Annotated in this window: 55 protein-coding genes and 8 tRNA genes (1 of these 63 running past the window's edge); 36 read left to right on the plus strand and 27 right to left on the minus strand. The window is 39.3% G+C overall.

The genetic code is table 11. The features are described 5' to 3' along the window. From CLV94_RS00005 to CLV94_RS00040, 8 genes are all read left to right on the plus strand, one after another. Positions 1-459 (plus strand): T9SS sorting signal type C domain-containing protein (locus CLV94_RS00005; protein WP_211331168.1); only part of this gene is annotated, 459 nt, incomplete at its 5' end. A gap of 218 nt (positions 460-677) precedes the next feature. Continuing rightward, positions 678-1,328 carry a DUF6624 domain-containing protein gene (locus CLV94_RS00010; protein ID WP_121374428.1) on the plus strand — a complete coding sequence of 217 codons (651 nt, stop codon included), beginning with the start codon at positions 678-680 and terminating at the stop codon, positions 1,326-1,328. Positions 1,329-1,342: 14 nt separating this feature from the next. Beyond that, positions 1,343-1,897, plus strand: coding sequence for a helix-turn-helix domain-containing protein (locus CLV94_RS00015; protein WP_121374429.1), 555 nt, complete (start codon positions 1,343-1,345; stop codon positions 1,895-1,897). An 87-nt stretch (positions 1,898-1,984) separates the two neighbouring features. Continuing rightward, positions 1,985-2,920 (plus strand): hypothetical protein, encoded by a 936-nt coding sequence (locus CLV94_RS00020; RefSeq protein ID WP_121374430.1) that lies wholly within the window; start codon positions 1,985-1,987, stop codon positions 2,918-2,920. A gap of 84 nt (positions 2,921-3,004) precedes the next feature. Continuing rightward, positions 3,005-3,442, plus strand: a complete 438-nt coding sequence (locus tag CLV94_RS00025) for a DUF1801 domain-containing protein (protein WP_121374431.1) — start codon at positions 3,005-3,007, stop codon at positions 3,440-3,442. 11 nt (positions 3,443-3,453) lie between these two features. Next, the gene (locus CLV94_RS00030) at positions 3,454-3,924 is read left to right on the plus strand and encodes a DinB family protein (protein ID WP_121374432.1); all 471 of its coding nucleotides are present in this window, start codon (positions 3,454-3,456) and stop codon (positions 3,922-3,924) included. Between the two features lie 6 nt (positions 3,925-3,930). Beyond that, the gene (locus CLV94_RS00035) at positions 3,931-4,959 is read left to right on the plus strand and encodes a serine hydrolase domain-containing protein (RefSeq protein ID WP_121374433.1); all 1,029 of its coding nucleotides are present in this window, start codon (positions 3,931-3,933) and stop codon (positions 4,957-4,959) included. A 97-nt stretch (positions 4,960-5,056) separates the two neighbouring features. Continuing rightward, complete coding sequence (locus CLV94_RS00040) at positions 5,057-5,281, plus strand: hypothetical protein (RefSeq protein ID WP_121374434.1); 225 nt, start codon at positions 5,057-5,059, stop codon at positions 5,279-5,281. A 51-nt stretch (positions 5,282-5,332) separates the two neighbouring features. Here CLV94_RS00040 and CLV94_RS00045 read toward each other — a convergent pair whose 3' ends face one another. Beyond that, on the minus strand, positions 5,333-6,235 hold the full coding sequence (locus CLV94_RS00045) for a magnesium transporter CorA family protein (RefSeq protein ID WP_121374435.1): 903 nt from the start codon (positions 6,233-6,235) through the stop codon (positions 5,333-5,335). A 140-nt stretch (positions 6,236-6,375) separates the two neighbouring features. Between CLV94_RS00045 and CLV94_RS00050 the strand changes: the two genes are divergently transcribed. Beyond that, a complete protein-coding gene (locus CLV94_RS00050; protein WP_121374436.1) occupies positions 6,376-8,385 on the plus strand; it encodes an ATP-binding protein in 2,010 nt (669 codons plus the stop codon). On the opposite strand, the gene CLV94_RS00055 is transcribed toward CLV94_RS00050, so the two are convergent. Then, positions 8,386-9,348 carry a GlxA family transcriptional regulator gene (locus tag CLV94_RS00055; RefSeq protein ID WP_121374437.1) on the minus strand — a complete coding sequence of 321 codons (963 nt, stop codon included), beginning with the start codon at positions 9,346-9,348 and terminating at the stop codon, positions 8,386-8,388. It abuts the gene before it with no gap. Between the two features lie 160 nt (positions 9,349-9,508). On the opposite strand from CLV94_RS00055, the gene CLV94_RS00060 reads away from it, so the two are divergent. Genes CLV94_RS00060 through CLV94_RS00075 form a run of 4 tightly spaced genes read left to right on the plus strand, consistent with a single transcriptional unit; the run spans position 9,509 to position 11,302 of the window. Continuing rightward, entirely contained in the window at positions 9,509-10,012 is a 504-nt protein-coding gene (locus CLV94_RS00060) for a DinB family protein (protein WP_121374438.1), read from the plus strand. Positions 10,013-10,030: 18 nt separating this feature from the next. Then, the gene (locus tag CLV94_RS00065) at positions 10,031-10,414 is read left to right on the plus strand and encodes a VOC family protein (RefSeq protein ID WP_121374439.1); all 384 of its coding nucleotides are present in this window, start codon (positions 10,031-10,033) and stop codon (positions 10,412-10,414) included. A gap of 40 nt (positions 10,415-10,454) precedes the next feature. Continuing rightward, complete coding sequence (locus tag CLV94_RS00070; RefSeq protein WP_121374440.1) at positions 10,455-10,877, plus strand: VOC family protein; 423 nt, start codon at positions 10,455-10,457, stop codon at positions 10,875-10,877. 20 nt (positions 10,878-10,897) lie between these two features. Beyond that, positions 10,898-11,302 carry a VOC family protein gene (locus CLV94_RS00075; protein ID WP_121374441.1) on the plus strand — a complete coding sequence of 135 codons (405 nt, stop codon included), beginning with the start codon at positions 10,898-10,900 and terminating at the stop codon, positions 11,300-11,302. Between the two features lie 52 nt (positions 11,303-11,354). Here CLV94_RS00075 and CLV94_RS00080 read toward each other — a convergent pair whose 3' ends face one another. Beyond that, complete coding sequence (locus tag CLV94_RS00080) at positions 11,355-11,798, minus strand: hypothetical protein (RefSeq protein WP_121374442.1); 444 nt, start codon at positions 11,796-11,798, stop codon at positions 11,355-11,357. 247 nt (positions 11,799-12,045) lie between these two features. Next, complete coding sequence (locus CLV94_RS00085; RefSeq protein WP_121374443.1) at positions 12,046-12,744, minus strand: SRPBCC family protein; 699 nt, start codon at positions 12,742-12,744, stop codon at positions 12,046-12,048. Between the two features lie 283 nt (positions 12,745-13,027). Between CLV94_RS00085 and CLV94_RS00090 the strand changes: the two genes are divergently transcribed. The 14 genes from CLV94_RS00090 to tamL all read left to right on the plus strand — a co-directional run bounded on the left by CLV94_RS00090 (position 13,028) and on the right by tamL (position 32,655). Further along, a complete protein-coding gene (locus CLV94_RS00090) occupies positions 13,028-13,540 on the plus strand; it encodes a lipocalin family protein (protein ID WP_121374444.1) in 513 nt (170 codons plus the stop codon). Between the two features lie 260 nt (positions 13,541-13,800). Then, positions 13,801-15,201, plus strand: a complete 1,401-nt coding sequence (locus tag CLV94_RS00095) for an anthranilate synthase component I family protein (RefSeq protein WP_121374445.1) — start codon at positions 13,801-13,803, stop codon at positions 15,199-15,201. Between the two features lie 11 nt (positions 15,202-15,212). After that, positions 15,213-15,779: an anthranilate synthase component II gene (locus tag CLV94_RS00100; protein ID WP_121374446.1), complete on the plus strand. Its 567-nt coding sequence runs from the start codon at positions 15,213-15,215 to the stop codon at positions 15,777-15,779. Positions 15,780-15,818: 39 nt separating this feature from the next. Then, entirely contained in the window at positions 15,819-16,811 is a 993-nt protein-coding gene (trpD, locus tag CLV94_RS00105; RefSeq protein WP_121374447.1) for an anthranilate phosphoribosyltransferase, read from the plus strand. 2 nt (positions 16,812-16,813) lie between these two features. Then, on the plus strand, positions 16,814-17,602 hold the full coding sequence (gene trpC, locus CLV94_RS00110; protein ID WP_121374448.1) for an indole-3-glycerol phosphate synthase TrpC: 789 nt from the start codon (positions 16,814-16,816) through the stop codon (positions 17,600-17,602). Further along, positions 17,599-18,252, plus strand: a complete 654-nt coding sequence (locus tag CLV94_RS00115; RefSeq protein ID WP_245982394.1) for a phosphoribosylanthranilate isomerase — start codon at positions 17,599-17,601, stop codon at positions 18,250-18,252. Before trpC ends, CLV94_RS00115 begins: the two co-directional genes overlap by 4 nt. Continuing rightward, entirely contained in the window at positions 18,236-19,423 is a 1,188-nt protein-coding gene (gene trpB, locus CLV94_RS00120) for a tryptophan synthase subunit beta (RefSeq protein WP_121374449.1), read from the plus strand. The genes CLV94_RS00115 and trpB overlap by 17 nt, the downstream gene beginning before the upstream one ends. A gap of 3 nt (positions 19,424-19,426) precedes the next feature. After that, positions 19,427-20,188: a tryptophan synthase subunit alpha gene (gene trpA / locus CLV94_RS00125; protein ID WP_121374450.1), complete on the plus strand. Its 762-nt coding sequence runs from the start codon at positions 19,427-19,429 to the stop codon at positions 20,186-20,188. Positions 20,189-20,323: 135 nt separating this feature from the next. After that, a complete protein-coding gene (locus CLV94_RS00130) occupies positions 20,324-20,977 on the plus strand; it encodes a YciE/YciF ferroxidase family protein (protein ID WP_121374451.1) in 654 nt (217 codons plus the stop codon). Between the two features lie 14 nt (positions 20,978-20,991). Continuing rightward, positions 20,992-21,327: a hypothetical protein gene (locus tag CLV94_RS16930; RefSeq protein ID WP_170148716.1), complete on the plus strand. Its 336-nt coding sequence runs from the start codon at positions 20,992-20,994 to the stop codon at positions 21,325-21,327. Positions 21,328-21,458: 131 nt separating this feature from the next. Next, complete coding sequence (ku, locus tag CLV94_RS00135) at positions 21,459-22,247, plus strand: non-homologous end joining protein Ku (RefSeq protein ID WP_121374452.1); 789 nt, start codon at positions 21,459-21,461, stop codon at positions 22,245-22,247. A 4-nt stretch (positions 22,248-22,251) separates the two neighbouring features. Further along, a complete protein-coding gene (gene ligD, locus CLV94_RS00140; RefSeq protein ID WP_121374453.1) occupies positions 22,252-24,852 on the plus strand; it encodes a DNA ligase D in 2,601 nt (866 codons plus the stop codon). A 419-nt stretch (positions 24,853-25,271) separates the two neighbouring features. Further along, entirely contained in the window at positions 25,272-30,353 is a 5,082-nt protein-coding gene (locus CLV94_RS00145) for a translocation/assembly module TamB domain-containing protein (protein WP_121374454.1), read from the plus strand. Beyond that, entirely contained in the window at positions 30,346-32,655 is a 2,310-nt protein-coding gene (gene tamL, locus CLV94_RS00150) for a translocation and assembly module lipoprotein TamL (protein WP_121374455.1), read from the plus strand. Before CLV94_RS00145 ends, tamL begins: the two co-directional genes overlap by 8 nt. A gap of 3 nt (positions 32,656-32,658) precedes the next feature. Here tamL and CLV94_RS00155 read toward each other — a convergent pair whose 3' ends face one another. The 5 genes from CLV94_RS00155 to CLV94_RS00175 form a co-directional block, all read right to left on the minus strand. Next, positions 32,659-35,142, minus strand: coding sequence for an AsmA family protein (locus tag CLV94_RS00155; RefSeq protein WP_211331169.1), 2,484 nt, complete (start codon positions 35,140-35,142; stop codon positions 32,659-32,661). Between the two features lie 130 nt (positions 35,143-35,272). Then, entirely contained in the window at positions 35,273-35,779 is a 507-nt protein-coding gene (locus CLV94_RS00160) for a pyridoxamine 5'-phosphate oxidase family protein (RefSeq protein WP_121374456.1), read from the minus strand. 18 nt (positions 35,780-35,797) lie between these two features. Further along, positions 35,798-36,175 (minus strand): SpoIIAA family protein, encoded by a 378-nt coding sequence (locus CLV94_RS00165; protein WP_121374457.1) that lies wholly within the window; start codon positions 36,173-36,175, stop codon positions 35,798-35,800. A 93-nt stretch (positions 36,176-36,268) separates the two neighbouring features. After that, on the minus strand, positions 36,269-36,769 hold the full coding sequence (locus tag CLV94_RS00170) for a GNAT family N-acetyltransferase (protein ID WP_121374458.1): 501 nt from the start codon (positions 36,767-36,769) through the stop codon (positions 36,269-36,271). Positions 36,770-36,778: 9 nt separating this feature from the next. Further along, positions 36,779-37,471 carry a DUF421 domain-containing protein gene (locus CLV94_RS00175; protein WP_121374459.1) on the minus strand — a complete coding sequence of 231 codons (693 nt, stop codon included), beginning with the start codon at positions 37,469-37,471 and terminating at the stop codon, positions 36,779-36,781. 374 nt (positions 37,472-37,845) lie between these two features. On the opposite strand from CLV94_RS00175, the gene CLV94_RS00180 reads away from it, so the two are divergent. Both CLV94_RS00180 and CLV94_RS00185 read left to right on the plus strand, forming a co-directional pair. Then, positions 37,846-38,808 carry a DUF3667 domain-containing protein gene (locus tag CLV94_RS00180; protein WP_121374460.1) on the plus strand — a complete coding sequence of 321 codons (963 nt, stop codon included), beginning with the start codon at positions 37,846-37,848 and terminating at the stop codon, positions 38,806-38,808. 27 nt (positions 38,809-38,835) lie between these two features. Next, a complete protein-coding gene (locus CLV94_RS00185) occupies positions 38,836-39,837 on the plus strand; it encodes a M28 family metallopeptidase (protein ID WP_121374461.1) in 1,002 nt (333 codons plus the stop codon). Between the two features lie 32 nt (positions 39,838-39,869). Here CLV94_RS00185 and CLV94_RS00190 read toward each other — a convergent pair whose 3' ends face one another. The 6 genes from CLV94_RS00190 to CLV94_RS00215 all read right to left on the minus strand — a co-directional run bounded on the left by CLV94_RS00190 (position 39,870) and on the right by CLV94_RS00215 (position 43,086). Next, a complete protein-coding gene (locus tag CLV94_RS00190; protein WP_121374462.1) occupies positions 39,870-40,199 on the minus strand; it encodes a YegP family protein in 330 nt (109 codons plus the stop codon). Positions 40,200-40,321: 122 nt separating this feature from the next. Continuing rightward, a complete protein-coding gene (locus CLV94_RS00195; protein WP_121374463.1) occupies positions 40,322-40,579 on the minus strand; it encodes a hypothetical protein in 258 nt (85 codons plus the stop codon). Between the two features lie 115 nt (positions 40,580-40,694). Then, a tRNA-His gene (locus tag CLV94_RS00200) sits at positions 40,695-40,770 on the minus strand. A 63-nt stretch (positions 40,771-40,833) separates the two neighbouring features. After that, a complete protein-coding gene (gene bshB1, locus CLV94_RS00205) occupies positions 40,834-41,550 on the minus strand; it encodes a bacillithiol biosynthesis deacetylase BshB1 (RefSeq protein WP_121374464.1) in 717 nt (238 codons plus the stop codon). Positions 41,551-41,597: 47 nt separating this feature from the next. After that, positions 41,598-42,659, minus strand: coding sequence for a chorismate-binding protein (locus CLV94_RS00210; RefSeq protein ID WP_121374465.1), 1,062 nt, complete (start codon positions 42,657-42,659; stop codon positions 41,598-41,600). 1 nt (position 42,660) lies between these two features. Next, positions 42,661-43,086, minus strand: coding sequence for a hotdog fold thioesterase (locus CLV94_RS00215; RefSeq protein ID WP_121374466.1), 426 nt, complete (start codon positions 43,084-43,086; stop codon positions 42,661-42,663). 189 nt (positions 43,087-43,275) lie between these two features. Between CLV94_RS00215 and CLV94_RS00220 the strand changes: the two genes are divergently transcribed. The 4 genes from CLV94_RS00220 to CLV94_RS00235 all read left to right on the plus strand — a co-directional run bounded on the left by CLV94_RS00220 (position 43,276) and on the right by CLV94_RS00235 (position 50,263). Next, the gene (locus CLV94_RS00220) at positions 43,276-44,820 is read left to right on the plus strand and encodes a hypothetical protein (protein ID WP_121374467.1); all 1,545 of its coding nucleotides are present in this window, start codon (positions 43,276-43,278) and stop codon (positions 44,818-44,820) included. An 84-nt stretch (positions 44,821-44,904) separates the two neighbouring features. Beyond that, positions 44,905-45,552, plus strand: coding sequence for a DUF1579 domain-containing protein (locus tag CLV94_RS00225; RefSeq protein WP_121374468.1), 648 nt, complete (start codon positions 44,905-44,907; stop codon positions 45,550-45,552). Between the two features lie 142 nt (positions 45,553-45,694). Further along, positions 45,695-49,429: a phosphoribosylformylglycinamidine synthase gene (gene purL, locus CLV94_RS00230; protein ID WP_121374469.1), complete on the plus strand. Its 3,735-nt coding sequence runs from the start codon at positions 45,695-45,697 to the stop codon at positions 49,427-49,429. 81 nt (positions 49,430-49,510) lie between these two features. Continuing rightward, positions 49,511-50,263 (plus strand): DUF3667 domain-containing protein, encoded by a 753-nt coding sequence (locus CLV94_RS00235; RefSeq protein ID WP_121374470.1) that lies wholly within the window; start codon positions 49,511-49,513, stop codon positions 50,261-50,263. Between the two features lie 36 nt (positions 50,264-50,299). Here CLV94_RS00235 and CLV94_RS00240 read toward each other — a convergent pair whose 3' ends face one another. Beyond that, positions 50,300-50,587, minus strand: a complete 288-nt coding sequence (locus CLV94_RS00240) for a hypothetical protein (RefSeq protein WP_147406541.1) — start codon at positions 50,585-50,587, stop codon at positions 50,300-50,302. A gap of 185 nt (positions 50,588-50,772) precedes the next feature. Between CLV94_RS00240 and CLV94_RS17215 the strand changes: the two genes are divergently transcribed. Then, on the plus strand, positions 50,773-51,147 hold the full coding sequence (locus CLV94_RS17215; protein WP_211331170.1) for a ribosomal maturation YjgA family protein: 375 nt from the start codon (positions 50,773-50,775) through the stop codon (positions 51,145-51,147). A gap of 108 nt (positions 51,148-51,255) precedes the next feature. Continuing rightward, positions 51,256-53,034: an AMP-dependent synthetase/ligase gene (locus tag CLV94_RS00250; protein ID WP_121374473.1), complete on the plus strand. Its 1,779-nt coding sequence runs from the start codon at positions 51,256-51,258 to the stop codon at positions 53,032-53,034. Positions 53,035-53,157: 123 nt separating this feature from the next. On the opposite strand, the gene CLV94_RS00255 is transcribed toward CLV94_RS00250, so the two are convergent. From CLV94_RS00255 to CLV94_RS00280, 11 genes are all read right to left on the minus strand, one after another. Then, a complete protein-coding gene (locus tag CLV94_RS00255; protein ID WP_121376174.1) occupies positions 53,158-54,255 on the minus strand; it encodes a slipin family protein in 1,098 nt (365 codons plus the stop codon). 85 nt (positions 54,256-54,340) lie between these two features. Continuing rightward, the gene (locus CLV94_RS16900) at positions 54,341-54,652 is read right to left on the minus strand and encodes a hypothetical protein (protein ID WP_147406542.1); all 312 of its coding nucleotides are present in this window, start codon (positions 54,650-54,652) and stop codon (positions 54,341-54,343) included. Between the two features lie 256 nt (positions 54,653-54,908). Beyond that, positions 54,909-55,229 (minus strand): hypothetical protein, encoded by a 321-nt coding sequence (locus CLV94_RS00260; protein ID WP_170148717.1) that lies wholly within the window; start codon positions 55,227-55,229, stop codon positions 54,909-54,911. A gap of 29 nt (positions 55,230-55,258) precedes the next feature. Further along, positions 55,259-55,331 (minus strand) — tRNA-Phe (locus tag CLV94_RS16935). 6 nt (positions 55,332-55,337) lie between these two features. Further along, positions 55,338-55,410, minus strand: a tRNA-Leu gene (locus CLV94_RS00265). A 4-nt stretch (positions 55,411-55,414) separates the two neighbouring features. Continuing rightward, positions 55,415-55,501 (minus strand) — tRNA-Tyr (locus tag CLV94_RS00270). An 8-nt stretch (positions 55,502-55,509) separates the two neighbouring features. After that, positions 55,510-55,581: transfer RNA gene (locus CLV94_RS16940), tRNA-Pro, on the minus strand. A gap of 5 nt (positions 55,582-55,586) precedes the next feature. Then, a tRNA-His gene (locus CLV94_RS16945) sits at positions 55,587-55,659 on the minus strand. Between the two features lie 143 nt (positions 55,660-55,802). Further along, positions 55,803-55,876: transfer RNA gene (locus CLV94_RS00275), tRNA-Arg, on the minus strand. A 4-nt stretch (positions 55,877-55,880) separates the two neighbouring features. Beyond that, positions 55,881-55,968: transfer RNA gene (locus tag CLV94_RS16950), tRNA-Ser, on the minus strand. A 625-nt stretch (positions 55,969-56,593) separates the two neighbouring features. After that, on the minus strand, positions 56,594-56,935 hold the full coding sequence (locus tag CLV94_RS00280; RefSeq protein WP_121374474.1) for a hypothetical protein: 342 nt from the start codon (positions 56,933-56,935) through the stop codon (positions 56,594-56,596). Positions 56,936-57,291: 356 nt separating this feature from the next. On the opposite strand from CLV94_RS00280, the gene CLV94_RS00285 reads away from it, so the two are divergent. Further along, positions 57,292-57,671, plus strand: partial view of a hydrolase gene (locus CLV94_RS00285; RefSeq protein ID WP_121374475.1) — the 5' portion only. Its footprint extends 310 nt past the window's final position; the window shows 380 of its 690 coding nt (coding positions 1-380); it begins with the start codon at positions 57,292-57,294; the stop codon falls past the right edge of the window.

Raw genomic sequence — 57,671 nt, forward strand, 5'->3', positions numbered from 1 at the left:
AACAACGCCTCGATAAAATTTTATGTGCCGGAAGTAACAAATTTTGATCCGACCCAAATGATCTATTTATACGATGGAGCCGACGATTCGTATCATGATATCAAAAATGGTAGTTATGAAGTGACACTTCCTACTGGAATCTACAACAGCAGGTTTCAGATTACTTTTGTAAATACGGCTTTAGGCGTCGGTGAAACGATTAAAAATAATTTCGGAATCACGCAGGACAATGCATCGCAGACATTCACGGTACAAAATCCAAATCTAGCCGATATTAGGTCAGTCGTATTGTTTGATATTACAGGCAAAAGCGTTTTCAAAAAAGACAATCTGGGTACCAGTGAAAAGTATTCTTTTTCAACCAGCGGCTTGAGCAAAGGAGTTTATATAGTCGATCTTGTAACTTCTGATAATCAGAAATTCAGTCAGAAAATAATCGTCAACAATCAAAAAAACTAGGCCTTTCAAGGTCTTTTTTTTATTTAACTTATCAGACATTAATGGTTACTAAGGTTACAAGCAGCTTATAGCTAACCTTTTTGGTGCTGGAAACATTTTTTCATAACTTCGTCTACATCAAAAGAGAATTACTGCATAAAATAAAACCTTAAAAAATGATTGATGCCGCCAAAAGCACAGGCAGATGGGAAATTTCTGAAACAAAGCCATAAGTCTCAATGAAACTAATACTACTACTTTGGGGATTCCTTGCCTTCGGACAAGACGCCAACTTTAACGATATTACCAAGCAGTTATTGGATATTGATGAGCTTGACCAACGCTATCGAAACCAGATGGAAGAAACAATAGCACGTTTCGGAAGTGATTCAAAAGAATCAAAAGCATTGTTTAAAAATATGAAGATAACCGATTCACTGAATCTGATTCAAGTCGAAGCTATAATCAATAAACATGGCTGGCTGGGCTCTGATAAAATCGGCAGCCAAGCCAATACGACTCTGTTTATGGTCATACAGCATGCGGAGCTTCCTGCACAGATAAAATACCTGCCAATGATGAGAGAAGCTGTAAAAAAAGGAAATGCCAGAGCAAGTTCGCTCGCTCTCTTAGAAGACAGAGTCGCTTTAAAACAAGGAAAAAAACAAATTTATGGGAGCCAGATCAGCTGGAACATGAAGACTAATGAGAGCTTTGTCGCTCCGCTCGAAGATCCCGATAATGTAGACCTGCGAAGAGCCGAAGTAGGTTTGCCAAGCCTACAAGCTTATTTGGCAGAAATGGACATGAAATGGGATGTAGAAAATTATAAGAAGGAATTGCCTGCAATTGAGGAAACCTTTTTTAAAAAGAAAAATAAAATCGATTAAGTTCAAGACAAGGAATGACAAACAAGGTTTCTATCTATCGACAAAAATTACAGCTGACTCAATCGGAACTTGCCGAAAAATCAGGAGTATCCTTACGAACAATACAAAGAATAGAATCAGGTAGTCCGCTCAAAGGATTTACCCTAAAGAATCTGGCAAAATCTTTAGACATTGCTCCGGAAGATCTTATAGAAATACCCAAAGCTGAAGCTCCTGAAAACTGGAGCCTAGACAAAGCCAAGCTCATCAACATAACAGCTTTGTCCTTTATAATCTTACCTTTTGGGAATATTATATTTCCTTCAATTCTGACCTTCAGAAATTCTGGAGCAGAAACAAAAAAAATAGGACGTGAGATTATAGGCTTCCAAATAGTATGGACCATTATTAATTCTTTTCTGCTTATCATAAGTCCGTTTGTGCAAAAACTTCTTTCGACAAAAATCCCTATCATTTTAGTCGTCTTATTGGTTTCCTTGCTGACGAATACCTATATCATCATCAGAAATAGCATAGAACTGAACAAAAACCAAAGACTTTATATTTCACTGAAAAACAATATATTATAAGTCATGACATAAAAATGGCGCAAAATTGGCGGTAGTTTCTAAGCGAAAAATTAAATTCTTCATCGGAGTATTGCAAAAAAAAATCCGATGAAACTTTTAAAAAAAATTACCCTTATTGCAGTTGCAATTATCGTCATGGGCGCCCTATTTGGCCACTTTTATTTTGATCAAAAATTTACTCCCGAAAAAAATGCGTTGACTGTTCGCGGTTCTTCAAGCAGAATTCCTATCGTATGGGAAGATTCAATGACCGCCTTACTCCTTCCTGTAAGCCTAAAAGGCATTCCCGAAAAATTTTATATGCAATTAGATTTGGGTTCGCCTACAACATTATTTTATACAGCGCCTTTAAAATCAATCCAACAAAAATACGGGCCTAAATTTAACTTTTCCGACAGCCTTTCTCCTATAAAGCTAGGTTTTGAATTAGGAAATATGGAAGTTTCTTCAAGCCGATTCAAAATGTTAGAATATGGTGATTCAATACGATGGAACGATTCGGATTCGCCGATTATAATTGGAACTTTGGGAACTGATTTACTGGAAAAAAGAATAACTGTTTTAGATTTTAAAGATAACTACTGTTCTTTTTCCGAATCAATTCCAAACGAGCACAAGAAATACAATTGGTCCGATTTTGAATTTAAAAAAAGACGGATACTGTTTCCTGCGGAAATAGAAAACGAAAAAATCAAAATAATATATGATTCAGGAACTAGCGTATTTGAATTGATTACGAGCAAAAAAAGCTGGGAAAAATATAGAAATAGCGGGCCTATTCTTAAAGGAGAAGGAAATTCCTGGGGTAATAAGCTGACAACTTATACGGCAAAAACAAGTAAAAAAATCCGGATTGGCAATACTAACATTACCTTGTCGGAAGTAACTTATATTGAAGGAACCTCTTTTTTACAGCGTATGCTAATGAAATCTTCCGGAATGGAAGGCATGGCAGGCAATAAAATTTTTATGGGCAAAATACTACTCCTGGATTGTAAAAAACAGAAATTTACGATCTATTAAATCAGACTTTTATAGATTTTTTCTTTACTGTCTTTCTTTTTCTTAATTTCGTCTGTATTAGGAAACTAAAAATTCAGACACTAAATGAAAGCCATCCGAAACCTACATCCTGATTTTCAAAATCTATTGGAACGCAAGGAGCCAGAATTAATTCATTTATTTCAGGACCTAAGAGCATTAATCTTAGAACTCTATCCTGAAAGCAATGAATTGCTGTATCATACGCATGCACTGACTTCTGTCTTCTCTATTTCAGAAAAATTATCAGATGCTTTCTGCATGATTCCAATCTATACAAATCATCTCAATCTAGGCTTCAACAAAGGAACCCTACTCGAAGATCCAGATAAATTACTGACAGGAACTGGAAATCTAATACGTCACATTCCGATAAAAACAATTGCTGATTACAGAAACGAAAAAGTAAAGAATTTGATCAAATCGGCAGCAGAATTTGCAATCAACGATATGGACAAGCCTTCAAAGACAATTGGCAAGACAATTTCAAAAATCAAAAAGTAAGATCAAAAGACATGAACCTGACCCAGCAAATAGCAAAGCACTTTAGAGAAATTCATTTTGGAGGCAACTGGACCTGCTCCAACCTAAAAGAAAACCTGAAAGACATAACTTGGCAACAGGCAACAACAAAAATCCATTCGTTTAATACGATTGCAGCCCTAGTCTATCATATGAATTATTACGTAAGTGCTGTCTTAAAAGTACTGCAAGAAAATCCGCTAGAAGCCAAAGACAAATACAGCTTTAACCATCCTCCTATCCTTTCGCAAGCAGATTGGGAAAATCTGCTCGACAAAACTTGGGCAGATGCAGAAAACTTTGCAAATTTGATCGAGCAATTGCCAGAAGAAAAACTTTGGGAACATTTTACGGAGGAAAAATATGGCAATTATTACAGAAATATCCACGGAATTATTGAGCACACACACTATCATTTGGGCCAGGTTGTCATCTTAAAAAAACTAATTTTAGCGGAACAATAAACAAATATGAAACACCTCTTCCTTCTGGCATTCGCAGTAATTATATTTACATCCTGCACTAGCACTCCCGAAAGCAATATCAAAGAAATAGCAAGCAACTATTACAAAAAAGGCGCTTTTAACGGAACGCTTTTAGTCGCCAGAGACGGAAAGATTCTTTGCGATACCGTTCTAGGCTATAGGGACCTACAAACAAAACAGCCAGTAAACGACAGTACCGTTTTTTATATAGCATCGCTTGCTAAACCGTTTACTGCGCTGACTATCATGCAATTGAAGGAACAGCATAAATTAGAGTATGAAAACACTATTTCGCTATACATGTCCGATCTGCCACCATTTGCACAAAAAATTACCATCCGCCAATTGCTTAACCATACTTCAGGAATTCCTGATTATGAAAAAGAAATGGCTCCCGTAAAAAATCTTACCAATACACAGGTCATGCAATGGCTAGGCACAAAAAGCAACCTGAACTTTTCGCCTGGTGATAAATTCGAATACAGCAATACAGGCTATATTATTTTAGCATCCATTATTGAAAAAATAAGCGGTAAATCCTATGCCGATTTTTTAAAAGAAGCTGTCTTTCATCCATTGAATCTAAAAAGAACTATCGTTTATGATACTACAAAACCAACCATTACCAACAGGGCGATCGGTTACAACAAAGACAAAAAACTGGATGATTATTCGATTCTGACTACTGGCGATGGAAGTATTTTCTCAACTGCAAAAGATTTGTTTGCTTGGGAAGAGGCGCTTTACGGCCAAAAGCTGATGAGTAAAAAAGAAATGGAAAATGCTTGTCAGCCGGCAAAATTAAATGACGGAAGCATTTCGAATTATGGTTTCGGCTGGAATATACAAGAAAAAGAAGGGCATACAATAGTTAGCCACACAGGTGGATTAAACGGCTATAGAGCCTGCATTTGGAGAAACCTTCATGATAAAACAGTGATCATTGTGTTGACAAACCAAGGCGATGCTTTTCCACTACAGCAATTTATGCAAGAGATTGAAAACGAGTTATAACCGTGCATATTTCAATTTCATAATCTTTTGAAGGAATCATATAACACAAAAAATCCACTGGCTTGCTAAATTTGATTTTCTTTCAATAAGAACTTTTATGGAAGATAATAAAGAAAATCAAAAAAAAACCGTGAAGACTGACAACGGCAAAGCTTCCGGTGAAAAATATATTCATGTTTCTGAGATTCCTACGCAAAAATTGAATGACGATAAGGATTTCCGAGACAGCCTAAAAAACAAGCGCGACAGCGCAATTGATCCTAAACCAAAAGAATCACAGCCAGAGACTGGAAAGGACAATGAAACTATGGGAATACCATAAACAAATTTGAGTTTAGTTATGAGGCGGAAGGTAATACTTTCGCCTTTTTTGTTACAGCCACTTTTTTCTCCTGAACCAGATAAAAATAATTACCGAAACAATGACCATCGCCAATAACGCAAGCGGGTATCCTAGCCTTTCATCAAGCTCAGGCATAAACTTAAAATTCATCCCATAAATACCTGCAATAAAAGTCAAAGGCATAAAAAAGACAGAAAAAATAGTCAGGATTTTCATCACGTCATTTGTTTTTCGGGCAGATAAAGAAAGGTAGATATTTAATAGATTATTTGCGTCATCCTGCACCTGTCCGTAAAGCGTAAGCAGCTTGATATGCAAGTCTCGGACATCCTGTAAAGCTGGAAGATCCTTCTCTTCTACTTTCACCGAATTTACGACTTCATTCGTCAACAGCAGCAATTTCTTGCAGAGTCCCGTTTTTCTTTTCAGGTAATACATCCCTTCAATCATGTCGGCAGGAATATTTTTTTTGAGAAATACTTTCGATTCATAGTAATCTATCTTCTCCGAAAGCCGTATTGCGGGCACTTCGTACGAATGCAAAGTTTCCCAAATAATCTTTACTGCCATGCCACCGGTCGTTTTTAGTTTACCCGTATCCATACAAGTTTTGCGTATTTCTTCCATGATCGGCTGGGCAGATCGGTGAATCGTGATGATAAAATTAGAATTATAAAAAACGGCAATCTTGCTGCTAAGCTCTCGGATTGTCTGCTCGTGTTCATGAGAATGCTGCAAAATCCTGACGATAAAAAAGTGCGTATTGTTATGCTCTTCGTATTTAGGAAGATGGTCTGGATCAAGACTATCCATCAAAGTGTAAGGATTCAAATCATATATTTCGCTGACTTTTTCGAGCTCTTCTTTTGTTGGATTTGTAATATCGGTCCAGACAATATCCGTATCTGAAAATTTGCACGTTTCTACAGCCATAGCCTTATTCTTTTAATTATCTCAAATTTAAGGTAATATTTGGGAACATATTCTGAAAGAATAGCAAAATTTTTGCATTCTTCTGCCTCTGACTTTAAGATTTTCTTAACTTTGTTGTACCCTCTAACTCTGACATTACTATGCCGACATCCAAAAACTATTCTGCTATCGAAAAAATCATAGCATCGGCACACGAGCCTATGCTTTTGCTTGATAAGGCGTTAAAAGTAGTATATTCCAATGTTGCGTTCAATAACAAATTCAGCTTGTCAGAGCCTGATAGTTACGGGAGAAGGTCTTTTCTAGAAATAAGACATGACGCTTTTGATATTCCTACTCTGTCCAAGCTTCTTTTAGAAACTCTGGAAACAAAAGGAACTATCCAAAATTACGAACTCCGGTATGCCAAAAATTCAGAGAACAGCAAATTACTGCTAAATATCGATTCGATCGAATTACCAGAAGAAACATTCCTGCTTTTGGCCGTGAATGATATCAGCAGCGAGGCCGAACAACTGCAGTCGTTTCTCCAATCAGTGCTAAATTCTACAAACTATGGAATTGCAAGCTATGAAGCCGTATATCAAAAAGACGGCACGATTGGCGACTTCAAAATTTCGTATACGAATCCAGAAGTACCCAGAAACTTCGGACTTGAGCCAGGACAAGTAATCGGAAAGACATGTAGAGAAGTCTACCCTGGAATCTTTGAAAACGGCATCTTTAAAAGAATGGCCGCTTGTATGGAAACAGGAATTCCTGATAGTTACGAAATTTCTGTTGAGCATAACAATACTACTATATGGTTCAATGCCACTATCGAAAAAGTAGGCAATTCTGTGGCTGTAACCTCAAAAAATATAACTCAGGAAAAAACTGCTGCCCTAGAAATCGAAGCCATCAATACGCTTCTTTTAAATAAGAACAAGGAGCTCGAACAGCAACTGCTTACTGAATTTTCGGAAAGCTTTTACTCCTATGGAAGCGGTCAGGATTTTTTCAACTCACTGCTGCTTGAAATAGCGGCTAAAACAAAGATGGACTATGTGCTTCTTGGTGAAGTCATTACAGAAGAATCGGGAGAAGAGTGTATCAAAAGCGTTTCTGTAATAGCTTTTGGAAAGGTTACAGATAATTTCAAATACCTCTTAAAAGGCGGTCCTTGTGAAGAAGTCATTAAAGGAAACAACACGCATTATCCTAACAATAGCCAAAAACTCTTTCCTGATAGCAGGACGCTGGCTGAGCTAAATGCCGAAGGTTATATTGCCCATCCATTAGTCAGTTCATCGGGAAAAATAATCGGCCTAATAGCCGTGCTACACCAAACCGAGATAAGTGACATATCGTATATCGAATCACTGTTGAAAATAGCTGCCAAGAGAAGCGAGATGGAATTTGAGCGCCTCCAGAATGAAAAGCTTTTGGAGATGAAAAACAAAGAACTGGAAAGACAGAATATCGAACTGGCTTCCTTTGCTTATATTTCTTCTCATGACTTGCAAGAGCCGCTCCGTAAAATACAGCTGTTTGCCAGCCGTATCCTCTTTCGTGAAAAGTCTAATTTCAGCGAGTCTTCGCTTGGCTATTTCCAAAGCATCACGAATGCGGCGAATCGTATGCAGAACTTAATTGAATCATTGCTCAACTATTCAAGCATGGATGCTTCTGAGATTCATTTAGTTCCTACCGATCTGAATGTTGTAATTGACGAGATAAAAAACAACATGATCGATATTATTGAGAAAAGGAATGCCCGCATTGAAGTAGCCAAATTGCCTACGCTTCCTGTAATTCCGATTCAGTTTCAGCAGCTTTTGACTAATTTAATTTCTAACGGCATAAAATACAACCGAGAAGACATCGACCCTGTCATAAAGATAAATGCTGAAATAGTTTCTTTAGAAGAATTTGCCGGAAAGCAATTCTGGAAAATAAATATTGAAGACAACGGAATCGGATTCCAGCAAGAATACGAAGAAAAAATCTTCGAACTATTTAAAAGGCTACATGGCAAAACCGACTATGAAGGCACTGGAATCGGCCTTGCCATATGCAAAAAGATTGTTCAAAAGCACGACGGGTTTATTCGCGCCATAGGTACGCCTGGTGTTGGGGCACAATTTTTAGTATACCTTCCCGTAAAATAATCAGGCAACAAGATTGTTGAACTTTTCTCTATAAGCCGTCGGAGTCATTCCCACATTTTTCTTGAATAGGCTTCGGAATGATTTCAAATCGTTATAGCCCGACTCAAACATTACTTCCATAACGCTCTGCCTTGAATGTTCTAGCATCTGCTTTGCAGCCTCTATTCTGGTCTTCTGCAGGTATTCAATCGGCGTAATGCCTGTCACCTGCTTGAATCGCCTTACCAAATTTCTCCTACTGGCTGGAACATCCGTAATAATTTCTTCAATTGTATTTGCCTCTCTAAAATTTTTCTTGATGACATCTTGCGCCTGCTTCACCAGATCATCGCCATGGTCTTCGGCTGGAGTAAAAGTCCCGAAATAGGTCTGCTGGTTTCTGTCAAGATCGATAGAAAATATCTTTGCGGTTTTCACAGCCATCTTTCTGCTGCAGAAGTTTTCGATAAGGCGCATCATCAAGTGAAAACTATTCGTAGCGCCTCCGCTTGTGTACACTCTATCTTCTTCGGTAACCACGGCATCTACTTTCAGGTCAACCGCCGGAAAGGCATTCGCAAAAGCATATTCTGCATTGATGTGGGTTGTTGCAGGCTTGTTATCCAGTAAGCCTGTAGAAGCCAAAAGAAAAGCGCCCGTGCAGAAACTGGCTATCGAGGCTCCTTTTTCATACTGCTCTCGCAACCAGACAATCCAATGTCGGTTCAAGGTAACGGCTCTCGGAATAATATCCTGCTTGAATGCAGGAATGAGCAAAATATCATATACTGTATCTGAATCCGGCTGCCGCAAGTTATATTCAGAATACGTCTGTGCTACCTCTTCCATATGGAGAAGGCTGATGTCAAAATAAGGCTGAAGATTGTCTTGCAGATAAAATCTGTTGACGGTCTCAAAGACGTCTAGCATCGCTGCAACGCTCAAAAGCCTGTGTTCTTGTGTAAGCAAAATACCTAGTTTCATAGCTAATTTTTTAGGAAGAACAAATATAAAATATTTTGTCTTAAATCCCCCCTCATAATGACTTTAACCCACACCTTTTATGCTTATTTTTTGAATTAATTTTATCAAACCTTATAAAAGAAGGAATTTAATTCAATTTTTAATACTAAAAAATATCAATATGAAAATCAAGCCCACAAGTAGCAGGATGTTTTCTTTGCTTGTCTTATACGACATGCAGACGCTTTTTTTCGAGAGAGCCTTAGAGAAAATTTCGGATGAAGATGCCCATAAAAGATTAGATACCAAAGCCAACCACATTGCTTGGCTTGTAGGAAGCTTGGTACAGCAACGCTACGAAGTCGCAAACCTATTAGGCTATACGGAAAAGCAACAAGCAGAGAACTTATTTAAGGATGGCAAAGGCATACAAGACAATGTACAATATCCGCCTTTATCGCAATTCTTACAGGACTGGAACAAAATCAGTCCAATATTGCAGGAGCTATTGTCTAAAGTAACCGATGAAAAGCTAGATGAAAAATTTGAAATGATGCCAGGAATGGTAATGTCTCATTACGAACTAATCACTTTCGTTATCTACCGCGAAGCAAACTGCATAGGCCAGATAGCACTATGGAGAAGACTTTTAGGCTATGATGCCCTACGATATGATGATATGTAAATCTTTAAAACAATAGCCATGTTACATAAAAGCAAAGCATTCACCGGTTTCTCTGTCGATGACAGTAAAAAAGCCAAAAAATTTTACGGCGAGATCTTAGGATTGGAAGTAGAAGAAGATCCGGAAATGGAAGGAATAGTAACGCTAAAAATAACGGGCGGCACTTCGATATTAATCTATCCGAAAGAAAATCACGAGCCCGCCACATTTACGATTCTTAATTTTCCAGTGCCTGATATCGAGAAGGCAGTAGAAGAGCTTTCTAAAAAAGGCATACAATTCGAACACTATGTTATTGACGGCACGCCAACCGATGAAAAGGGAATCTTTAGAGGCGGCGGTCCGTTGATTGCTTGGTTCAAAGATCCCGCAGGAAATATACTTTCAGTATTAGAAGAATAAAACAATTTCAATCAATTACGAACAATTAAATTAAATCAAAATGGCAACGATTAACACGTATTTAAATTTTAATGGCAACACAGAAGATGCCTTTAATTTCTACAAGGCAGCTTTTGGCGGCGACTTCGCAGTAATAATGAGATTTGGAGATACTCCTGGATGCGAAGAAATGCCTGAGACAGACAAAAACAAAATCATGCATATCGCCCTTCCAATTGGTGGCAATATGCTTATGGGAACGGATGTTCCGGAAACGATGGAACAAGTCAAAAACGGAACCAGTATGTCCATTTCAATCAATACCGATTCTGAACAGCAGACGAGAGACTTGTTTGCAAAACTTTCTGAAGGAGGCAAAATCCAAATGCCGCTAGACGATATGTTCTGGGGTGCCTTATATGGCATGTTTACCGACAAATTTGGCATCCAATGGATGATCAATTATGAGTATGAGAAAAAGTAATAAATAAAAAAAAGAGAAATATGGCAACACAAATTTTTGTAAACCTTCCCGTAAAAAACCTGAACAAATCCATTGAATTTTTCACAAAGCTAGGCTATACTTTTAACCTGCAGTTTACCGATGAAAATGCGACCTGCATGATTATCAGCGACACTATTTTCGTAATGTTGGTAACCGAGCCTTTTTTCCTGAATTTCACCAAAAAAGAAATCTGTGATACTTCTAAATATACAGAATCCATCATCTGCCTTTCTGCAGAAAGCCGCGAAGCCGTAGACGATATGGTGAAGAAAGCAATAGCAGCAGGCGGTTCTGCACCAAATGACAAGCAGGATCATGGCTGGATGTACGGCCACGGTTTCCAAGACCTAGACGGACATCTTTGGGAAATAGCGTATATGGACGAAAGCGCCATGCCGCAATAAGCAAGCAACCTATTTAAGACGAATCAGAACACGGCCAAAAGCCGTGTTTTTTTTATTGGAAAAGGCCAAACAGCCTATAAATAACAATAACCGATAAAGCAAACAAAATGTAAGTCGCAAAAAGGGGCAGGTAGTATTCTTTAAAACGCACTTTAGAAACTACAGAAAACTTAAAAAGAAAATACCAGCAGCCGACGGCCGCAAGGCCTGTGATAATTCCAAAAATAAGGCCACTAAACCAAGTAGGATCAATATCCGTATGCGTCCAAATATAATGATAGCACAAGACGATAAAAAGTCCAGACAGATAACGGAAACCTTGTTCCCAAACTTTCTTGCGCTCAGGAGTAACATTGCTTCCTATCCTTGACAAGATAAGGCCTAACACCAAAGGTTCCTTAAAAATTTGGCCGAACCGTTCCGAAACATACTGGCTGAATAATAATGTGATGTGTGTAGCCACAAAAGCGGCAACGCAGATTTTTAGAAGTTCCATTTGAAATAATTTAGTAAAGTTTGTTATGATCTTTTTACAATTTTTATATAAAACTTAAGGATAATTATATAATCGATTTTAGGTTTTGCAATCGTAACTTTGGATTAATAAGAATTGGAAAATCTATTAAATAGCCGATAATAAAAATCATCTAAAATTTCAATTCAAGAACTCTTGATTTGTATTTATTTTTTGAGGTTTATTATTTGTTTTGCAATCCCCATCATTTTCATGATGGGGATTTTTATTAAAAGGATATTGGAAGCAAATCGTGAGGTTGCTGGTTCTCAATATAGTCTTTAAACCTTTTGATATCATTTTCTATCATATTTTCAAAAATAGGATTCAATACTTTGGCTGCCGTCTCTCCTATTTTTCCAAGCGGAACCTGATACGAAATCATGACTTGCATTTTTGTGCCTGATTTTCCATTATCATAAAATTGGACTTTCCCTATATTGTGGATAATAGAATCCGAAAACGAACGCCAGCTAATTTCCCTATTTTCTTCATCTTTAATAATCGCGGCTTTCCATGTAAGATGCCCTATATTTCCCGGAATCTTTACTTTCCATTCCGAAGTTTCTTCATCTAAGAGTACGACGCTTTCAAGATGCTCCATAAATAAAGGCAGGTTTTCCAAATCGCGCCAAAACGGATATACCTGAGAAACAGGCCTATCAATAGTCATCTGGATCTTGATGTTGATAATCGGGGTCTTTTCGACTTTTGCTTTAGTTTTTAAGGTATCGTAGCCAGGACAGTATCCCGTGGCACCTCTAAAAATCATAAATCCTGCCAATAGAGCTCCAGGCATGCTTTTAGGTTTTTTCGTAATAGCATCGTAAAGCAAGACAGAACCTGACAAAACAGAAACAACTCTTTCGGTTGTTCCCATATTCGTTTCCAAATTAGATAAGCGAGAAAGTATTTCCTGTGGTTTCATTTTCAATAATTTATACTTCTTTACACATAAATTTAGAGCTAATAATTCAATTTATGTTTATTTCCAATCAGCATTTAACCAAGTTTTAACGTACTATTTTCTTTAATCGTCCTACTCTTCTGATTTTTAAAATTTTAGCGGTTAATTTCTTAAATAATTAACATTTATTAACATAAATTGAAAATTATATAAATTTTATTAGCAATAGTATAAATAATTAACAATACAAAATCATCAAATTTGTAAAAACTGTTACAATTAACCAATCTTAAAAACACATGTTATGAAAAAAGGAAAATTTTTAGCTCTAGCAATTTTAGCTATCAGCTTCGGAGCTTGTTCAGATGACGACACTTCAAACAACGATTCAGGTGCTATCGAAGGAGTCTATAACTTGACAGAGTTCAACACGGGAGCTGCAACCGATTTTGACGAAAATGGAACAGAATCCACAAATCAAATGGACGAAAGCAATTGCTATGATGGCAGAAAAATCGATTTTAATTCCGATAATACGTTTACGTATGAAATCGATTATATCTTGATTGACACGAATACTGGTGTAGCAATTTGTGCAGAAAATGATGTTACAGGAACATGGACAGTCGCAAACAATGTCATTACTATTACGTATGAACAAGAGGACGGTAGCGACGTAACCTTGAATTTTACGAGATCCAACAATGGCCGTACGTTGACACAAACGACAGTCTTGACAACCTATCCTGACAGGAATGCCGAGGGCGTGCCCTATAATAGAGCGGGTAGTGTTGAGCTGGTATTTTCCAAACAATAATATTCCAAAAAAAATTAGAGCTGCTTCCATTACGGAAGCAGTTCTTTTTTAAATTTAAGCCAAATTATAGGCTGTATTAAAAAAACATTTATACATTTGCCACAATAATCATTCACATGAACTGCATTTTAAACAATACTTGGTGGTGGAATAACTTACGTCGAACTTCGTGAGCGAATCCTGCTATCTGTATTTTTTAAATCCAAATATTTAAGGCTTGTCATCACGACAAGCCTTTTTTTATTCCCAAAACTGAACGTATGAAAATGTATAAATTACACTCAAAACACAAGCAAATCCTGGCTGATACTATAACGCCAGTAAGCGTTTATCTAAAGATAAGAGATAAATTCCCGAACAGCCTTTTATTAGAAAGCAGCGATTACCACGGCGGTGACAATAGCTTTTCATATATCTGCTGCAATCCTATTGCGGCTATAAAAATAGCAGGCAATAAGATCCTTAAGACCTATCCCGACGGAAGCTCTCACGAAATAGAAATCGAGAACACAACCGAAGTTGCTCAGACCATCCAAGAATTTGCTTCACAGTTTGAAGAAGAAAAAAACAACTTCAAGTTCATCAATAGCGGCTTGTTCGGCTATATCGGATACGATGCCGTGCGTTATTTCGAAAAGATTACGATCAGTCCAAAGCCAGACAGTCAGGAAATCCCAGACATCTATTATGCTGTCTACCAAAATATCATCGCTATCAATCATTACAAAAATGAAGCTTATATCTTTTGCCACAGTCTGGACGGTAAGGACAATATTGCCGAAATCGAACAGCTGCTGTTGTCCAAGAATTTTGCTTCCTATTCCTTTTCTAAACAAGGAAAACCCTCTTCAAACCTGACCGATAATACGTTTAAGGAAAATGTAGTATTGGCAAAAAAACATTGCCATCGCGGCGATGTATTCCAGCTTGTACTGTCACGACGCTTTACGCAAAATTTCAAAGGCGACGAATTTAATGTCTATAGAGCTTTGAGAAACATCAATCCTTCACCCTATCTCTTCTTTTTTGACTATGGCAATTTCAAAATCTTCGGCTCGTCCCCTGAAGCACAATTAATAATCAAAAACCGCAAGGCCGAAATCCATCCCATTGCGGGAACTTTCAAAAGAACCGGAAATGATGAGCAAGATGCCGTCCTAGCCAAAAAACTTTCCGAAGACAAAAAAGAAAACAGCGAACATGTCATGCTTGTCGATCTTGCCCGAAATGACTTGAGCCGAAATTGCCACAGCGTTCAAGTGGAAAAGTACAAGGAAGTACAATTCTTCTCCCACGTCATCCATCTCGTTTCAAAAGTAACCGGAACAGTAAAAGAAAAATCAAGTACCATGAGTTTGGTAGCCAGCACTTTTCCAGCCGGTACCTTAAGCGGCGCTCCAAAGCACAAAGCACTGCAGCTTATTGATAAAATAGAAAAAACGAACCGCGGATTTTACGGCGGAGCCATCGGATTTATGGATTTCCAAGGCAATTTTAACCATGCCATCATGATACGCACTTTCTTGAGCAAAGACCATCAGCTCCATTATCAAGCAGGAGCCGGAATCGTGGAAAGTTCCGACGAAGAAAGCGAAATGCAGGAAGTATACAACAAATTGGGAGCGCTGACTAAAGCATTGGATCTGGCCGAAAACATCTAAAAATCAAGGAAATGAAAATAGTTATCATCGACAATTACGACAGTTTTACCTATAACCTTGTCCATTATCTAGAAGAATTATCAGGAGAAGTAACCGTGCTCCGAAATGACGAATTTGAAATCGAAGAACTGCAAACTTTTGATAAAATCTTGCTGTCTCCTGGCCTTGGAATTCCAGACGAAGCGGGTCTCCTAAAACAAGTCATCAGCCACTATGCCGAAACCAAAAGCATATTGGGAATCTGTCTCGGACAGCAAGCTATTGGAGAAGTTTATGGTGGGAGCTTAATTAACTTAGATAAAGTTTTTCATGGCATTTCATCTAAAGTAAAAACTTCAGTAAAAGACGAGACGCTTTTCGATACAATTCCAGAAGAATTTGAAGTCGGTCGCTACCATTCTTGGGTCATTTCAGCAGAAAATTTTCCCGATGAATTAGAAATAACGTCTACTGATGAAAACGGACAAATCATGTCATTAAGGCATCGGAAATTCGATATAAAAGGCGTACAGTTTCATCCCGAAAGCGTCCTCACGCCTCATGGAAAAACAATCCTAAAAAATTGGCTCGACAGTTAAAAGCAATAATTAGTCCATGTCAATTTAAAAATAGAAACAATGAAAATCATACTCAACAGGCTCATAAGCCACGAAACCCTATCCAAAGAAGAAGCCAAATCTGTTCTGGTAGCCATTTCTTCGGGACACTACAATCCGAGCCAGATTTCGGCTTTCCTAACCGTATTTATGATGCGATGCATTACCATAGACGAATTATCCGGTTTTAGAGAAGCACTATTAGAACTCTGCATTCCGATTGATTTTTCCGATTACAATACAGTTGATTTATGCGGCACAGGCGGCGACGGAAAAGACACCTTCAACATCTCTACCCTAGCTTCTTTTGTAACGGCTGGTGCCGGAATTAAAGTTGCAAAGCACGGAAATTATGGTGTTTCCTCGGTTTCCGGTTCCAGCAACGTGATGGAAAATCTCGGCATAAAATTCAGCAATGATGCTGTTTTTTTAAGGCGATGCATTGAAGAAGCAAATATTTCCATCCTTCATGCCCCGCTCTTCCATCCCGCTATGAAAAATGTAGGCCCGATCCGCAGGGAGCTGGGTGTCAAGACTTTTTTCAACATGCTAGGTCCTATGGTAAATCCGTCATTTCCTAAAAATCAGATCGTCGGCGTGTTTAGCTTAGAACTGGCTCGGATGTATGCCTATTTATACCAAAATACCGACGTAAACTATACCATCCTGCATTCCCTAGAAGGCTACGACGAAATTTCGTTGACGGGCGATGCAAAAATCATCGGCAAGACTTCCGAAACCATTATCGGTCCCAAAAATTTCGGCCTGCATGCCCTGAATCCTGACGCTATAAAAGGAGGTGCTACTGTCGAAGCAGCAGCGCAGCTGTTCCATGATATTATTTCCGGAAACGGAACAGAAGCCCAAAACCAAGTCGTCTGCGCCAATGCTGCTGTAGCAATCAGCACTGTAGAAAACAATTCGCTGGCGGAGGCCTACCATAAAGCCGAAGAGAGCCTCAAAAGCGGAAAAGCCTTAGAAAAATTAAAAAAACTGCAACACTTAAGCCGATAGCCATGACTATTTTAGACCAAATAATTGCCGACAAAAAGCGCGAAGTCGCCTTAAAGAAAAGCATCATTTCTATTCAACAATTAGAATGTTCCGATTTATTTGGAAAGCATGCGATCTCGCTGTCTGAACACATCAAGAAGTCCGCAGGAATCATTGCGGAGCATAAGCGTCGTTCTCCTTCAAAAGCTATAATAAATAATAGTTTTTCAGTAGAAGAAATCGCAAAAGGATATGAAAAAGGCGGTGCTTCTGGAATTTCGGTATTGACCGATGCCAAGTATTTTGGCGGTTCGCTCGAAGACCTTCAATTGGCAAGAGCCACTGTTTCCCTACCTCTTTTGAGAAAAGAATTTATTGTCGATACCTATCAGATTGTAGAAGCCAAATCGCACGGAGCCGATGCCATCCTACTGATAGCAGCTGTATTGACCCGAGAAGAAATTAGGCAGCTTTCGCAATTTGCCCAATCGCTCTCCCTAGAAGTCTTGCTGGAAATTCACAACCATGAAGAACTGGAAAAAGCAATGATGCCCAGCCTTAACTTGATCGGCGTAAACAACAGAAATCTTAACAATTTCGAAACCAGCCTGACCAACAGCTTTGAATTGGCCGCCGCGATTCCGGATGATTTTATCAAGATATCTGAAAGCGGCATCAATACTCCAGAAGACATCCAAAAGCTCAAGCAATATGGCTTTGAAGGATTTTTGGTCGGCGAAAGCTTTATGAAGACCGACAACCCTGGTCTGGCACTTGAGAAGTTTATCAAAGAAATCAATTCCAACCTATGACAAAGCAAATACAGCTAAAAATCTGCGGCATGAAGTTTTCTGAAAACATTCAGGAAGTTGGCCTGCTGATACCTGATTTTATAGGATTTATTTTCTATAAAAACTCGCCCCGTTATTTTGAAGCCGAAATACCCAAAATCAGTCCCGACATAAAAAAGACAGGCGTCTTTGTCAATGCTTCATTTACTGAAATTAAAGAAAAAGTGCAAAAGCACGGCCTCGATTTTATCCAGCTACACGGCAATGAAACTCGTGAATTTTGTGCCTCAATAGAACGCATCTCAGAAGTTAAAGTAATCAAGGCATTTGCACTCGGCAACAATTTTGATTTTAGCATTTTAGAAAAGTACAAAGATTCCTGTTCCTATTTTTTATTTGACACCAAAGGACAGCATTTTGGAGGAAACGGAACCGCTTTCGATTGGAACATCTTAGAAAATTACGCTTTGGAAAAAGACTATTTTTTGAGCGGCGGTATCGGCATAGAAGATATTGAAAAGCTATTCGAATTCTTCCAAAAAGACTATTCCAAAAAGTGTTTCGCGATAGATGTCAACAGCCGATTCGAAACCAGTCCCGGATTAAAAGATACCTTAAGACTAAAAGAATTTATACAACAGCTAAAAGAAAATCATGAACACAAATTATAACTCAGACGAAAAAGGATATTACGGCAGTTTCGGTGGTGCATTCATTCCCGAAATGCTCTACCCAAATGTAGAAGAGTTGCGCCGAAACTACCTCAAGATTTCCCAAGAACCCGAATTCAAAAAAGAATTTCACTCATTGCTCAAGCAATATGTCGGCCGTCCGACGCCTTTGTATTTGGCCAAAAGACTGTCCGAAAAATACAACACAAAAATCTATCTCAAGAGAGAAGATCTCTGCCACACCGGAGCCCATAAGATCAACAATACCATAGGGCAGATATTGCTAGCAAAACGATTAGGAAAGCAACGCATTATTGCAGAAACTGGTGCCGGACAGCATGGAGTTGCGACAGCAACGGTCTGCGCCTTGATGGGACTGCAATGCATCGTTTATATGGGCGAAGTCGATATTGAACGCCAAGCTCCGAATATTGCCCGAATGAAAATGCTAGGAGCCGAAGTCCGTCCTGTAAGCTCTGGATCGAGAACCCTAAAAGACGCCACAAATGAAGCCATCAGGGACTGGATCAGCAATCCCGAAGCCACTTTTTATATTATCGGTTCCGTTGTCGGCCCGCATCCCTATCCTGATATGGTGGCCCGTTTTCAGAGCATAATTTCCGAAGAAATGCAGTTGCAGCTGATGGAGCAAGAAAACCGCCAAAACCCCGACTATGTCATTGCCTGCGTAGGCGGAGGAAGCAACGCTGCTGGTGCATTTTATCACTTCTTAGAAAATGAAGACGTAAAGCTTATCGCCGCAGAAGCTGCCGGAAAAGGAATCGATTCAGGAGAAAGCGCCGCGACTTCGGCACTCGGAAAAATCGGCATCATTCACGGAAGCAAGACGCTTTTGATGCAGACAGATGACGGACAAATCACAGAACCCTACTCTATTTCGGCAGGTTTGGATTACCCCGGAATCGGTCCGATGCATGCCCATCTGTTTGAAAGCAAGCGCGCCGAATTTCTTTCGATAACCGACGACCAAGCCATGCAAGCCGGTATAGAATTGGCACAATTAGAAGGCATAATTCCTGCGATTGAAAGCGCCCATGCCTTAGCCGTTTTGGAATGCAAAAAATTCCGTCCCGAAGATATCGTAATTATCAACCTTTCTGGCCGTGGCGATAAAGACCTCAATACCTATATCAACTATTTTAAACTTTAGAACATGAAACGCATCCAAGATCAACTAAGAGAAGACAAAAAGCTGGTTTCTATCTATTTTACGGCTGGCTTCCCCAATTTAGATGACACAAAGGTCATTATCGAAAATTTAGAGAAATCAGGCGTTGACATGATTGAGATCGGCCTTCCGTTCAGCGATCCTTTAGCCGACGGACCGACGATACAAGCCAGCTCTACCAAAGCATTAAAAAACGGAATGACAACGCAGCTACTTTTCGAGCAATTACAAAACATCCGCCAAACCGTCAACATTCCGCTGTTGATCATGGGCTATTTTAATCCGATACTGCAATTTGGCGTAGAAAACTTTTACAAGAAATGCCAAGAAACAGGAATCGACGGATTGATTATCCCCGATCTTCCCTTAGAAGTCTACCTGTCCGACTACAAATCTATTTTTGAAAAATACCATCTCGCGCCTATTTTTCTTATCACGCCGCAGACTTCTGAAGATAGGATAAGACAAATTGATGAAGCTTCCGATGCCTTTATTTATATGGTCAGCAGTTCGAGCGTTACCGGAAGCAGGACAGCATTTGACGAAAAGCAGCTGGCTTATTTTGAAAAGATTGCTTCCCTGAAGCTCAAGAATCCGCAAATTATAGGTTTTGGAATCAGCAACAGTACCACTTTTAAACAAGCTACACAATTCCAAAAAGGCGCTATACTAGGCAGTCATTTTGTAAACCATCTTGAAAAATACGGCTCTCACGATGCAGAAACATTTATAAGTACCATCATTTGACGCTATCCTATAAATCATTTATGAGTAACACCTTGCTATCTAACCAAACATATAAAAATTAAAATCAATTGTATAAGTAAAAATGCTTGTTCAAGTTGGAACTTTGAGAATAGATCAACTAAAAAATAAGCAATTATGAAAAATTCAAATTCTTCTGCCGCAAAAAATAGCAGCAAAACCACAGCAAAATCCAGCAATTCTAAAAACAGTCCAAGTGCCTCAAAATCGACAGCAAAAAGCCCGAGTTCCAGTGCAAAAACGGTGAAACCAAAAGCAAATGCTGCCGATGGATTAAGAGAATTGTTTATGGAACAACTTAAGGACATCTATTGGGCTGAAAAAGCACTTACAAAAGCACTTCCGAAAATGGCGAAAAACGCGACTTCCGAAAACCTAAAGGCTGCCATCGAAGACCATTTAGAAGTTACCAAAGAACAAGTTGCCCGACTCGAAGAGGTTTTTGATACGCTCGGCAAAAAAGCCACAGCCAAAAAATGCGATGCCATGGAAGGCCTAATTAAAGAAGGTGAAGGCATTCTAGAAGAAACAGAACCAGGCGCTGTTCGCGATGCCGGAATCATAGCGGCTTCCCAAAAAATTGAACACTATGAAATTGCCAGCTACGGAACACTCTGCGCTTTTGCAAAAACGTTAGGTGAAGATGAAGCCGCACGACTTCTGGAAATCACACTTAACGAAGAAAAAGAAGCTGATGTTACCTTGACCGAAGCCGCCTACAACACGATTAACTTCGATGCGGCCGATGATATAGACGAAACTGAAGAATAACTAAAAATGATGCTATGAGAACACAATATAACGACCTGAACGAAGAGCTGCTCTGGGGACAGAACAGCCCAAGCCATCCTCTTAATGGAGAACAAATAAGAGGAAACGGCAAGCGAGAAATTGACAATCCTGATCTAAACAGAGATCGTAATAATACATTTGATCAAGACCGAAATTTCGATAATGACGATAAGGAAGAAGAAGACAATGATGATTTTCTAGACGATGGTTTTGATGACGAAGATGATGACGATGACGATTCGCTGACGGATGATGAAGATGCTGACGATGATCCGCAGCAGACAAAACGCGACCAGAAGCGCACAGGATCGGATACTAATCCGGAATAATCTTAAATACAATTCAAAAACGGAGGCTAAAGGTCTCCGTTTTTTATTACTCTTACACGTGAAAGGGATGTTAAAGCCCTATCATTTTTGGCCAAAAAGCAATAAATTTAAGTAGTTGTAAATCAAATCATATGAAAGCAATTTGGAAAGGAGGTATCAGTTTTGGCCTGATCAATATACCCGTTCGCCTATACAGTGGCGCTGTCACGCATCGGATTGACCTAGATATGGTTCGTAAAAAAGACCATTGCGCCATCGAATTTGTCCGCGTCTGCAAAAAAGACGGAAAAGAAGTGCCTTGGGACGAGATTGCCAAAGGCTATAAAAAAGAAAATGGCGACTATGTGGTGCTCGACAAATCAGACTTTGCCAGAGCCATGCCCGAAAAGACACAAACCATAGATGTTTTTGAATTTGTGCTCGAAAAAGAAATTCCTGCCCAATACCTTGAAAAGCCCTATATCGTAGAACCTGCCAAAGAAGCCAAAAAGACGTATACCCTGCTTCGAGAGGCTCTAAAGAAATCGGGAAAGGTCGGCCTTGCAAAATTTGTGCTGCGAAATACCGAGCATCTCGGAATCCTTAAGGTCGAAGACAACGCCATCCTGCTCATACAAATTCGTTTTGATCAAGACCTGCGCAGCCCATCCGAAGCAAAAATTCCAGACGACGTAAAAGTTGCCAAAAAAGAACTCGATATGGCATTGAACATTATCGAACAGCTTACCGACAAATTCGAGCCCGAAAAATACAAAGACACCTACAAGGACGAATTGCTGAAAATCATCAGGAAAAAATCAAAAGAAAAAGGCAAGCCCGCAAAAAAAGAAGAACCAGCAGAAAAACCTAAAGCAAAAAAAGAAGCTACAGACGATCTACTGGCACAACTCAAAGCAAGTCTTGAAGCAATAAAAAACTAAGACCATGGCGCTCGAAAAATACAACCAGAAACGAGATTTCTCTAAAACCAAAGAACCCAAAGGAATCAAAAAAGCCTCCAAAGGCGAGCTTACTTTTGTCATTCAAAAGCACGCGGCTTCGCGATTGCATTATGACTTTCGATTAGAAATAGATGGCGTTTTGGTGAGCTGGGCCGTTCCAAAAGGACCTTCCGCCAATCCGTCAGACAAGCGCTTGGCCGTACAGACCGAAGATCACCCGATGGATTATTTTGATTTTGAAGGAACCATTCCCAAAGGAGAATATGGCGGCGGGACCGTGATGGTCTGGGACTACGGAACCTACCGCCCCGAAAACACAGAAACAGCCGTTGCCCAAGACAACAAGACGATGAAAAAACAGCTTGCAGAAGGCTCCATCAAAATCATCTTGAAAGGAAAAAAATTGTCTGGCGCTTGGCATTTGGTCGAAATGAAAGGCAAAGACAACCTGTGGCTGCTGATGAAGTCAAAAGACGAATTTGCGGGTGCAAAAATAAAATTCGATGAAAACTCTGCCGTTTCCGGATTAGATTTTAAAGGAATAGAAAAGAATGGAGCCATGTACAGTTCCGACAAAGGCAAAAAGCTTTCTAAAGCCGAAACCAAAAAAGAAAAAGAGAAAGAAGACAAAGAAGAAGCTGAAAAAGAAAAGCCCAGGCAATCCCTAATCCGTAATGAAGAAGCTTTTTCTGCCGAAGATCTGCAAGAGGCCACTACCCTAAAAAACTTCCCAGACGACTGGCGTCCGCAACTGGCGACGCTGGCCGATGAAGCTTTTGACAACGATGACTGGCTTTTCGAAAACAAATTCGACGGCTACCGTGCTTTTGCGCAAATCCAAAAGAAGAAAGTAAAGCTTATTTCCCGAAACGGAATTTCTTTCAATACCAAATACGCCGATCTTGTCACGGTCTTAGAAAAAATAAATGACGACGTCATTTTAGACGGCGAAGTTGTCGTAGAAGACAATAAAGGAAAAAGCCATTTCCAGTGGCTGCAGCATTTTGACGAGCACCGAGAAAAAGGCACCCTAAAATTTTACGTCTTTGACATCCTATATTTTAACGGCTATGACCTGAGACAGCTTGAATTGCTACAGCGCAAAAAAATCCTGAAAGCCATCCTTCCAAAATTAGACAACGTTATTTTTTCATCGCACACCATCGGGCAAGGAAAAGAAACCTTTGCCGCCATCGAAAAATTAGGAGGCGAAGGAGTCATTGCCAAAAAAATCACCTCAAGATACCACCAAGACCAGCGCACCAAAGACTGGCTCAAGATAAAAACCACCCAACAGCAAGAAATGGTCATCGGCGGATTTACCGACCCGCAAGGAAGTCGAAACGGACTAGGCGCCCTGCTTTGCGGTTATTTTGACAAAGACGATTTTATATATTCCGGAAAAGTAGGAACCGGATTCGACGATAAGACCCTGAAAGAACTCCGCACCAAACTAGAGAAGCTCGAACGCAAGACAAGCCCCTTTAAGATACCGCCCAGATTGCAAGGCACGCATTGGGTCAGGCCCGAACTGGTTGCCCAATTAAAATTTACCGAATGGACCGACGCGGGCAGCATGCGCCATCCCGTATTCCTAGGCTTGCGGAAAGATAAAAAAGCAAGCGAGGTCGTAAAAGAAAGCAAGATAGCCGCAGAAAGTGCTGTCGAATCGAAAAACAAAACTACAAACAAAAAGGCAATGGAAAAGACAGACAGCAAGGCCGAATTTTCGAATCTCGACAAGATTTTCTGGCCCAAAGAAAAATATACCAAAGGCGATGTGATAGCCTATTATGATGCCGTTGCTGATTACATTCTTCCTTACCTGAAAGACCGTCCAGAATCGTTAAAACGCACGCCTAACGGAATCACAAAAGACGGCTTTTTCCAAAAAAACGTAGAAGGACAAGTTCCGGATTGGATCAAGACCAAAAAACTAAAATCAAAATCAACAGGCGAAACAATTACCTACCTGCTCTGCCAAGACAAAGACACGCTGCTCTTTTTAGCCAACTGGGGCTGTATCGAAATTAACCCTTGGAGCAGCCGCATCGGCACGCTGAACAATCCCGACTATATCATTTTTGACCTCGATCCGAACGAGGCAGGAATGGACAAGATCATCAAGACCGCTTTGACCTTAAAAGAAATTCTAGACTCCCTAAAAGTGCCCGCCTACATAAAAACATCAGGCGGAAAAGGACTGCACGTCTTTATTCCGATACTGCCCAAATATACCTACAACCAGACACGCACCTTCTCGCATCTCGTCAGCCAGATGGTACTCAAAAAGCTGCCCGATATAGTCAGCCTCGAAAGAAGTCCGTCAAAAAGAAAAGGAAAAGTCTATCTAGATTTCCTGCAAAACGGAAAAGGAAAAACCATGGCAAGCATCTACTCGCTTCGCCCGAGAGACGGAGCCACTGTCAGCACCCCGCTAGAATGGGACGAAGTGAATGCCAAGCTAGACCTGGGCGCGTTTACCATCAAGACCGTCCCAAAGCGACTTGAAAAAAAAGGCGACTTGTGGAAAGACTTTTTTAAAGACAGCATCGATTTAAAATCCCTGCTAGCTCAAATCTAGAAAGTAGAAAAAGCCTATTCCAAAGTAGAAACGAAAAGTTTATAGCCTGAATTCGCTTATTCTTAAACAGAATGAGCTTATTTTCAAGTTGAAATCGCTTATATTCCTCTGGAAAAGCAATATTTTCACGTTGAACGCGCGTATTTTTACATAGAAACTACTTATGTTCAAGTGTAAACGAGATATTTTAAAATTAAAAACAATCATTACAAAATTGAAATTATTTATGGTAAACTTAAAAAGGCATATTTCAAACTTAAATACGCTTGTAATAAAGTAAAACAAGCCTATTTCAAACTATAAATCATTTAGATTACATTAAACAAAATTTGTTAGTTTTTTTCTGTCACTTTTAGCAAGTATTTAGCAAAAAACCATTTTTAAATTCCTATATTTAGTCTTATATAAAACCTGCACCATTGAATAAGTACGTAAAGAAAGGGCTTAAAATTACAGCTTGGACCCTAGGTTCCATCCTAGGTTTGCTTTTATTGATTATAATTTTGATCCAGATTCCTTATTTCCAAAATCTTATCAAAGACAAGGCCGTGACTTATCTCGAAGGAAAAATCAAGACGCCCGTTTCTATCGGACACATCGAGATCGGTTTTCCCAAAACAGTAATTATAGAAGACGTTTATTTCGAAAGCCAGCAAGGCGACACGCTTCTGGCAGGAGAAAAATTAAAAGTAGACATCAGCCTTTTCAAATTGCTGAGCAACGAAGTCGAAGTCAATTCGATCGACCTGCAGGGAATTACCACGACTATAAAAAGAGACAAAGACTCAGTCTTTAATTTCGATTATATTATCAAGGCCTTTGCTTCCGAAGAACCCAAAGCAGAAGATTCAGAGCCGATGAAATTCTCCATACGAAAAATAAATCTCGACCGAATCAAAGTCCGTTTCGACGACAAGATTTCCAAAAACGATCTTACCGCCTATCTCAAGCATTTCGATACCAAGATTACCAAATTTGATTTAGACAAGATGGATTTCGAAGTCCCAAAAATCAATCTCGACGGTTTCACGGTAATGCTGAAACAAGGCGAAATTGTTCAAGAAGTCGCCCAGAATACCGTTGAAGTAGCCGATGAAGCCGTCCGCAGTCCTGAACTTAATTTAAAATTAGGAGCAATTAACCTCACCAACATCAACATCGGCTTCGACAATGCCGGAACAAAACTGAATACAGGCCTAAACCTGAAAAAACTAATAGTAGAATTCAATTCAATCGACCTAAAAAAACAATTTATCGACCTAAAAAACTTTGAAATCGACGGTATCAAGGGCGGACTCACGTTTGGAAAGCTTGACAAAAAGATAACCGTTCAAGCGCCCGATTCGCTCAAGGCTTCGGGACCAAAGTGGAAAGTAAAATTAGACCAGACTTCCTTAAAAAACATTGCGTTCCGCTTTGATGATGAAAACGCGGCAAGAGCCAAAAAAGGAATCGATTACAAACATCTGAACCTAGAAAACGTACAACTCCAAGGCGAGAAATTCTACTACAGTGCCGATACCATTTCGGGAAACATCCAAGCCTTCACGATGAACGACCAAAGCGGCGTGGCCATCGAGTCGTTCCGTACCGATTTTTTCTACGGTTCAAAAAGAGCCTCCCTCAAAAAGCTCTATCTAAAAACACCGCAGACTTTAGTCAAAGACGAAATCAATATTACCTATGACAATCTTGCTACAATTGCTGATAACCTTGGCGATCTCGGTATCTCGGCCTCATTAGAAGACAGCCGAATCGGTTTCAAGGACATCCTTCTTTTTGTGCCGAATCTAGAAAATACCAATCCGTTCAAGAGCAATCCAGAAGCCATACTCTACATCAACAGCGAAGTATCCGGAAAAGTCAGCGACCTTGTCATTCCGAACCTCGAAATCAGCGGCATAGGCACGACAGTCATTGCGGCCAGCGGCAGGATTACCGGACTGCCTGATGCCAAAAAAGCATATTTTGACTTAAAAATCAGAGAATTCAAGACTTCTTCAAAAGACATCAACACCTTTGTTACCGAAGGAACCCTTCCGGCAACGATCCAGCTTCCGGCCCAGCTGTCATTGAACGGCTTTTTCAAAGGAGCCGTCAATAATTTCAATACCGACCTGAACCTCGCCAGCAGTTTCGGAAAGGCAAAAGTAAAAGCCTCTTTTGACCAGAGACGAAAAAATCACGAAAAATACCAAGCCGATGCCACGATCGACAATTTCGATATCGGCAAGCTGCTTAAGAATGATTCTCTAGGAAAAGTGAGCCTGAAGGCAAAAGTAAAAGGAACGGGCTTGGACCCAAAAACAGCGAATGCCACAATTGACGGTACTTTAATCAAAGCCGAATTCAACCGCTATGCCTATCGCAATCTAAAATTAAAAGGCGCCATCCAAAACGGCAACTTTAATGCCACAGCCGGAATGAATGATGCCAACCTCACCTTTGCCTTAAAAGCCGAAGGAAATTTCAAAGACAAATACCCGTCTGTAAAACTAAAACTGAATACCGATATTGCCGATTTAGAAAAGCTGAACCTGCATGCCGGGCCTATGAAGATTCGAGGCGATGTTTATGCCGATATCCCGAGCTCAAATCCAGAATTCTTAAACGGTACCATCAGCATCCACAATATCTTGATTGCCGACGCTAAAGAAACCTATGCTTTAGATTCGATAAAAGTAGAAGCCATTTCAACGGCTGCGAGCGACACCATCAGGCTGAAATCACAGTTCGTAAATGCGCAGCTTGCAGGGAAATTCCAGATTGACCAAGCGCCGACAGCACTGGCCAACTCTATTGCAAAATATTACGATACCAATCCGAAAGCTCCTAAAAAAGCAACCAAGCCACAGCAGTTTGACCTAAAGATTGGCGTTAAAGACGATCCTATTTTAGTAAAATTAATACCGCAGCTCACCAGCGTTTCGCCTATTGAAATTACCGGAAGATACAACAGCGAAGGCGACAGCATTACCGTAAACGGAAAGATTCCGAAAATAATCTACGGAACCAATACCATCACCAACGGCCAGCTCGATATCGAGACCGATGAAAATGCCTTGATTTACAGCTTGGTTATTGACGATATCAAAAATTCGCAGATCAACCTGCCCTACACCAGCATTTCTGGAGAAGTACGAGACAACAAGATCAACTATACCTTGCTGGTAAGAAATAAAAAAGACGAAGACCACTATCTTGTGGCCGGAAGCCTAAAATCTACCGACGGAACGTTGCAGGTTTCTTTAGAACCTGACGGACTGATCTTAAACTACGAGCCTTGGGACATTGACAGAGAAAACATCATCCAATTTGGAGACAAAGGCATCTACGCTTCTAATTTTGAATTAAGCAACGAAGGAAGCTCGATAAAAATCCAGTCGCAATCCGAAGCGCCGAACGCGCCGCTAGATGTCGATTTTAAAGACTTTAAGATCGAAACCATCACGAGCGCCATACAAAAAGACACATTGCTCGCCGGAGGAAGAATCAACGGGAATGTGCTTGTGAAAAACCTTTCTAAAACAGCAACGTTTACAGCCGATATGACTATTGAAGATTTCAGCTTTAAAAAAGATACCATCGGCAATATCAGCGTGAAAGTCAACAACGAGACAGCCAATGTATTAGATGCCCAAGTTGCCATTACGGGCGGCGACGGCAACCAAGTAAATCTGGACGGAACCTACAGAACGGACAACAGTACTTTTGACATGACGCTGGATATCGAAAAGCTCAACATAAAAAGCATCCAAGGCTTTACGATGGGCAATCTTGCCGAAAGCACAGGATTCCTGTCTGGCGATTTCAAGATTACCGGAAGTACCAAACAGCCGAGCGTGATTGGAGAACTGCAGTTCAACGAAGTCGGATTCAAGGTAAAACAGCTCGCTTCTAAATTTAAGTCGATAAACGATAAGATTACGTTCACCAGTTCAGGAATTAACTTTGATGATTTTTCAATATCCGATTCAGAAGACAACCTGCTTGTAGTGGATGGACGCGTGCTAACGACCAATTATACCGACTATGGCTTTGACCTTACAGTCAATGCCGACAACTTCAAGGCACTAAACTCTAAAGAAAAAGACAACGACCTTTACTATGGCGATTTGTTCATTGATACCAAACTGAGCGTAAAAGGCGACCTGAACAAGCCTGTCGTTGACGGAACAATCAAAATCAACAAAGACACAGACCTGACCATCGTCCTTCCACAATCCGACCCTTCTATTGCCGATCGGGAAGGCATCGTAGAATTTATCGATCAAGATGCCGTGCAGATCGACCAGCGATTTACCGCACAGACAGACGCCATAACCCAGACACAATTTAAGGGAATGGACGTTTCCGTAAACATAGAAATCGTAAAAGAAGCCGAACTGACAATGATTATCGACAAAGGAAACGGTGACTACCTGAACCTAAAAGGAGAAGCCCAATTGACTGGAGGAATCGACGAATCAGGAAAGACGACGCTTACAGGAAGGTATGAATTTAGCGAAGGAGCTTATGAAATGACCTTCAACCTTCTCAAGAGAAAATTTGACATCAAGGCGGGCAGTTATATCCTTTGGACCGGAGAGCCTACTTCTGCCGATATCAACATTACCGCCGTATATGAAATAGAAACCGCGCCTATTGATTTATTAGATGCCCAGTTGAGCAACGCCTCACCTGCTGTCCGAAACACCTATAAACAACGTATTCCGTTCCAGACATTATTAAAAATGAACGGCGAGCTGTTAAAGCCCGAGATTAGTTTTGACATCGTATTGCCCGATGGCAATTACAACGTCGCGACAGAAATCATTTCTTCTTCCAAAACAAAATTGGCACAGCTGCGCCAAGAACCAGGAGAATTAAACAAGCAGGTATTTGCTTTGCTGCTATTGGGCCGTTTTATTGGTGAAAACCCTTTTGCCAGCGAAGCCGGAGGAACCAATGCTGGAGCTATTGCACGACAAAGCGTGAGCAAGATCCTTTCCCAACAGCTAAACAATCTTGCCAGCGATCTGGTACAAGGCGTAGAACTTGATTTTGACCTAGAATCCAGAGAAGATTACACCACCGGCACCAGAGAAGACCGTACCGATCTTAATGTAGGATTATCAAAACGATTGCTTAATGACCGCCTTAAAGTGACCGTAGGAAGCAGTTTCGGCATCGAAGGGCCGCAACAATCCAATGAAGAAACGACCAATATTGCAGGCGATATTTCGGCCGATTACCAATTGACAAAAGACGGCAGGTATATGGTTCGCGCCTACCGAAAAAACCAATACCAAGTCGCCTTGCAAGGACAAGTTGTTGAAACCGGAGTTGCCTTTATCATCACGATGGATTACAACAAGTTCCGTGAGCTTTTCCACAGGACCGAAGAAGAAAAGAAAATGATCCGCGAAACCAGAAAACGCGAAAAAGAACTAAGAGAAAAACAAAAAGAGAAAGAAAAATTAGCCGAAGAAAAAGAAGAAAAAGAAATCGACAATGACTAATACTGTAAAATATACGCTCTTTTTTGCCCTACTTTTTTTGTATGGCTGCAGCAACTTGAAATACCTTCCAGAAGGCGATGCTTTGTATGTAGGCGGGAAAGTAAAAGTAGAAGACACCCTCCTATCCCGAAAAGAAAGAAAAAATCTTGAAAAAGAACTCGAGCCATTATTGCGTCCGCTGCCTAACAAGACTTTTTTGGGACTGCGCCCGAAATTATATTTTTACAATATTGCAGGAGAGCCTAAAAAAGACAAAGGATTCCGCTATTGGCTTCGCAATAAGGTAGGAGAGCCGCCAGTGTTGTTCAGCAAGGTTGATTTAGAATACAACGAAAGCATTCTTCAAAATTATGCTGAAAATAATGGGTATTTCAAGGTAAGAACCGAGTCCGATTCGACCGGAAGAAGCCGTAACCGAAAAGTAACTGCAGAATATATCGTCCGTCCGGGGAAACAGTACAAGATAAAAAGCGTTACGTTTCCTTCCGACTCTTCCGAACTGTCAAAAAATATCGCCCGACTACAACGCAGGAGCCGCTTAAAAGTCGGCAATGCCTACAGCCTAGAGGTCATCAAGGAAGAAAGAGAGCGTATTGACACCCGACTCAAAGAAAAAGGCTATTATTTCTTCAATCCCGATTTTATCTTAGTGCAGGTTGACAGTACGGTTGGCAAGCAAGAAGTCGACCTGATTGTCAAGGTAAAAAAAGAGACTCCAGAACGTGCTAAAAAAGTCTATACGATCAACGAAACCTATATTTATCCAAACTATTCGATAACAACAGACAGCATCAGCAACGACAAGTCTTTTGCTGAAAAATATAAAGACCTTACCATCATCGACACCGTCAAGACATTCAATCCTCGAATCTATGACAGGACATTGTATTTCAAAAAAGGCGATGTATATAACCGTACAGACCATAATCTTTCCCTGAACCGCTTGGTCAATCTGGGAACTTTTAAGTTTGTAAAAAACGAATTCCGCGTTTCCGATTCTGTCGAAAATGCGCTGGATGCTTATTATTACCTGACGCCGCTTCCAAAAAAATCCATCCGTGTAGAAGTGCTAGGAAAGACAAACTCTGCCAATTATACCGGAACCGAACTAAATGTCAACTGGCTGAACAGAAATACGTTTAAAGGCGCCGAATTGCTAACGATTACAGGCTTTGGCGGTATGGAAGTTCAAGTTTCTGGGCAAAACAAAGGCTATAATGTGTTCCGCTTTGGAGGCGAGGCAAGTATTGTCTGGCCGCGTTTTATTGCTCCGTTCCAGCTAAAATCCGGTAGCGGCTTCGTGCCTAAAACCAGAGCCTTGATCGGTTACGAACATCAGGAAAGACAGCGTCTCTATACCCTGAATACTTTTAAAGGTTCTTTTGGCTATTTATGGAAAGAAAATGCCCGAAAAGAACATCAATTAAACCTGACGGAAATCACCTATGTAAGTTCCGGAAATGTTTCCGCCGAATACCAAGCACAGATTGACGGAACCGATGAAACACCCGGAAATCCGTCATTGCAGCGCGTCATCGACAAACAGCTAATTTTTGGTCCGACCTATTCCTATACGTATACGAACACGATGCGCAGAAGAAGGACAAATACTTTTTACTACAAAGGAAGCATCGATCTTTCTGCCACGGCAACCGGATTGATTATGGGCGGCGATGCAGACAATCCAAAGCAAATTCTAGGAGTGCCTTTTAGCCAGTTCGTAAAATTAGAAAACGAATTCCGCCATTATCTAAAACTCGGAAAAGATTCGCAACTCGCCAGCCGAATTATCGTGGGCGTAGGAATTCCGTACGGAAACTCCAAAGAATTGCCTTTTATCAAGCAGTTTTTTATCGGAGGAACCAACAGTATCAGGGCTTTTAGGGCACGTTCGATAGGACCTGGTACTTACAATCCGAATGTAGAAGAAAGTTCTTTCCTGCCGGACCAATCAGGAGATTTAAAACTAGAATTCAATACCGAATACCGCGCCAAGCTATTTAGCATCGTGCATGGTGCTGTTTTTGTCGATGCCGGAAATATATGGCTGATGAATGACAACGAAAATAAGGCCGGAGCGCGATTCTCAAGCAAATTCTTAGATGAGCTTGCAGTAGGTACTGGTGCGGGTCTGCGATTCGATTTGTCGTTTTTAGTACTGCGATTGGACTTGGCTTTCCCTTTGCGCAAGCCTTATCTACCGGAGGGCGAACGCTGGGTCTTGGATAAAGTGCAATTTGGAAGTCCAGACTGGAGAAAAGAAAACTTAGTATTTAACTTGGCTATTGGCTATCCTTTCTAGGAATTAATTCACCTCCTCATTTCGCTTTTTCTTGCTGACGAGCCTGATTTTTATTTTTCCGTCATCACCATCAGAAGCCAAAAGGTGCAGTACGATGCCTCTATTTCTTCGTTCTTCCAACTTTTCCTTATCGGTGATGTCTTTGTCGTTTTTAGGATTTCGAAGCGGCACATCGAGCGCTATGTTTGTGCCTTTTCCGAAAGAATAGACTCCCGCAATATCCATATTCAATACGCTGGAATTGATCTGCATTGGCTCGATGGTTATCTTTTCGCCTTTGATATCAAAGCCGCCTTTAAGATTGCTGAACGTGATATTGTCCAAATCCCGAAAAGGAAACGCAAATTTTCCGGCACTTTTGATCGGCTCAAAACCAATCAAGGCACCTTTTCTAAGTGTAAATACGACCGTTCCGTTCATAGAATTCGTTACCAAATTGCCGTCATTTGAGATATTTCCAGAAATAGAAGAATTGGCTGTAAGATAGCCTTTCAGGTTTTTCGACGTCAGAGACTGCATATCAAAATCATTAAACGCATAGAAGAATTTTTCAATGGCAACATTCGCCACATTTGCTTTCATCGAAAAATGATTCTTTGCTTTCCCCTGCTCTATCGAACCGTTAAGGGTTACTTGTCCGCCGGCATGGTTGACTACCGCATTCTGAATCGTAATTCCTGATTCCGACAGCAGGATAGCCGCCTTTGCGTTGGTCGCCGTAAATTTTTTATAATAAAACTTATCGATTTGAACCGTTAAGGCGACGTTGCTTTTCTCAAAAAGAAAATTCAGTTTATCATTTACATTACTCTTTTGGGTTCTCCGAATAGGCTGTCTTGTTTTACGGTTTCCTAAAAACCCGAGAAATTCGCCCATATACAATTGCGGACTGGTCACTTTCCAGTTGAGCACCAGCTTTTCAGGTTCTGTGTAATAGAGATTCAGGAAGTTTTTAATACTGCCTTCCATATTCACAATGCTCCTGCCGCTTTGTAGTCTTATGTTGCTAATAAACAAATCTTTTTCTGTAAAATTCAAGGCGACGTTGGTGTTTTTGAAGGACAGATTTCTCGGCACATAACGTATGTCCCCTTCTTCAATCTTGACCAATCCAGAAACAAATGGCTTGGTAATTTCAAAATCAACAATATCAGCTTTGAAGTGAAATTCTACATCGGCATTGCCTTTGGAAAACACCAGCAGCTCCTTGTCAACAGCATTGCCTAGCTTCTCCAACGGAAATTTAGACTTAAAAACGCCCGAGGCAATCGGCTTGCTAAAATCATTGATTATCGCTGAGTCCATCACAAAAGGAATTTCTTTATACTCACCTTTGAAATCCATCAGTTTTACAACAGAATTCGGGTCGTCAAATCCTTTGCCTTTGACAAATTCATTCGTGAAAACTCCATCAAAACTGCACTTATCTATAATCCCGTCAGGAATGTGAAGTCGGTTGTTTTTAATCGCTGCTTTTACTAAAAATAACGGATCGCCAGCCGCATTCAAATCGCCTACGATATTGCAGGTCACATCAATCGGCTTTTCCAAATCGAATCGGTTGAGCTGTCGGCTGATATTGTTTGAAAGTAAATTAGAAGCGTTTTTCCAAAGAATTTTGTCGGCTTTGATATGCAGCGAAAAATCAGAATTGGATTTGCCGATGTTGAATTTTCCGCCAATGCTGAAGGTATCGTCGCCTATTTCTAAATCATTGGGCTCAAAGACAATGGTTTCGGCTTTTTCATTATACGCGATATCAAGTTTTCCGTTGAGCTTTTTGTCTTTGATAAAACTGCCGTGCTGGGTATTAAAAGCAAGGCTTTGCGCCGAAGCCTCTAGTTTTATAGCCGCTTTCCATCCCTCAGAATCATAATCAAGCCTGCCTTTGAGATCATCAATCGAGAAATTGAAAAGCTTTTTGCCCTTGAGATTGTTTGAAATAAAGGTTACATTGTGCAGTTCAAACGCTTTTATTTCGGCAAAAGAACTGCTTTCGCCAGAAGCTTCATTTTCTTGTTTCGACTTGAAAATTGCCGAATTGCTATAGCCGTTTTCTGCAACGAATAAATGAATCGTCGCATCGCTGATGTCGATCTTTTTAATTTCCAGTGTTCCGCGGAGGAAAGCCAGCACATTGATCGAAATATTAAAATCTTCGGCTTGCAGCAGTGTATTTTTGTGGGAAGCCCAGAGGCTGTCTTTTAAAACGGCGTTTTTTATTCTTAAGGAAACACGGGGAAATCCTTGCAGGAAAGTAGGCTCCATACTTTCGGCCGTAAATTTCCCGTTGATATTTTCATTGATTTTTTGGGTGATGGAAGCTAAGATTTCTTTTTTATGCATATTAACATAAAAAGCAAGTCCGATATAAGCAAGAATCGTAAAGAGAAAGACTCCTGACATTATTTTAAGTGAAAGCCTTGCCCAACGAGGCAGGCCGCGTAATTTTTGAAAAAATTTAGAGTTCGTAGTTTTTTCTTGCATAGACTGTCATTAGTGTTGGCGGGCAAACAATACCTAAATTTACAATAAAACGTTGAAGATGAGCCTAAATATATTAAAAATAAAAAGCTTCCCGATTGGAAGCTTTTTACTCTTGCTGTCTGGATTGTGCTTAGACAGAAAGTTTTCCTTCTATGCTGTCATCTAATGGCTTTCCTAGTATAGCTCCTACTGCGGTTTTTAGCATTGCGACCATCTTACCGCTTTTGGTATCCCAATAATAGACATAATCTGGCTGTATGCGGATTACGGTAACATTAGGATCGTCCTTTCCTTTAGAAAACCATGCTTTTGCAATCGGGTTCCATTTGTCTTCGATCGTGGATTTGTCTTTGTAGATAAAAGCTTTTCCATAGATATTCAGGTATTCAGAGCTTGAATTTTTTGCAAAAAGCAATTGCACGTTTTCGTCTTGTTTTATTTCGAAGTTCTTATTGCTGTCGGCACCGCTAAGGAACCAAATATTCCCTGCTTCGTCGACTTCCTGAACGCTCATCGGGCGTGTCGAAAATGGACTGTGCGATAAATCGGTACAAAACATGCAGACTCGTATGTCTTCGGCCAGCTTTTTCAGTTTTGAAATCGCGTCTTCGTTGCTTAGGTTTTTAAAATCTCCCATAATATTTAATTTAGTTGGTTATTCTTCTACGTCAATTTTTTCTGAAGTCCAGTCGATAGCACGCTCGAAATCGTTTTTATGAAAAACTTTGAATTCACCTGGCATAATCTTGCTAAAAAAAGAAGTGAATTTGTCAACCGTTTCCGAATCGGAGATAATGGCGGCCCGGTTCCATTTGGTTATATTTTTGATTCCGAGCAAAGCATCTTGAATCCAGGCTCCGAAAGTAAAATCGGCTGGAGAATTTTCTAAGTAAAGTAAATAATTCAGCTTGCCTGTCTTTTGGACAAGCTCCGAAACCTTTACATTTACAAGCTTAAAATCGTCTTGGGTGGCTTCGCCGCTAGAACGAAAACCGACCATATTGTCAGGCAAATTGTGAATCTGTTCTATCATAACATTGAGTATTTTGGCTGGTTCATACTCAAATTTACGCCTTATAAAATGGGCACTATGTTATTGATATCATAATATTTGCACAATAAAACCCTAAATAGCTATAGCTTTTTTTTCCATGATGTAGTCTTCCATCAAATAGCCATTCCCAATATCAATGTCTTCTTCTCCTATTTTTTCGAATCCGAGCTTTACATAAAACTGGAAAGCATTGTTATGACGGTTTACGTTTAAAGAAAGAGCAGTATTTTGATTGGCTATGGCTTTCTCAGCTATGAAATCAATAAGCTTCTTTCCTATTCCTTTGCCCTGGGTTTCGGGCAGGATGTAGATCTTATGAATTTTGGTCTTAGGTTCTTCGTTATAATTCAGTTCATAGGAAGCGAAACCTAATGGAATTCCGTCTTCTTCTGCCAAAATAAAATGATGCTTTTTTGCAGTGGCTTGGCTTTCCAGCGCATTGATATCATACATCATGGCAAACATATAGTCGATTTGTTCGGAAGAAAGAATAGGACCGTAAGTTATTGGCCAAGTTTTTGCAGCAATATCCCTTATTGCTTGGTAGTTAGTGGTATTCGTTATAGAAATCATTTTTAATATTTATGCTTTACGTAAAGTATTGATGGCTTCCACCCATTCGGTTTTTTGGCAGATTTGGCAACTTGCTTTTCCTGCTTTTACTTTTTGCGTATGGGCACAGAACGTGCAGGAAAACAGACCGTCTTTGGGTATGGCCACATTCTTTTGGTTGAATAACTGCGGCAAGATAGGCAATCCGTATTTTACATCCTTATCATCATAGAAAAAAACGCTGACTTCACCGGAAGTCTCGAGATAGGCATTTTTCACTTGTCCGAGATGCTCTATAGAACGCAGGCGTAATTCCGAAAAGAACTCGTCTTGTGCCAAGCCTTCTCTTTCAAAGCTAGAAATGGAGAATTTTCCCTCTTCGATTAGGCATTCTGTTTTTCCTTCAACCAGATTTTCAAACCATTGAAATTTCCCGATCAGCATGGTTACAAAACGATACATTGAAATAATGACAATAAAAACGGTGATAGCCGGAATGAGCCCCACATCTTCATAAAACATAGGATCTCCTGCGGCTGAGCCTAGAGCGATAATGATGACGGTTTCAAAAATAGAAAGCTGTTTCACGCCTCTTTTTCCGGTAAAGCGCAAAGTAATCAGCAGGACGATGAACATTACGATAGACCTGAAAACTACTTCGAAAAGAAATTCAAGCGGATGGTTGTTAATGAGGACTCTTTCCCATTCAAAAATATCGTGCATTTTAGGGTGTTTATTTTTTATTGAATTTACTAATTAAAACATAGCTATAGTGAAGATTTAAGAGAAATTTAATATTGTTTTAGAATAACAAAATTGAATTATATCGTAACTTTATAATCCGAATTATATTTGGATGTTGCTTTTTACTTTATTCCATAGCGAAAACAAGTTGCAACTATAATAAACCAAATAGATTTTGAAATAACACGAATTGCAATCACGTTAATTTAGAGTAGCTTGTAATTCATGTGCAAGGCTTTAGTACCAGTTGGTGTTGAAGCCTTGCTTTTTTTTGGAATTTTCTTAAATAAATGTAAAAATGTTTTGGATTTTTTATAGTTTTAGCATCCATTAAAAACATACATCTTCCTACCATGGGACACCAAAAACTAAGAGAAGACAAGACCTGCCTTAACTGTAGCTATGTAGTCGAAAATAAATACTGTCCCAATTGCGGACAAGAAAATACGGAGACACGACAATCTTTTCATTATCTATTTACCCATTTTGTAGAAGACTTGACGCATTATGACGGCAGTTTTTGGAAAACGATAAAGAATCTTTTATTCAAGCCGGGCTACTTAACAAAGGAATATCTGGAAGGCAAAAGGAAAAAATTTGTACCTCCTGTTAAGCTGTACATTTTTATCAGCTTTGTGACGTTTTTGCTTCCCACTTTATTGCCAGATGTTTCCTTTTTTGGCGACACCGAAGAAAAAAAAGAATTTATAAACATAAACGATAAAAAAGACACACTAGCTAAAAAAGAAAATAGAGGCATCAGAATTAAGGATGATGTATTTGTAAAAAGCATCAAAGAACTAGATTCCCTAGAAAATATACCTACCGAAAAATTGTCCTACCTTGAATATGGGATGTATAAAAACTTGTTGAAAGTCAAGCAAGAAAAAAATCAAAAGGAGTTTATGAAAAAAGTGATAGAGTCCTTTTTCCATACGCTTCCGAAAGTCTTATTTTTATACATGCCGATTTTTGCTTTTTTCCTTTGGCTTTTGCACGACAAAAAAAAGCGATATTATTTTGATAGCGGTGTGTTTACGCTCCACTACTTTTCATTTCTTTTACTAACGATCACGATTGGCGTGCTTTTCGAATGGATTTTGCATCTCTTTCTTTTAGACGACCTTTCAGGCATCTATAATTTTATCTCATTGGGATATTGCTTCTTTTACTTTTTTAGAGCACATAGCAGATTTTTTGGCGAAGAAAAAATTATTTCACGATTAAAGAGCTTCATTTTGTTTTTCATAAATATGTTTTTGATATCCATATTTTCATTGGCCTTATTTATGTATAGCATATGGCACATCCAATAAAATTATTATATTTATAAAAATTTGAAAATGAAGAAAACGCTTATAACCGGCTTTTTGCTCTCGCTTTTTTTAGTAAGCTGTTCTACAGTAAAACCTACAAAATATATAGATTCGATATCGGCGGCAGATTTGAAAACAAATCTTTATGTAATTGCCAGCGATGAAATGGAAGGCCGCAATACGGGTGAGCCTGGTCAAAAAAAGGCAGGAAAGTATATTATCGACCAATATGAAAAAATGGGCGTTTCTTACCCAAAAGGTGCCACTGACTTTTACCAAAAAGTCCCTTCGGAGTTTATGTCAAAATCCTTCAGTCCGAAATTAAACGATTCAGAGAATATCTGGGCCTTTATTGAAGGCTCTGAAAAGCCAGATGAAATTTTGGTTATTTCTGCCCATTACGACCACGTTGGAATGAAAAACGGCGAAGTTTATAATGGTGCCGACGATGACGGTTCAGGAACAGTAGCTTTGATAGAGATTGCCAAAGCTTTTATGCAGGCTAAAAAAGACGGACACGGTCCGAAACGCTCTATCCTTTTTCTTCATGTAACTGGAGAGGAACATGGCTTACACGGTTCAAGATATTATGCTGAACATCCTTTATTCCCTTTGAAAAATACTATTGCTGATTTAAACATTGACATGATTGGTCGTCGAGATGAGAAACATAAAGATAATGGAAATTACGTGTACCTCATAGGCTCAGACCGCTTGAGTACCGACCTTCATAAGATATCAGAAAAAGCAAATCAAGACTATATTAAGCTATTGCTGGATTATAAATACAACGACAGGAACGATCCTGAAAGAATCTATTATCGTTCGGATCACTATAACTTCGCGAAAAACGGAATTCCGTCACTATTTTATTTCAACGGTGTTCATGCTGATTATCATAAGTCGACAGACACGCCTGATAAGATCGAATACGACCTGCTCCAAAAAAGAGCTCAGCTTGTTTTTGTGACAGCTTGGGAATTGGCAAACCGAAAAGAAAGACCTGTTATTGACAGGGATGGCAAATAATAAAAAAGCTCCGAAATCGGAGCTTTTTTATTTTATAAATCTTCTTTTACATCTGCATCGGGAGCATTCTTCTTTACCGATTCAATTCCGTTATCACGTCCGGAAGTCGAAGCATACATCTGGCTCGAGCCAATAATCTGTCCGTTAGTAGCTTTTAGATTGAAGTAAGCCTTTCCGTTTGAAGCCTCCTTTTTTTCAAACTTTGAATCGTCTTGAGAATTTTTCCTCACCGATTCGATGCCGTTTGTGCAATTTGCTTTACTTGAATACCCTTCGCTACTCAAGATAACTTCTCCGTTTCCTGCTTTTAATACAAACTGAAACTCGTCGTTTTTTCTTTTAGAAATCAAGAATGTACCCATAAAATTTAATTTTTTTAAGTTATACTAATTTGGTTCTATGCAATTCTTAGAAATATATAAGCCAAAATATAACAATTTTATTAAATTTTATAACAAATCTCCATTATTTTTTCTTAAAACAATTACGAATTGAGATTTTCATTCTTTACAATCTGGATTTTTCCAAGTTCGACGCTATCGTCTTGGAGCAGCAATACGCCAAAGACATTAATCGGAATTTCAAATGTTTCTCCGGCAGAATGCTTTATTTCCTCAATAAGGCTTTTAAAATTCAACGGATTTAAAACAATAGAATCACCTTTGTTGATCTTATGATCGAATATATAATCTCTGATTGATTTGAAGGAAAGCGGATTTCCTATGAATATTTGCTGTGACATGATGTTTTTCTTACTAATTTAAAGAATAAAGCCCACAGAAGCAGTTCCTTTAAGTTTTAATTAGCAAAGAATAGGGAATAAAAAAAGCCTTGGAAGTTTCCAAGGCTTTAAAAATGGGTGGCAGACCGGGTTCGAACCGGCGACCCTCGGCACCACAAACCGATACTCTAACCAGCTGAGCTACAACCACCATTTGTTTAACGAGTGCAAATATACTGCAAAAGTTGATTTCTGCAAACAAAAAAATTAAAAAATTATATCAAATCTCCTAAGCTATTGACAGCCAAATATCTTTCTACGGTAAATCCTTCTGCATACTCCGAGTTAATCAGCCTTCCTAAGTCTTGCGCACGGTAGAGTATGCTGTCTTTAAAGTTCTTTGTCGCTATTGGCGTTGCTGGCTCATTGGAATTCGGATCGTAAAATTGAGATTTGTATTCCATCAAAGAGGCAACTTTCTTATCCATAAATCCGCTGACATCAACAACAAAGTCTGGCTTCAGGTCTTTCCATTGAATGTAATGGTAGACAAGTTTCGGCCTCCAAGCCGCTTGGTTTATACCATCAATTTCTGTCTCAATCTTAATCAAGCCTGATAAAAAGCAAGAATCAGAAACGAGCTTGCTGCCTTTGCCATGATCGATATGCCTATCATCTACTGCGTTGCAGATTACGATTTCTGGCCTGTATTTTCGAATCATCTTGATGACTTCCATCTGATGTGCTTCATCGTTAGTAAAAAAACCATCGCGCATTCTCAGGTTTTCGCGAATCTCGACACCTAAAACCGAAGCCGCATTTTTAGCTTCTTCGTCACGGATTTCCGCAGTTCCGCGTGTTCCAAGCTCGCCTCTTGTAAGATCAACAATCCCCACATTTTTGCCTAATGAGACTTCTTTAGCAATGGTAGCGCCACAGCCCAGCTCGACATCATCTGGATGAGCACCAAAAAAAAGTATATCTAATTTCATGTTGTTTATTTGTTGTTATTCGTAAAAATACGAAGAATAGCAACGTGCTACCCTAGTATGTTTTTCATAGTTAATGATTTGTTCACGGTTTCCAAAAACTCTTTTTCGGGAATGCTGTCTTTGGTGATGCCGCATCCTATAAATAAATTAGCTGTTTTATTTTCCACCTTCATGCAACGAAGATTTACAAATAGATCGGAATTCTGCTCCTGCCCTTTTGCAAAGTCCTTGTTTAATTCCCCTAAAAATCCTGAATAATATTCCCGGTCGTAACCTTCGTTCTTTAGGATAAACTCTTTCGCCTCTTTCTTTGGAAGACCGCATACCGCTGGAGTCGGATGGAGTATTTTTATAATCATACCTAGATCCTCCTGATTCTGCAGACGGGCTTCTATATCCGTTTTTATATGGACAATATTTCCCGCCCTGAAAGTATATGGTTCCGAAATAGTTTGTTCAGCAACATAGCTTTTCAGTCCGTCGAGAATAAACTCAGTAACGAATTGCTGCTCTTCTTGCTCTTTGTTTTCCCATGTAATTTCACCTTCATGATATACCTGCGTTCCTGCCAAGGCAACAGTTTTTATACGATCGTTTGAAACTTTCAGCAACTGTTCTGGCGTAGCGCCCAACCACCATCCTATTTTAGGATGAAAAAAACAATATTTGAAAGCAGCGGGATAGGCAGAAAGTAATTTTTGAAAAAGAAGAAAAATATCAATCTGTTCCAATACAACCGATTCTTTTCGCGATAAGACGACTTTTTTGAAATCGCCTTCGCGAATTGTATCAATGCCTTTCTGTACCAATTCTTCAAAATTTTCTTTGCCACTTGTATTTGCTTCAGCTACAGAATTAGCAGTGCTTTTATTAGGAGTTAGTGCATAATTTTCAATATAAACCTCAGACTCTTTTTCAGGTAGCACTACAAAATCTTTTCCTTCAAAGGGTGCAAAAACAAAGCCTATTTCCGTAAAATCTGTTGTAAAATGCAAAGAATCGTCCTTCTGGAAAATCCCGACAGCAACTGTTTCGTTCGGTTTCGAATACAGCACAAAAGGAAGCTTGTTTTCGAAATGTTTTTTTGCTTGTTGGTATAAATCAGACATATTATTTGGTTCTTTCCAATACGATATTGGTGATTTTGCAGAGTGAGATCAGCATATCGTTTTCGTCAGTAATCTTAATTTCCCAAAGGTGCACCATTCTTCCTTTGTGGATGATTTTTGCCGTTCCGTACACCATTCCGGCACGTTTGCTCTTTACATGGTTGGCAGAAATCTCTATTCCTCTCACTTCGTGAGTTTCTGGATTGATGAACATTAAGGAAGCCGCGCTTCCCACGCTTTCTGCCAAGGCCACAGAAGCACCGCCATGAAGGAGTCCCATTGGCTGGTGGACTCTTGGATTTACTGGCATTTGGGCTTTTAAAAAACCTTCTCCAGCATCAATAAATTCTATTTCTAAAGTCTGCATTAGCGTATTTTCGCACCACTTTTTGCAGTTTTCAAGCATTGTATTTTTATCGAAAGCCATCGTTTTTATTTATTTTTCCAAAATTACGGAAATTAATACGGAACATAAACGTTCGAATTCTATCATAAAAGTTAAAAAGACTATACTAATTTTAACATTTTTGAGTTTACAAATCAATCATCGTTCAAATTTGCAAATTAACCTATTCAATAAATCAGATTTTTACTATTTTTACCAAAATTCAAACCAATGCGTAATTCATTTTTCTTTCTATTTATAATTGCTGCTATTTCCTTGACTTCTTGTCGAAAAGATTTTGATTTCGAACCGAGCAATGGCAATCTTGGATTTTCAAAAGACACGGTATATCTAGATACCGTCTTTACCAACATCGGCTCCAGCACTTATACTTTGAAAGTGTACAATAGAAGTGATAAAGACATCAACATTCCTACTATCCAACTAGCCAAAGGAATGAATTCAAAATACAGAATGATGGTGGACGGAATGCAAGGGACTGAAGGGAAAATTTTCAATAACGTTGAGCTTTTGGCTAAAGACAGCTTGTTCATTTTTATAGAAACAACTATCGATTACGATGATTTTGCCAATCCAGAAGCAGAATACCTTTATACAGACCAAATCCTATTCGACGCTGGGACAAAACAGCAGAAAGTCGAATTGGTCACGTTAGTTAAAGACGCTGTATTTTTATATCCGACACGCGATAACGAAGGTAATTACGAACAAATTCCGATTGGAGTTGATGAAGAAGGTAATCCTATCACCGGGCGAGGCTTCTTTTTAGATGATACTGAAAGGCATTGGACTAAAGACAAACCCTATGTCATATATGGCTATGCTGGCGTGCCCGCAAACGAAACGCTTACCATAGATGCCGGAGCGAGAGTACATTTCCACTCTGGTTCAGCATTAATCGCTTATAATGGAAGTTCCATCAAAATAAACGGAAGCCGATCCTTTACCAACCAGCTCGAAAACGAGGTTATTTTTGAAGGCGACAGACTAGAACCTGGTTTTTCTGATTCGCCAGGGCAATGGCTCGCTATCTGGCTGACCAACGGTAGTACCGGACATGAATTTACAAATCTTACAATCAAAAATGCTACTGTAGGGATTTTAGTTTCAGGGAATGCAGGAATCAACAATCCTGTTGCCGATTTGAAACTGAAAAACGTACAAATCTATAATTCGTCGAATGCCGGAATACTTGCACAGACAGGGCATATACAAGGCGAAAACGTAGTTATCAATTGGGGCGGCTCTTCCAGCTTTATAGGAAGCTATGGCGGAAAATATGATTTCAAGCACTGTACATTTAACAACAACTGGTCAGGTTCTAGAAAATATGCCGTTGCGCTTGACAATTTTATTGATGGAGCAACGCCAGAAATACAACCTTTAGACGCCAGCTTCAAAAACTGTATCATTTTTAGTTCCAACCAATCAGGATTACTGCTGAACAAAAAAGAAGGAAGCGACAATTTCAATACCGTATTTACAAAATGCCAGATCAAACTCAGCACCTCAATCAATACGACCAATAACTTGTATTCTTTCGTGAATGATGCTACAAATATTGTTAGGAACGGAAATCCAAATTTCTTGGATATCAGCAATAACAAATTAGCAATTGGTGAAGAATCAAGCGCTAATGGTTTTGGAGATTCTACTGTTGCTGCACAAGTTCCAGAAGATATAAAAGGAACAGCAAGAAATCTGACAAGCCCTGACCTTGGAGCTTACGAATCCATCACTTTTGAAGAAGAATAGAAATCTTTAAAAACACCTCCTTAAAATACGATTAAATACATTTTTTTCATAATTTTATACGAATCAAACAAAATCAATTCAATTATGAAAACAAACTACATTTATTTAGGAGCATTGCTTTTATGCCTGACAGCTTGTAAGAAGGAAGTCAAGGTAGAAGAAAAAGTAGTGGTTGAAAAAGATTCTGTACCAGCAGAAGTCGTGAAATCAGAACCAATGGATTCTATTGCCATGCAAAAAGCCTGGGAAGAGTATATGACTCCGAGCGAAATGCACAAAAAAATGGCTGCTGATACAGGAACTTGGGAAGAAGAACTTACTTTCTGGATGGGTCCTGATGATACCAAGCCGCAAAAAAGCACGGCAACAGCCAATACTAAAATGATCTTGAACGGACTTTATCAAGAATCAGTTCATACCGGAAACATGATGGGAATGCCATTTGAGGGACGCAGTACTCTTGCGTATGATAATGCCGCAAAACAATATGTCTCTACTTGGATCGATAATATGGGATCGGGAATCATGGTCATGAGAGGAAACTATGACGAAGCTTCAAAAACAGTAAAAATGGAAGGCGAAGTTACCGACCCAATGACCAAAAAAGTCAAAAAAATACGAGAAGTAATCACAGCTATTGATGCCAATACGCAAAAGATGGAAATGTATGACATGTCTCCTGACGGAAAAGAATTCAAGAGCATGGAAATCATGATGAAAAGAAAAAAATAATACCGAAAACAATACGAGAAAGACTGTCGAAAGGCAGTCTTTTTTATTTTAGTACAATGTTTTTGAACTTTTGACTTCAAGACTTTTGACTTTAGACTTTTTGAACTAAATTTGCACCACAACAACAACTAAAATAAAAACAATGATTCATTTCTTCGGAAACGAAAGCAATACCGTTTTTGCAGTACAGACGCAAAACGAGCTTTCTACGCAAGACATTTCAAAACTAAACTGGCTTTTTGGCAACACTCATAAAATAGAAAAATCCGTCCTAGCGGATTTTTTTGTTGGCCCACGTGCCGCAATGATTACTCCGTGGAGTACAAATGCTGTTGAAATTACCCAAAACATGGCCATCGAAGGCATCATCAGAATTGAAGAATTTCAAAAAGTAACCGAAGCTTTTTCTGATTTTGACCCGATGCTTTCTCAGAAATATCCTGAATTAAATCAAGACATTTATACCATAAATATTCAACCAGAACCTATCCTTGAAATTGAAGATATTGCTACTTTTAATGCAAAAGAAGGTTTGGCTTTGAGCAAAGAAGAAGTTGAATACTTAGATAATTTATCAAAAAAACTAGGCAGAAAACTAACCGATTCTGAAGTTTTTGGGTTCTCTCAAGTCAATTCAGAACACTGCCGCCACAAGATTTTCAACGGGACTTTCGTCATTGACGGAGAAGAAAAACCTTCTTCCCTATTCAAATTGATCAAGAAGACATCTTCTGAAAATCCAAACGATATTGTTTCAGCTTATAAAGACAATGTGGCTTTTATCAAAGGTCCAAAAGTGCAACAATTCGCACCAAAATCAGCAGACAAGCCTGACTTCTACCAAACAAAAGATTTTGATTCTGTGATTTCACTTAAAGCAGAAACACATAATTTCCCAACAACGGTGGAGCCTTTCAACGGAGCTGCAACAGGTTCTGGTGGAGAAATTCGCGATCGTTTAGCAGGCGGACAAGGTTCGTTGCCATTGGCAGGAACTGCTGTTTATATGACATCCTATTCCCGTTTGGAAGAAAATCGTCCTTGGGAAGAAGCAATGAACGAAAGAAAATGGCTGTATCAAACTCCAATGGATATTTTAATCAAAGCTTCAAATGGAGCTTCTGATTTCGGAAATAAATTCGGACAGCCTTTGATTACAGGTTCGGTTTTGACTTTCGAACATGAAGAAAAAACTACAGACACTAACGCTGACAGGGTTTCAAACCCTGTCAGCGTCGAGACTTCAAAACCTGTCAGAGTTGAAGACAGAAAATTAGGTTACGACAAAGTAATCATGCTTGCTGGAGGAATTGGCTATGGTAAAGAAAGCCAAGCCATCAAACAAAAACCAAAAGAAGGTGACAAAGTCGTTATTTTAGGCGGAGAAAACTATAGAATCGGAATGGGCGGTGCGGCAGTTTCTTCAGCAGATACAGGTGCTTTCAGTTCTGGAATTGAATTGAATGCAATCCAGCGTTCTAATCCTGAAATGCAAAAACGTGCTGCCAATGCCATCCGTGGATTGGTAGAAAGCGACAACAATCCGATTGTTTCTATTCACGATCACGGTGCTGGAGGACATTTGAACTGTCTTTCTGAATTGGTGGAAGAAACAGGCGGCTTGATTGATTTGGATAAATTACCTGTTGGCGACCCGACGCTTTCTGCAAAGGAAATCATCGGAAACGAATCACAAGAAAGGATGGGATTGGTTATCGGCCAAAAAGATATCGAGACTTTACAAAAAATTGCCGATCGTGAACGCTCGCCAATGTACCAAGTTGGGGATGTCACGGGTAATCACCGTTTTACTTTTGAATCAAAAACTACAGGTGCCAAACCGATGGATTTTGCTTTGGAAGACATGTTCGGAAGTTCTCCAAAAGTCGTGATGACCGATACTTCAATCGATAGAAAATATAATGATTTAGACTATACTCAAGAAAGCTTCAAAAAGTATCTTGACCAAGTGTTGCAGTTAGAAGCCGTCGCTTGTAAAGACTGGCTGACAAATAAAGTGGATCGCTGCGTAGGCGGAAAAGTAGCCAAACAACAATGTGCTGGACCGTTGCAGTTGCCTTTGAATAATGTCGGCGTTATGGCGTTGGATTATTTAGGAAAAGAAGGTGTTGCCACGACTGTGGGCCACTCGCCTATCGCCTCTTTGATTGATCCTGCTGCAGGAAGCCGAACCGCAATTGCTGAAGCATTGTCAAATATTATCTGGGCTCCAATCAAAGACGGATTGAAAGGTGTTTCGCTTTCTGCCAACTGGATGTGGGCTTGCAAAAACGAAGGCGAAGACGCTCGTTTGTATGAAGCCGTTCAAGGTTGTTCCGATTTCGCTATTGAATTGGGAATCAACATTCCGACAGGAAAAGATTCGCTATCCATGAAACAGAAATATCCTGATGGAGATGTAATTGCTCCTGGAACTGTAATTATTTCTGCGGGTGGAAACTGTACAGATATTCAAAAGGTGGTAGAACCGGTTTTAAAGAAAAACGGTGGTAACATTTACTATATTAATCTTTCAGAAGACGGTTTCAAATTAGGAGGTTCGTCTTTTGCACAAGTTTTGAATAAGATTGGAAACGAAGTTCCTACGATTAAAAATGCAGCGAACTTCAAGACGGCGTTCAACGTAGTTCAAGATTTGATTAAAGCCGATAAAATCCAAGCGGGACACGATATCGGAAGCGGCGGTTTAATTACCACTTTATTAGAAATGTGTTTTGCTGATGTAAATTTGGCCGCTGATTACGACTTGAGTTCCTTACGCGAAAGCGATACTATAAAAGTATTATTTTCAGAAAATATCGGAATTGTTTTTCAAGCGGATGCTTCCGTTGAAACGGTTTTGAATGACAATAATGTAACGTTCTTCAATATCGGAAAAGTAAAAGAAGGCGATACAGTTACCATTAAAAACGGAGATAAGAACCTTTCGGTTAATGTAGCAGAAGCTAGAGATACCTGGTACAAAACTTCATATTTATTAGACAAAAAACAATCAGGCGAATTAAAAGCGAAGGAACGTTTTGATAATTTCAAAAACCAGCCTTTACGTTTTGAATTCCCAAGTCACTTTACAGGAAAGAAACCAGAAATTGATTTTTCCAAACCAAGACCAAAAGCGGCGATTATTCGTGAAAAAGGAAGTAATTCAGAGCGAGAAATGGCCAATGCTATATATCTAGCTGGTTTTGATGTAAAAGACGTCCACATGACCGATTTGATTTCTGGCCGTGAGACTTTAGAAGATATTCAATTTATCGGAGCAGTTGGAGGTTTCTCTAATTCTGATGTTTTGGGTTCAGCAAAAGGTTGGGCTGGTGCCTTTTTATACAACGAAAAGGCAAAAATGGCTTTGGATAATTTCTTCAAAAGAGAAGATACTTTGTCTGTCGGAATTTGCAACGGAGCACAATTGTTTATGGAATTGGAATTGATCAATCCAGAACATGAAGTTCATGGAAAATTAAGACATAACGATTCTCACAAACACGAGAGCGCATTTACCTCAGTAACCGTTTTAGAAAATAACTCTGTGATGCTAAACACTTTGGCAGGAAGCACTTTAGGAGTCTGGATTTCTCATGGAGAAGGGAAATTCGACTTGCCTTACACAGAAGACAAATACAATGTGGTTGGAAAATATGGCTACGAAAATTATCCGGCCAACCCAAATGGTTCTTTCTTCAACATTGCCATGATGTGCGACAAAACGGGAAGACACTTGGCGATGATGCCTCATATCGAGCGTTCGACTTTCCAATGGAATTGGGCGAATTATCCTGAAGGCAGAAATGACGAAGTTTCACCTTGGCATGAAGCTTTTGTGAATGCGAGAAAATGGGTAGAGAATAAAAAATAGATTATTTTTAACTATTTAAGAAAAGGCTTTCAGAAAATGGAAGCCTTTTCCTATTTTAGCAAGACTTAAACCTTATTATTTATGGAAAGCCCCTATTGTTTAAATTGTCAGGAACCTATTGAGAAGAATTATTGCTCTAACTGTGGTCAAAAAACCGATACACACAGAATCAATTTTAAACATTTTATTTTCCATGACATTTTGCATGGGGTATGGCATTTTGAGAAAGGTATCTTCTTTACAGTTAAAGAGGCATTCACGCGACCGGGAAAAGCTGCTTTGGATTATATTAGCGGAAAACGAATTAAGTATTATAATGTATTCTACCTAACCGTTTTATTGGTCGGACTTAATATTTTTTTAGCAAATTATTACGACCATCTTGAATTAAAATATTATCCTGAACTACACGAAATAAAGCTAAATAAAGACCTTAAATCAGGCGATTTTTTATCCGATTATGCTAAAATATTAATTCTTTCCCTGATTCCTCTTTTTGCTTTGACTAGCTTTATCCTTTTTCGGAGAAAGAAATTAAATCTGAGTGAGCATTTTATAGTTTCTGGAATGACTTTTTTAGGCGTAATGCTAATCAGTACATTTAGCATATTTCTTTCCTTTTTAGGCTTTTTAGAAGGTTTCTCAACAGTTGCTTATGTCATTGATAAAATAACTCCAATAGCCTTATTGCTGTATATTAGCTTTGCTTACTACAATGCTTTTCATTTGATGTACACCAAATTAAATATAATCTTGAGAGTAATTGCTTTTGACATTTTATTATTATTAGAAATAGCCCTATTTATTATTGGTACTTTTTTCATCTTTAAATAAAAAAAATCCTTTCTAAAATTTAGAAAGGATTTTTTTCTATCGTTTCCCTTTCATCATAACAGCACCAACACCTGTCACAATACCTGAAGCCGCAAAAGCAAACATTCCGGAAGCAATCATTTCCTGTCCTGCAAATAATGCATTCTGTGATATTTGATTGTTAAATAAGGTACCGCCGGCTACGCCTGCAATGATTCCGATTACTGATAAGATCGAAAAGTCTCTCCAAGGTTCAGGATCTGGATGTGGAGGCACCGGAAAACGCCACCAGCCTGGAAATTTTGTTCCGCACCATCCCATCGCTAAATAAAATAACATTCCCATAATAGTAAGTTTTAGTTGTTGCCTACTCTTTTGCTTTTCGGCTTACGCATTAATCATAAGCCAAATGTAGACACAGCTATTCACATACATTCAAGGTCATTTCCTGTTTTTTCTAGAGTAAAAATACCGCTTTTTATAGGGTATAAATTAGTATGTTTGCCAAAATCCCATACTTCTTTCCATCTATGAGAAACAATAGAATTCTCTACTTTTTACTTTGTATTAGCATAATTGCTTTGGGTATCTTGTCCCGAAAAACGGAGATTATACCCTTAGTTGTAGGCGATATATTGTATTCCATAATGATTTATTTCTTAATGCGATTTCTGTTCCTGAAAACCAAACTGCAAAAGACAGCCTTTATTTCTTTGCTAGTATGCTATGGCATCGAGACTTTGCAGCTCTCCCAAGCAGATTGGATTAATGAAATCAGGCATACTGCATTTGGTCGTTTGGTTTTAGGACAAGGCTTTTTATGGAGCGACCTACTTGCTTATACCTTTGGAATAACGATTGCTTTTCTAGGAGACATGTATCTGATTCAGAAAAATAAATCTTAAGCATTTTGCCTACTCTTAAGCCTAGAAAATCTTAATTTACGAAATGATAAAAACATTGCTGATTTATTAATAATTTCCTATTTTGCAGGGAATTTAATCTTCAACAAAATGGCTTCAATTACTAGACTGTTTGATTTTCCATATCATCAGCAAGAAAAATATAGCATTCCTGATTCATTAGTTACGAAACACAATGGCGAATGGGTCAAGACATCTACTGATGAATATATTTCAAAAGCCAATGCCATATCGAGGGCGCTTTTGAGAATGGGAATACAGAAAAATGACAAAATTGCTGTCATCTCTTCCAATAACAGAACAGAATGGCACATTATAGACATTGGGATTCTGCAGACCGGAGCGCAAAATGTTCCTATCTACCCGACTATTTCTGAAACAGACTATGAATACATCTTAAACCATTCCGAAGCAAATTATTGTTTTGTTTCAGACGATGTCGTATTGGGCAAGCTAAATGCGATCAAGAATAATGTTCCGAAATTAAAAGGAATTTATTCTTTTAATCAGATTGAAGGTTGTAAAAATTGGACGGAGCTATTAGACTTAGGAAAAGATACAAGCAATCAAAGTGAAGTAGAAGAACGAAAAAACAACGTAAAACCACTTGAACTTGCTACCATAATTTATACCTCTGGAACAACCGGAAAACCTAAAGGAGTAATGCTTTCGCACAATAATATAGTTTCTAACGTATTAGATTCTGCCAGTAGAATTCCGTTTGAAGCAGGGAAAAGCAAAGCGCTCAGCTTCTTACCTATCTGTCATATTTATGAACGAATGGTAACCTATATCTATCAATATTATGGTGTTGCTATTTATTTTGGAGAATCGATCGAAAAGATTTCTGACAATGTAAAAGAAGTACAGCCAAACGTAATGACCGGCGTTCCGAGGCTTATAGAAAAGGTATATGAAAAAATTATTGCCAAAGGTTCTGAACTGACCGGAATTAAAAAGAAACTGTTTTTCTGGGCGATTTCTGTTGGTTTAAAATACGAACCAGACAATGCAAATGGCTGGTGGTACGGATTTCAATTGATGATTGCTAGAAAACTTATTTTCAGTAAATGGAAAGCTGGATTGGGCGGAAAATTAGATCTAATAGTAAACGGAAGCGCCGCACTACAACCTCGATTGGCACGCGTATTTGCAGCAGCAGAAATCTATGTAATGGAAGGATATGGTCTGACAGAAACATCACCCGTAATATCGGTGAATGATACACGCAATGGAGGCTTCAAGATCGGTACTGCTGGAAAAATCATCGATAATGTGGAAATAAAAATTGCCGAAGATGGAGAAATCTTGTGCAAAGGTCCAAACGTAATGATGGGCTATTATAAAGATGAGAAACTTACCAGCGAAGTTATCGTTGACGGTTATTTTCATACAGGCGATATCGGCCTCATTGATAAAGACGGCTTCTTGAAGATTACCGACAGGAAAAAAGAAATGTTCAAGACGTCTGGCGGAAAATATATCGCGCCGCAGCTCATAGAAAATGCCATGAAGCAATCCCGTTTTATCGGTGAAATCATGGTCATTGGCGATGGCGAAAAGATGCCTGGTGCCTTTATCCAGCCTGATTTTGATTTTGTAAAACAATGGGCTTCTAAAAAAGGACTCTCAATCGGAAGCACAAATAAAGAGATTGTTGCCAACGAAGAAGTCAAAAAACGCTTCCAAGAAGAAGTAGACGATATCAACAAAAAATTCGGACACTGGGAAATGATCAAGCGCTTTGAGCTGACTCCAGACGTCTGGTCTATTGATGGCGGAGAGCTCACTCCTACCCTAAAACTGAAACGTAAGAACGTCAAGGAAAAATACCAAGACCTATACGACAAGATCTATAAAGACGCATAAAAGACGAAACCACAAACATCCTGCTTGTGGTTTCGTCTTTTTTATACGATACTACCGCTAATTTTTCTTTATCAATACTCCATAACAAAACAGCCACAGATTCAATGAATCCATGGCTGCTTTTTATTTAAGGAAAATGTCCTTTAACTGAGTGATGACGTTGCCGCCGCCAGAAATGGTAATTTCACCAATCCTATCTGCGATTTTCTCGACATATTCCATCTCTTTCAATTTCCACAACATTTCGTTTTCTTCCATCAATTTTGCCGTATTCAGCAAGCTTCTGGTCGAAGCCGTTTCTTCACGCCTCATGATGCTGTTCGCCTGTGCTTTTTTCTCGGCTACCAGCACCTGGTTCATGATTTCCTTCATATCACCAGGCAAGATAACGTCCCTTATACCTGCATCAGAAACTGCCAAGCCCAAATCCTTGATTTTTGCTTCCACGTTTTCCAAGATTTCTTTGGCAATCGTATCTTTCCTATTTAGCAATTCATCCAATGTCAGGCTTCCGATAAAAGCCCTCAAGGCCAATTGCATTAAAACGTACAATTGCTTTTCAAAATCCTTGTTATAAACCAAAGCCTTGTAGATATCCGCAACTTGGTACCTCACAAAAAAGTTGATTCTCAACCCAGCCTTGTCTTTAGTCAGCAATTCTTGTCCTGAGATTTCCAATTGCTGCTGCCTTGCGTCGATAGTCTTCACTTCGACAGAAATAGCATTGTTCCAAAAGTAATAAGCGCCTGCTGTCAATTCCTTGACAAAAGAACCGTTGACAAACAACAATCCTTTTTCATAGCTGGCTACCTGAAAGCGCCTTACATACATTTTCAACTTGGCCGTTTCCAATAAAGCAGTCGGAATCTGTTCGGCAATCTCTGTTTTTGACAAGTCTGCCTTTACGAATTCGTTTTTGACATAGCCTTTCCAGAAAGCATACCTTCCAGTGACCAAGACTTCTTTAAAGATACCGTTCACAAAATACAAGGCAATTTCGGTATCGGCAATCTCAACAACTTCTAGCAGCGAAGCCAAGGCTTCATTCTGCAACAAAAGGTTCAGTTCTACTGGAGCCACAAAGGTTTGTTTCTTTTCAAAAACCATTACCTCTTTGTTTCCGAATACCCATGCAGTGCCTTCTTCCAAGACACCTACTAATTTTCTATTTTCAAATACCAGACCTACTTGGTAGGCATTAATACGTACTTTTCTAATCATTTTTATACTTTTTAAATTCAACATAAATAAGAAAACGAACCTTCTCCATCCTTCTTCAAAAACGGGAGCGCTGGTCGGTCTTTTTTTAATCAGGATCTGTTTCTGTCCATTTCCAAAAGAAATCCAGCAAATGAAATCTTTTGTCAAGCCAGAAAGAAAAACCAATAGTCCAAAAGACGCTTCCATGCTCGCAGGCCCTGTCAAAAGTGCAAGAACCCAGACATTGCATACGGGAATTGCTGATAGAGACAGGCTCCTTCTCTTTGGTGGCATTATTTTTAAGAGCAATGCGACTCTTGCTTACAGATTGATAGTCTGCGAAGGCGACAGCCACTGTCAAACCGAAACGAGCTCGGTGCAGGATTCGAACCTGCGTAACTTCTATTGTTCTATCCAATTGAACTATCTGCCTAATGCAGAGCGGGACTCGAACCCGCAACCCATAGAGTGGTGATGGTTTTTTGGCAAACCACCCAAACCTCCAAATCAAGTTGCATAGAAAAACATGATGCTTTTCGGCAAAGTTCTCTACAATGGTGCCATACAGAAACACGCAACAGGACTCGTTTGATATTGTTATTTCAATGAACTTGTCTTATTCCTCTACAAAGATTTTAAAACCACTGCGCAATTATTTTGCGCAGTGAATTAAATTATAAAAGCCCCCTATTTTTCTGGTCCTCTCGGTCTCTCTGTTCGATTGCCCCAAAGGGACTTCCTTTGAAATAGCCTATATTCACGAAGCCGTTTTCTTCTGTTATCAGCGATTCTTTTTTAGTGACGGCTCCAGTATATTTAGAACCATAACTGCCTGTCAGCTTTTTTGTCGCCGGATCCACGTCGCCCCATTCGGGCGTCTTCCCGTTATAGATGGGCTCGACAAAATAAACAATACCCGTCAATCGCGACTTCATCAAGAAGCGGCCCGTCTCATCCGTATTGGTCAAAAACCTTTTTAAAATGTCTTGTCTCATGATTCTCATTCTTTTTAAATTAAACACTGCGGAACAGATTCGAGTCGAACGAATACCTCTAGTGCTTCAAACTACCGTGCATACCACATACACCACTGTTCCTTTTCGTACAGGAAGAGAGACTCGAACTCTCAAAAAACAGATCCTAAATCTGCCGCGTATGCCATTCCGCCATTCCTGCATTTTGGTGGAAGTAGTAGGAATCGAACCTACTCCGTACTTAAACAACAGATTTACAGTCTGCCCCAACCCTCCAACTTTGGCGTACTTCCTTACTTTGTCTGAGAAGCAGGATTCGAACCTACGGCCTCCCGCGTCCAAGGCGGACAAACAACCTCCGTTATCTTCCCAGTTTTAGGGTGCTTTCGGGAATCGAACCCTGTTCTTCAGAACCACAATCTGAGGTTTTACCAAATAAACTAAAAACACCATTCGCGGCTCATACGGGATTACTCACGCTTTTTTATTTTAACGGAGTTCGTGAATGCTTTGCATTTCGACCCGTTCTCCCGAGAGACAGTCGGGAAGGTTAGCCAGTAACCCCAATGAGCCAGTTCCTTTCTAGAACTCGTGTGGCCTCGACTGGATTCAAACCAGTAACCTGCTGCTTCGTAGGCAGATGCTCTATTCTGTTGAGCTACAAGGCCATTGCGGAGAGCAAGAGAATCGAACTCTCATTGCCTTTCGAGCAAAACCGATTAGCAGTCGGTTGCAACAAACCACTATTTGCCTACTCTCCTTTTGGGCATAAAAAAAGCACCTCGTTAAAGGTGCTTCAAATCATAGGGCAGGATATGCTTATCCTATCAGCCTGTAATGATCATACACCTGTATCTTATAAAATCTGCGATCGAGACTCGGACTAGCCGGCTGCCCGTTATGTGATCTAAAATAAATAGCCATCGCTTCTGTGTTTTTATATAGTGAATTCATTGTCTTTATTTGTAATTCGTAATTCCTAATTCTAAAATTTCTTCGGCAAAGATAAAGTCAAAAAAATCAAACCTCCAAATTATTTTTAAATTTATTTTATTGATAATCAGTTAGTTATACTTGTATTTACGCATAGAAAATCCTGTCCGTTATACAACAGATATCCTTACAATATTCAAATGACTGTCTCTCATTTGGTTAGCTTCCAAGTCTTATTTTCGTTTTTTTATACTAGGCATGAAACATTTTTTTGCTTTTTTTTAGGCCGTATTTGCTATGGCGCTTGTTTTTATATCATTTCTGTTCTTTTTTGCTTTTTATTTCTTCTCTAAAACCGCTCATGTTTGTTCCTATTCGTTTCCAAATAGAGTGAAAACAAAAAAAGCGCCCCGATGTCGGGACGCTTTTGTTATATAGTTTCAGATTACCAGTTACAAATCCTGCTTGAAATCTTTACGATACCTACCACATCCATGACGTCCCGCCAGAAGTTTTGCTTCATGACGATCGCTTATTGGTCCAAAAGACGGTGCGCTATGTTGGTATCTATTTTTCATTTCGAGGGCAAATGTAATTGATTTTTTTAAATAAACGATAAGTCCCGCTCCTGTCGTTTCCAAATCAAGCAACCTATTCTTAATGAGTCCGGCCAAGCTAGCTATCCAAAAAGCCCCATTATCGTACACAAATATTTTATGGCTTTCCATACAATTCTCTATCAAAACCATAAGCCTGCCGCCGCAAACAGATCCAAAAAACACGATTAATTCCATAAGATGTTCTCTTTTTATATAAATGCCTCTTTCTATCTTATCCCTTTTTCATCAGCCCTAACCAGAAAAGCAGCAAGCTCGTCCCTGCCTTTCTTGCAATCTACAGCCGCATTGTATTATCTGTTTATTTTTAAATATAAAAACAAAACACTGATAATCAAACAACTAAACCGATTTTAATTGCCTTAAACTATTTTATAAAGCATAAAAAAACATCCAAATGTATTTTCTTGTCCTAGTTCAATGCATCGCTGTTGACAAGGATATAAATTTGTAACAGAAATTAAAACAATAATGAATCAAAAAAGGAATAAACAAAAAATTTAATTAATAATAATCTTAAATCTTTAAACATCATGAAAACAATTCTCTTAACAGCATCATTACTTTTTGCTACTTTAACAGCTTTTGCTCAAAAACCAAGTACAGAACTATTAAACCCATCCAACCATGCCCTAATATTGGTTGACCATGAAAGTCAAATGGCCTTTGCGGTAGCAAGCCACCCTATCGACCAATTACGCAATAATACTGCATTAGTAGCTGGCGCATCAAAAATCTTCAATGTACCAACTGTTGTCACTACGGTAGCCGAAAAATCATTCAGCGGTCCGGTCTTTCCAGAAATAGAACAATTTTATCCGCAAAAAACCTCTAATTATATAGACCGTACCACAATGAACACTTGGGAAGATGCCAATGCACACAAAGCCATTGTAGGAAAAGGCAAGAAAAA

The sequence above is a fragment of the Flavobacterium endophyticum genome, from assembly GCF_003634455.1.
Classification (GTDB): Bacteria; Bacteroidota; Bacteroidia; order Flavobacteriales; family Flavobacteriaceae; genus Flavobacterium; species Flavobacterium endophyticum.

Excerpts from the sequence above, each read along its gene's own strand:
- CLV94_RS00010 (WP_121374428.1), top strand. The coding sequence starts at position 678 with ATGAAACTAATACTACTACTTTGGGGATTCCTTGCCTTCGGACAAGAC.
- CLV94_RS00015 (WP_121374429.1), top strand. The coding sequence starts at position 1,343 with ATGACAAACAAGGTTTCTATCTATCGACAAAAATTACAGCTGACTCAA.
- CLV94_RS00020 (WP_121374430.1), top strand. The coding sequence starts at position 1,985 with ATGAAACTTTTAAAAAAAATTACCCTTATTGCAGTTGCAATTATCGTC.
- CLV94_RS00025 (WP_121374431.1), top strand. The coding sequence starts at position 3,005 with ATGAAAGCCATCCGAAACCTACATCCTGATTTTCAAAATCTATTGGAA.
- CLV94_RS00030 (WP_121374432.1), top strand. The coding sequence starts at position 3,454 with ATGAACCTGACCCAGCAAATAGCAAAGCACTTTAGAGAAATTCATTTT.
- CLV94_RS00035 (WP_121374433.1), top strand. The coding sequence starts at position 3,931 with ATGAAACACCTCTTCCTTCTGGCATTCGCAGTAATTATATTTACATCC.
- CLV94_RS00040 (WP_121374434.1), top strand. The coding sequence starts at position 5,057 with ATGGAAGATAATAAAGAAAATCAAAAAAAAACCGTGAAGACTGACAAC.
- CLV94_RS00045 (WP_121374435.1), bottom strand. The coding sequence starts at position 6,235 with ATGGCTGTAGAAACGTGCAAATTTTCAGATACGGATATTGTCTGGACC.
- CLV94_RS00050 (WP_121374436.1), top strand. The coding sequence starts at position 6,376 with ATGCCGACATCCAAAAACTATTCTGCTATCGAAAAAATCATAGCATCG.
- CLV94_RS00055 (WP_121374437.1), bottom strand. The coding sequence starts at position 9,348 with ATGAAACTAGGTATTTTGCTTACACAAGAACACAGGCTTTTGAGCGTT.
- CLV94_RS00060 (WP_121374438.1), top strand. The coding sequence starts at position 9,509 with ATGAAAATCAAGCCCACAAGTAGCAGGATGTTTTCTTTGCTTGTCTTA.
- CLV94_RS00065 (WP_121374439.1), top strand. The coding sequence starts at position 10,031 with ATGTTACATAAAAGCAAAGCATTCACCGGTTTCTCTGTCGATGACAGT.
- CLV94_RS00070 (WP_121374440.1), top strand. The coding sequence starts at position 10,455 with ATGGCAACGATTAACACGTATTTAAATTTTAATGGCAACACAGAAGAT.
- CLV94_RS00075 (WP_121374441.1), top strand. The coding sequence starts at position 10,898 with ATGGCAACACAAATTTTTGTAAACCTTCCCGTAAAAAACCTGAACAAA.
- CLV94_RS00080 (WP_121374442.1), bottom strand. The coding sequence starts at position 11,798 with ATGGAACTTCTAAAAATCTGCGTTGCCGCTTTTGTGGCTACACACATC.
- CLV94_RS00085 (WP_121374443.1), bottom strand. The coding sequence starts at position 12,744 with ATGAAACCACAGGAAATACTTTCTCGCTTATCTAATTTGGAAACGAAT.
- CLV94_RS00090 (WP_121374444.1), top strand. The coding sequence starts at position 13,028 with ATGAAAAAAGGAAAATTTTTAGCTCTAGCAATTTTAGCTATCAGCTTC.
- CLV94_RS00095 (WP_121374445.1), top strand. The coding sequence starts at position 13,801 with ATGAAAATGTATAAATTACACTCAAAACACAAGCAAATCCTGGCTGAT.
- CLV94_RS00100 (WP_121374446.1), top strand. The coding sequence starts at position 15,213 with ATGAAAATAGTTATCATCGACAATTACGACAGTTTTACCTATAACCTT.
- trpD (WP_121374447.1), top strand. The coding sequence starts at position 15,819 with ATGAAAATCATACTCAACAGGCTCATAAGCCACGAAACCCTATCCAAA.
- trpC (WP_121374448.1), top strand. The coding sequence starts at position 16,814 with ATGACTATTTTAGACCAAATAATTGCCGACAAAAAGCGCGAAGTCGCC.
- CLV94_RS00115 (WP_245982394.1), top strand. The coding sequence starts at position 17,599 with ATGACAAAGCAAATACAGCTAAAAATCTGCGGCATGAAGTTTTCTGAA.
- trpB (WP_121374449.1), top strand. The coding sequence starts at position 18,236 with ATGAACACAAATTATAACTCAGACGAAAAAGGATATTACGGCAGTTTC.
- trpA (WP_121374450.1), top strand. The coding sequence starts at position 19,427 with ATGAAACGCATCCAAGATCAACTAAGAGAAGACAAAAAGCTGGTTTCT.
- CLV94_RS00130 (WP_121374451.1), top strand. The coding sequence starts at position 20,324 with ATGAAAAATTCAAATTCTTCTGCCGCAAAAAATAGCAGCAAAACCACA.
- CLV94_RS16930 (WP_170148716.1), top strand. The coding sequence starts at position 20,992 with ATGAGAACACAATATAACGACCTGAACGAAGAGCTGCTCTGGGGACAG.
- ku (WP_121374452.1), top strand. The coding sequence starts at position 21,459 with ATGAAAGCAATTTGGAAAGGAGGTATCAGTTTTGGCCTGATCAATATA.
- ligD (WP_121374453.1), top strand. The coding sequence starts at position 22,252 with ATGGCGCTCGAAAAATACAACCAGAAACGAGATTTCTCTAAAACCAAA.
- tamL (WP_121374455.1), top strand. The coding sequence starts at position 30,346 with ATGACTAATACTGTAAAATATACGCTCTTTTTTGCCCTACTTTTTTTG.
- CLV94_RS00155 (WP_211331169.1), bottom strand. The coding sequence starts at position 35,142 with ATGCAAGAAAAAACTACGAACTCTAAATTTTTTCAAAAATTACGCGGC.
- CLV94_RS00160 (WP_121374456.1), bottom strand. The coding sequence starts at position 35,779 with ATGGGAGATTTTAAAAACCTAAGCAACGAAGACGCGATTTCAAAACTG.
- CLV94_RS00165 (WP_121374457.1), bottom strand. The coding sequence starts at position 36,175 with ATGATAGAACAGATTCACAATTTGCCTGACAATATGGTCGGTTTTCGT.
- CLV94_RS00170 (WP_121374458.1), bottom strand. The coding sequence starts at position 36,769 with ATGATTTCTATAACGAATACCACTAACTACCAAGCAATAAGGGATATT.
- CLV94_RS00175 (WP_121374459.1), bottom strand. The coding sequence starts at position 37,471 with ATGCACGATATTTTTGAATGGGAAAGAGTCCTCATTAACAACCATCCG.
- CLV94_RS00180 (WP_121374460.1), top strand. The coding sequence starts at position 37,846 with ATGGGACACCAAAAACTAAGAGAAGACAAGACCTGCCTTAACTGTAGC.
- CLV94_RS00185 (WP_121374461.1), top strand. The coding sequence starts at position 38,836 with ATGAAGAAAACGCTTATAACCGGCTTTTTGCTCTCGCTTTTTTTAGTA.
- CLV94_RS00190 (WP_121374462.1), bottom strand. The coding sequence starts at position 40,199 with ATGGGTACATTCTTGATTTCTAAAAGAAAAAACGACGAGTTTCAGTTT.
- CLV94_RS00195 (WP_121374463.1), bottom strand. The coding sequence starts at position 40,579 with ATGTCACAGCAAATATTCATAGGAAATCCGCTTTCCTTCAAATCAATC.
- bshB1 (WP_121374464.1), bottom strand. The coding sequence starts at position 41,550 with ATGAAATTAGATATACTTTTTTTTGGTGCTCATCCAGATGATGTCGAG.
- CLV94_RS00210 (WP_121374465.1), bottom strand. The coding sequence starts at position 42,659 with ATGTCTGATTTATACCAACAAGCAAAAAAACATTTCGAAAACAAGCTT.
- CLV94_RS00215 (WP_121374466.1), bottom strand. The coding sequence starts at position 43,086 with ATGGCTTTCGATAAAAATACAATGCTTGAAAACTGCAAAAAGTGGTGC.
- CLV94_RS00220 (WP_121374467.1), top strand. The coding sequence starts at position 43,276 with ATGCGTAATTCATTTTTCTTTCTATTTATAATTGCTGCTATTTCCTTG.
- CLV94_RS00225 (WP_121374468.1), top strand. The coding sequence starts at position 44,905 with ATGAAAACAAACTACATTTATTTAGGAGCATTGCTTTTATGCCTGACA.
- purL (WP_121374469.1), top strand. The coding sequence starts at position 45,695 with ATGATTCATTTCTTCGGAAACGAAAGCAATACCGTTTTTGCAGTACAG.
- CLV94_RS00235 (WP_121374470.1), top strand. The coding sequence starts at position 49,511 with ATGGAAAGCCCCTATTGTTTAAATTGTCAGGAACCTATTGAGAAGAAT.
- CLV94_RS00240 (WP_147406541.1), bottom strand. The coding sequence starts at position 50,587 with ATGGGAATGTTATTTTATTTAGCGATGGGATGGTGCGGAACAAAATTT.
- CLV94_RS17215 (WP_211331170.1), top strand. The coding sequence starts at position 50,773 with ATGAGAAACAATAGAATTCTCTACTTTTTACTTTGTATTAGCATAATT.
- CLV94_RS00250 (WP_121374473.1), top strand. The coding sequence starts at position 51,256 with ATGGCTTCAATTACTAGACTGTTTGATTTTCCATATCATCAGCAAGAA.
- CLV94_RS00255 (WP_121376174.1), bottom strand. The coding sequence starts at position 54,255 with ATGATTAGAAAAGTACGTATTAATGCCTACCAAGTAGGTCTGGTATTT.
- CLV94_RS00260 (WP_170148717.1), bottom strand. The coding sequence starts at position 55,229 with ATGAGACAAGACATTTTAAAAAGGTTTTTGACCAATACGGATGAGACG.
- CLV94_RS00280 (WP_121374474.1), bottom strand. The coding sequence starts at position 56,935 with ATGGAATTAATCGTGTTTTTTGGATCTGTTTGCGGCGGCAGGCTTATG.